This window comes from Janthinobacterium sp. UMAB-60 (assembly GCF_900095235.1).
Lineage (GTDB): Bacteria > Pseudomonadota > Gammaproteobacteria > Burkholderiales > Burkholderiaceae_D > Janthinobacterium.
In genome coordinates this window covers 83,377-126,044 of the sequence record NZ_LT607498.1, presented here as the reverse complement: position 1 = coordinate 126,044, position 42,668 = coordinate 83,377, and the positions used below count along the sequence as shown (strand labels likewise).

The following is a 42,668-nucleotide window of genomic DNA, read 5'->3' as shown; positions in this document are numbered from 1 at the left end:
TCAGGAAAGCGGCGCTAACTAAACGATTGGCTGTGTCCGGTTATACGGGGGCAAGATCACTGTCATGAAGGCAATGGACGACCAAAATATCGTCAAGAAAGCGATGGAAGAGCACAATGCCGTCAAGAAGGCGTTGGACAACCACGACACCGTCAAGAAAGCGCTAAAGGCGGTAGAGCAGCAGAATGCGCTTGGTGCTGCTATCAAACGTATGAATCCTCCCTATACCTAACAACAACGATACCCAGTGACGTAAATGTTGCACTATAGCGGACATCAATGGCGAAGCAAGGCGTTTAACCAATGCCATATCTGGGCATGGTGTATTTCCGTCAGATTCTCCGTTCGCGAGCAGGCATGCCAAGCGATTGTGCCGCTTTCGCCATGCCCCAGTTACCCGAGCTGGTATGCTTGCGCCCAACTGCCCGCCATACGCTCCACCAGCTCGTATCGAGCGCCGGCCCGTGCCACCGGCCCCGCCGCCAGCGTGCTGCGGTACCGCAGAGCGTGGGCGCAAATCCGGCGTAGTCGCTACCGGTTATTCTCGGCTTTAATCTGGATCAGGAGAAATGTCGGGACGTAAAAAAAGCCACTAATCCCTTGGGTTGATGGCTTTTTTGATGTTTCCAAATTCTGTGCGCTGGTGCCCGGAGCCGGAATCGAACCGGCACGCCCTTACAGGCGGGAGATTTTAAGTCTCCAGTGTCTACCAGTTTCACCATCCGGGCAGCGCGGCGAGATTCTAGCACAGGTGATGCGCATCACGCCATCTTGTGCCTGAGCCAGGCGGTCCGGTTTGCACCGGATAGCCTGGTTTTATCTACCTGCCGTCAAAACGTCGCCTTGAACTGCACCCCATACGTGCGCGGCTCGTTGACGATGCCCGTCAGGTTGTTGAATTCGATGGCGCCCAGTGCCTGGACCTGGTTGGTGATGTTGCGGCCGTACGCGGAGAGTTCGTAGCGGTCCCATTTGTAGCCGACGCGCAAGCCGCCTTCCAGCAATTCCTTGGCCTTGTATTCCTTCGCTTCGTACAGGAAGAAGTTGTAGCTGGTGCGGTAGGCCCAGTCCGTGTAGGCGTAGAACTCGCCATTGGCGAGGGGGATGCTGTATTTCAAGGTGAAGTTGGTTTGCCATTCGGGCGCGCGCGGCAGCGGGTTGCCGTCGATGTAGGCCGTGCCCACGAAGGGGCCGACGGGGTCGGTGACGGTGCAGCCGCTGGCCGGGGTGTTCTGGGCGTTGCCGCAGCTTTGCACGTACAGCTTTTTGTCCTGGATCTCCGTGTGGTTGTAGCTGCCGCCCAGGGTCATGCTGAGCGAGTCGCTGAGGTTCGCCTGGAAGTCCAGCTCCACGCCCTGGCCGGTGGCCTTCTCGGCATTGAGCAGGCGGTTCATGTTGACCACGCCGCTGCCGGCCGTCAATTGCTTGTCTTTCACGCGGTACTGGAATACGGCCAGGCTCAGGCGCGCGCGCTTGTCGAACAGGTCTTGCTTGATGCCCGCTTCCACCGACAGCACTTTTTCGGCGCCGGCCTGCGAGGGGCGGTCGGCCAGGCCGTTCAGGCGGCCTTGCATCGATGGCGCGCGGTAGCCGGTGGCGATGCGCGCGTAGGCGTTCGTTTCCGGCGTCAGCACATAGGTGCCGCTCAGGTCCCAGCTGACGTTGTGCGAGGTGTCATGCAAGTTGAACGGGCCGGCCGTGGTCGCTTCCACGCGCTTGGCCGAGAAATCCTTCTTGTCGCTCGTGTAGCGCAGGCCGGCGCGCAGTTTCAGGGCGTCCGAGACCGTGTAGTTGAGCGAGCCGAAGGCCGCGTACGACTTCGAGCTCTGGTTTTGCGTGGCGTAGGCGCTGTTTTGCGGATTGCCGGGGGCCAGGCTGTCAAAGCTGATGCTGTCGATCTGGATGTCTTCCTTGAAGTAGAACAGGCCGCCTATCCATTGCAGCGGGCCCTTGGCGCTCGATTCGGCGCGGAATTCCTGCGAAATCTGCTTGTGGTTGGGAATCACGTCGGCTGTTTCCACGACGAAAGGAATGAAGCCGGGGCCCATCGGCGGCGCGTACACGGCGCCATAGCCGCCGTCGACGTCGGCGCGGCTGAAGAAATCGAGTTTTTCGTAGCCGGTGATCGAATGCAGGGTGACGCCAGGCAAGTCCCATTTCAGGCGCATGCTGCCACCCTTGGTTTTCAGGTGCTGGCGGTTGATGCCATCGGTAGGGTAGGAGCCATAATCGAAATTGTCGACCAGGTCGTTGGTGCCCTGTTTCAGGATGTTGGCGCGAAACAGCGTCGCCGTGCCATCGAGGTTGCGCGCGTGCACGTTGAACAGGGCCGTGAAGTCGCGCGTGGGCTTGACCAGCACCTGCAGGCGGGCGGCGCTGTCTTCATAGCCTTCGAAGTCGCGCGTGCCGGTGGGACGCGGGTTGTGCACGCGGTCGTCGCGGCGCTGCGTCTGGCCGGAAAAGCGCAGGGCGACCGTATCGCTGACGGGCACGTTGAAGGCGCCTTCCAGGTTCTTCATGCCATCCTTGCCGAAGCCGCCGCTCAGGTAGCCTTCCGTCTTGAAGACGGGTTTGGCGGAATCGAATTTGATCACGCCGGCCGGCGAGTTACGGCCGAACAAGGTGCCTTGCGGGCCGCGCAGCACCTCGACCTGATCGACGTCGAACACGGGAAAGCCTTTCAGCATGGCGTTTTCCTGCACCACGTCGTCCATCACCAGGCCCACTGGCTGCGAGGCGTTCAGGTCGAAATCGGTATTGCCCAGGCCGCGAATGTAGAAGCGGGGAAAGGTGCGGCCGTAATCCGATTCGACGGAGACGCTGGGCGAGCGGCTGTTGAGGAAGCGGATGTCGGCGCCGCCGGCCGTCAGGGTGTCGAGCTTGTCGCCTTTCAGGGTGGCGATGGACATGGGTACGTCCTTGATGTTTTCCGCGCGCCGCTGTGCCGTCACGATTACCGTTTCCAGCTGGCCAGGACCGGCCTGTGCCGCTGGTGCGGCCGGCGCCGGGACGCTGTCCTGCGCCATTGCCTGCAGGGGAAAGGCGGCAGTGATCGCCAGGGCAATCAGGCTGTGGCGTATGGTGCTGGCGTGTGTGCTGGCATGCGGTGTCATCATGAAACGGCTCCTGTCGGTTAAGGTTGTTCGAAAGGTCCAGGCAGGCGCAAGTCCGCTAGACGAAAAATCATGCTAGCACGGAAAGTTTTGGTATTCATGCCATTTTCCAGGCAAGACTATTTATATGCGTTTCGACTCAATACGTGAATAAAATCGTATTTGTCGTCAATATCTGGCGGGTGCATAGTGGGGTGCCGACAGGCTTGTGCCAGCGCAAAGGACGACTTGGCCAGCGAAATTGTTCCCTGCGCCAGCGCAAACATGCCGGTGCCATGGCGTGCCAGCGCTCAGTGTGCAGTGCGGAAAATACGACAGTTCCCCTTTTTTCTTCTGCCATGCGATGTTGTTGTGTTGCCACATCATGGGATGACATCTTGCCTGCCAGTTGCCGGGTGCGGCGCGTGCACGGACAATGGTTTCGCCACAAGGTATCTACAGGCAAGATCTCGCGTAGAATATAATTTATTGCAAATTAGAAACTTATATTTCTGCCATGTTAATCTTCTCCGCAAGTGCGCCGCCCGCTGACGGCATCCGGCTTTCCGAACTGATCGCCGCCCTGAGCCAGGCCCTGGACATCACGGAGGGGCAGCCAGAAGGCCATTGCATCCGCTGCTGCTGGATCGGCATGCACGTGGGACGCGAACTGGGCATGGCGGATGAAGACCTGTGGAATCTGTATTACACGCTGCTGCTCAAGGACCTGGGCTGCAGCAGCAATGCGGCGCGCATCTGCGAGCTCTACCTGACGGACGATCTGTCTTTCAAACAGGGCTTCAAGACGGTGGGCGACAGCCTGCCGCAAGTGCTCAAATTCGTCCTCAAGCACACGGGCCTGAAGGCGGGCCTGGCCGAGCGCTTCCGCGCCGTGATGACGATCTTGCGCGACGGCGCGCACATCGCGCAGGAGCTGATCGCCACGCGCTGCCAGCGCGGCGCCGACATCGCGCGCCTGCTGCGCTTTCCGGAATCCGTGGCACAGGGCATCTACAGCCTCGACGAACACTACAATGGCCAGGGCAAGCCGGACAAACTGGCAGGGCAGGCGATTCCCTTGTTTTCGCGCATTGCACTGCTGGCACAGGTGATCGACGTGTTTCATACGGCCGATGGCGCGCGCGCCGCCCAGGCCGAGGTACGCCTGCGCGCGGGCAGCTGGTTTGACCCGCAACTGGTGCAGGCGTTCGAGCGGATTGCGCAGTCGGCCGCCTTCTGGTCCATGTTGCGGTCGCAGGACCTGACGGCTGCCGTGGCGGCGCTGGAGCCGGCCAACCGTGCTGTGCCGGTGGATGAGGACTATCTCGACGACATCGCTGCCGCGTTCGGTCAGGTGGTCGATTCGAAAAGCCCGTACACGAGCGGGCACAGCGCCCGGGTAGCCTTGTATGCGGACATGATCGCCGAAACCTTGGGCGTGACGCCGGAGCGGCGTCGCTGGCTCAAGCGGGGTGCCTTGCTGCATGACGTCGGGAAACTTGGCGTCAGCAATAGCGTGCTGGACAAGGCCGGCAAACTCGACGCGGATGAGTGGCTGGCCGTGCAGCAGCACGCACACTATACGGAAACGATTCTGTCACGCATCGATGCGTTTGCCGAACTGGCTGTCGTGGCCGCTGCGCACCATGAGCGGCTCGATGGCAAGGGCTATCCGCGCGGCTTGACTGCCGACGACATCAGCCTGGAAACGCGCATTATCACCACGGCCGATATTTTCGACGCCATCACGGCCGACCGGCCATATCGGGGGCCAATTCCCATTCCGAAAGCGCTCGAGATCATGGCCGAGACCGTGGGCACAGCCATCGACGCGCAGTGTTTTGCCGCCTTGAAACTGGCGCTGGCCGGCTTGCCCGATCTCGCGCAGCCGGAGAACGAGTGCCTGACGGCGTGATCTGCTTAAAACTCTTCCCAATCGCCGGCCGTTACGGCTTGCGCTTGCGCCGCACGGGGTTTTGCCGGCGCGGCCTGGCGCTTGACGGTGCTGCTGGCCGCCGCCGGTACCAGGCGCAGCGGTTTTGTGCTGGCGCGTGCTGGCGCCGTCGTGCGTGCGGGTGCCGCCACCTGGCTGTCGTGCGTCTTGAAGATGCTCACGGTTTGCACCAGGTGGCTGGCCTGGTCGCGCAGCGATTCGGCCGCCGCCGCCGCTTCTTCCACCAGCGACGCATTTTGCTGCGTGACGCTGTCCATCTGCGTCACCGCCTGATTGATCTGCTCGATACCGGCGGACTGCTCCTGGCTGGCCATCGTGATCTCGGCGATGATATGGCTGACGCGGGCGACGCTGGCGACCACCTCGGACATCGTCGTGCCCGCCTGCGCCGCCAGCCTCGATCCCGCATCGACGCGGCTGACGGAATCGTCGATCAGCGCCTTGATTTCCTTGGCCGCGCTGGCGCTGCGCTGGGCCAGGCCACGCACCTCGGTCGCCACGACGGCGAAACCGCGGCCCTGTTCACCGGCCCGCGCCGCCTCCACGGCGGCATTCAGGGCCAGGATATTGGTCTGGAAGGCGATGCCGTCGATGACGCTGATGATGTCGACAATCTTGCGCGACGATTCGCTGATCAGGTCCATGGTGCCCATCACTTGCCCCACCACGGCGCCGCCCTTGCTGGCGACGTCCGATGCGGTCGTGGCCAGCACATTGGCTTCGCGGGCATTGTCCGCATTCTTGCGCACGGTGCTGGTGAGCTCTTCCATTGAGGAAGCGGTTTCTTCCAGTGAACTGGCTTGTTGTTCCGTGCGCATGGAAAGATCGTTATTACCGGTGGAAATCTCCGCGGCGGCAAGGGACACCGTGTCGGAATCCTGGCGGACGGATGAGACTACCGAGGTCAGCGACACTTGCATGCGTTGCAGCGCCGACAGCACGCTGGCCGTATCGTTCGCTGCGACGCTGAGTTTTCCTGTCAGGTCGCCGCCGGCGAGCAGGCTGACGGCGTCGCACAGCTGACGCGGTTCGGCGCCCAGCGCCTTGAGCAAGTGACGCGTGATGAGCCAGCCCGCCAGGGCCGCCAGCACGATGGACAGCAAGCTGGCGCCGATGAGGATATTCCGGTTGCTGATATAGCGTTCGTTATCTTCCTGCAGGATGAGGGCGGAACGCTGGTCCGTCAGCGCGAAATATTCATCGCTGGCGGCAACGAGGGCGGCCAGCAGCGGACGGCATTCCTCGTTCATCTTGACGATGGCTTGCTCGTTTTTCTTTTGCAGGGCCAGGTCGACGATGGACAGCGCCACGGGAGCATAGCGTTTTTCGATGCTGTCGATCTTGTTGATGATGACGCGCACCTCGTCCGATACACCGGGCTTCTGTGCCAGCTCCAGCAGGCGCTGCATGTTCTTGACGACATCGGCCTGCGCCTGCAACACGTGTTGGCGTTCGATTTCCATGTCTTCCGGCTTGGTGACGAGCACCAGGTTCCTGGCCGCCACGGCACGCATGTCGATCGCGTCACGCACGCGGTGCGCCGTATTGGCGCGCGCCATGATGCCGTTGACATACTGCTCAAAGCCGGCGTTGAAGTTGGACAGACTCCGCACGGACAGTACCGAGATGCCGATGAGGAAAAAGACCAGCAGGCCGAATGCCAGGGTCAGTTGGGCGCGAACAGTTAAGTTATTCATGATGCCTCTCCCAGAATACGTGATAAAGATTAGAAAGGGTGCTTGCGTGGGGCCAGGATGTTGCCTGGCAACGGGCCATGCCCTACGCAGTGCTTCTCTATCCAGAACACGGATTCGTGGTGTGAGGATCGTGCCATGTAAAAACCAATTTCAATAATAAAATTCGGTATTTGTTTTATTTGTTGAAATCATTGTGGCACACAAATTTTCGTAAATCAATCAGATTTTGCGTGCCCAAAAACAACTATTTAGCACGGAGGCCAATGCCGGGGGCACTGGCCGGCGAGACGGTCAAGCGGCCAAGGGCTTGAAGGTTGTTGGCCCTGGCGGTCCATGATCAGATGGGGAACGCGCCCGCGCCCGACACATTCAGGCAGGCGACCTTGTCGCTGGCAAAGTACTTGATTTGCCCCAGGCCGATGGCGTAGCAGCCGTCGCTGAGCGGGGAAATGGGACCGGTGAGTTTTTCACCGCTGACCAGGGTCACCACCCAGGGCGTGGTGGCCGGTTTGCCCGCGTGGGCCAGTGCGTGTTGTACCAGGTCTGACATGCTGCCTCCGATGGAAATCAAAACCCGATGATAGCAGTGTCGCCCAGCCGCTGTTTGCCGATACGACGGCCGGAGTGTTACGCGTCGGCCAGCAGATTCTTGGGCAGCGCCACCGATACCAGTTTCCAGCGCCACAGGCCGTCGCGCGTCAGGGTCAGTTCGCCGATATGACTTTTGCTATGGGCGCGCTGCACCACGACCTTGTCCCACGAGGTGTAGCGCAGCTTGTAATCGGGCTTGGCATTGCGCTTGCGGCCGCTGATGTCGCTGACCTTGGCGATCGGCTTTTCGTAGCGGTCATTGAGCTTCATCAAGGCAACGATGCCTTCAGGCATCAGCATGGTATCGAGCAAGGGGTCGATGACGTCGGGGCTGATGTCGTCGGCCACTTCCGGTGCCGAGAACAGGGCATGCAGTTGCTGCCCCAGGCTGCCGCGCAGCCGCGCCAGGTCGATTTGCGCAGCCAGGGCCTGGGTATCCTCATCCATGGTTGCCGTACGGATCTTGTTCATGGTGAAATATGGGCTGCCATAGAAGGCGCCGGCCAGCGCGACCAGTGCCACTAGAGCGAGAAGCAACATTCTTTTCATCGTGCAATCTCTCGGATGCCTGGCGACCCGGTGCGCCTGAAGTGTTAGCATTCTACATAATATTTCCAAAAATCAATATGGCGGTTTAGGTAAGTGTTGTTTTAGATCAAGTTTCGTCAGAGTAATTCTGGCGGCAAGGTAATGTCCGTCAGTTTCCAGTCCCAGATGCCATGCCGGCGCAGCAAAAACTGGCTGGCGGCGGGGCCGGCGCCACTGCGCCGCAGCACCACTTCGTTCCACGAGCGGTACGCCATGCCGAAGTCGTGGCGCTTGCCATCCGCCCCTTGCTTGCCGTGCAGGATCAACACCGTGATGCCGGGCGGCGAGACGATGGTGTCGAGCATTTCCTTGAAATCGTCTTCGCCGGCCGTTTCGCCGGCCGCCCGCAGCTGGCGCGCCACGCTGGCGCGCACGGCGGGCAGGTCGGCCTGCTGCGCCAGGTTTTCCAGGCGCACGGATTTTGCCGCGATGCTGATGCGGTACATGGCGATATAGGGGCTGACCCAGGTGAAGCCGATGGCGGCAACGCTAAAAATGATCGCGGTGGCGTACTTTCTTTTCATGGTCCGTGTTTTTGTATGAGCTGTGCCGCCGTGATTTTACCCGGCCAGGGGCAATGGATGGTGTAGCATTCGTGCCGGCGCGGACCATCGCGCCGCAATATTGAGGACAACCATGAATATCATTATCAATCAGGTGCTGCAGTCGTATATCGACCCGCTCACCGCCAGCGAGTACGCGGCGCTCGAGCGCAGCCTGCTGGCCGAAGGCTGCCGCGATGCGCTGGTGCTGTGGAACGACGTGCTGATCGACGGGCATAACCGCTACGCCATCTGCCGCCAGCACGGCATCGAATTCAAGACCATCCAGAACACCAGCTTTACGTCGTTCGACGACGTCATGCTGTGGATGATCGACAATCACCTGGCGCGCCGCAGCGTGTCGGACTTCCAGCGCGGCGTGCTGGCCTTGCGCAAGAAGGAAATCGTCGCCGCGCGCAGCCCGGCGCCCGTCAGCGCGGCTGACGCGCCGGACGGCGAAAACGCGCCGAAGCCCCCCATGAGCACGCGCGAAGAGGTGGCCAAGGCGGCGCGCCTGAGCAGCAACCAGATCAGCCAGATCGAGAAAATCCAGAAAGCGGCCTCGCCGGAGCTGGTGGAAGCCGTCCGTTCGGGCACGATCTCGATCAATGCGGCGGCCACCGTGGCGTCCTTGCCGCAGGAAGAGCAGGTGGCGGCTGTCGCCGGCGGCAAGAAATTATTACGCCAGGCGGCCAAGGAAATCCGCGAACAGCGCGCCGCCACGCGCACGCCGCGCGAGCCGAAGGCACCCCACGTGTCGCAGGATACGCCGGAAACGGGCAACGAACCGTGGGCCGAGAACGCTGCCCAGGCGCCGTCCGAAGCGGAGCGCCTGCGCGGCGAGATCGCCAGCCTGAAACAAAAGGTGGCGCAGCTGCAGGCGGAAAATGTGGAGTTGAACCAGCGCATCGCCGCTTTAATCGACGCATCCTGACCCTGGAGTATTGCATGCCAGTTCGCCGTGCCCTGTTCGCCGCCATCGCCTGCGGCGCCGTTGCCGTACCTCCCGTGCTGGCGGCGCCCGCCGTTTCCGTCACGGACATGGCCCGCTGGCAGGCGCAGGCCGCCAATGTCAGCATCGCGCGCGACACCTGGGGCATTCCCCATGTGACGGGCAAGACGGATGCCGATGCCGTCTTCGGCCTGATGTATGCGCAGGCCGAGGACGATTTCCCCCGCGTGGAACTCAATTACATCAACGCCATGGGGCGGCTGGCGGAAGTGGAGGGCGAGCGGGAGCTGTACCGCGACCTGCGCATGAAGCTTTTCATCGATCCGGCCGAGCTGCAGGCGCAGTACCGCGCCAGCCCGCCGTGGCTGCGCAAGCTGATGGATGCGTTTGCCGACGGCCTCAATTTTTACCTGGCCACGCACCCGCAGGTGAAACCGCGGCTGATCGCGCATTTCGAGCCGTGGATGGCCCTCAGTTTCAGCGAGGGCAGCATCGGCGGCGATATCGAATCGATCAACCTGGCGCAGCTCGAAGCGTTTTATGGGCTGCAAGCCGCACCTGTGGCGCTGGCCAGCGTGGAAACCGGGTTGGCGTCCGGATTGGACCCCGAACCGAGCGGCTCGAACGGCTTCGCCATCGCGCCCGCCATCACGAAAAATGGCCATGCGCTGCTGATGATCAATCCGCACACCTCGTTCTACTTCCGCCCCGAAGTGCAGGTCACCAGCGGCGAAGGCCTGAACGCGTATGGCGCCGTCACCTGGGGCCAGTTTTTCGTCTACCAGGGTTTTAACGAGCGCCTGGGCTGGATGCATACCTCGGGTGGCGGCGACGTCATCGACGAATACCTGGAAAGCATCGTCGACCACGATGGCGCATGGTTCTACCGCTATGACGGCGGCCTGCGGCCCCTGAAAGCCGTGCCGCTTACCGTGCCCTACAAGCTGGCGAACGGCGCCATGGGCTCGAAAACCATCACCGTGTATTCCAGCCACCACGGCCCCATTGTGCGCGCGCAGGATGGTAAATGGGTGGCCGTGCGCCTGATGCATGAGCCGTTGAAGGCGCTCACGCAATCGTACACGCGCACCAAGGCACGCGATTACGCGGCGTTTTACAAGACCATGGAACTGCGCACGAATTCGTCGAACAACACGGTATATGCGGATGCGGACGGCAATATCGCCTATTTCCACGGCAATTTCATCCCCGTGCGCGATCCGCGCTTCAACTGGAAGCAGCCTGTCGACGGCAGCGACCCGGCCACGGAATGGAAAGGGCTGCACACGGTGGCGCAAACCATCACCCTGTTCAATCCGAAGAATGGCTGGATACAGAACACGAATAACTGGCCGTATTCGGCGGCCGGTGCCAACAGCCCGCGCCAGCAGGACTATCCCGCGTACATGTCCGTGTATGGTGAAAACGCGCGCGGCCTGCACGCTGTCAAGGTCTTCCAGAACAGGACGGGTTTTACCCTGGACAGCCTGATCGCCGCGTCCTGCGACAGCGAACTGACGGCCTTCGAAACCTTGCTGCCGCCGCTGTTCGCAGCCTACGATGCGCTGCCGGTCGGCGACGCGCAACAGCTGGCGCTGGCCGACAAGATCGCGCTGCTGCGGGCGTGGGACTGGCGCTACTCGCTGACGTCCACCGCCACCTCGCTGGCCGTGTTCTGGGGCCAGGAACTGGCCGAACTGGCGGGCAAGCAGGCGAGGGAACAGGGCGTGCCCGTGGTCGATTTTCTGGCGACGGACAAGGTCACGGCGGCGCAGCGGCTGGCCGCGCTGGCGACGGCGGTGGATAAATTGCAGCGCGATTTCGGCCACTGGCAAACGCCGTGGGGCGAGATCAACCGCTTCCAGCGCCTGACGGGCGACGTGGTGCAACCGTTTGACGATGCGCAAGCCAGCTTGCCCGTGCCTTACGCGTCGGGCAACTGGGGCGCGCTGGCCGCGTATGGCCAGAGCGGCAAGAGTACTACGCGACGGATCTATGGCGAGCGCGGCAACAGCTTCGTGGCGGCCGTGGAATTCGGCCCCCGCATCAGGGCGAAAAGCATCCTCGCGGGCGGTCAGAGCGGCGACCCGAAGTCGCCGCACTTCCAGGACCAGGCGGCCATGTATGCGCGCGGCGAATTCAAGGACGTGCTGTTTTATCCCGAGCAGGTGGAACGGCACCTGGAGCGCAGATACCGGCCGGGGGAATGAAGTTTGTGGTGTGTCGGATTACGCCCTTGCGGGCTAATCCGACCTACCGCCCTCGGCATACCGTAGGTCGGATTAGCGGAGCGTAATCCGACAAATCACTACCTCAAATCGCATCGAGCGCCGTGCGCAAGTCATGGCGCAGGTCTTCGATGTCTTCGATCCCCACCGACAGGCGGATCAAGCCGTCGCCGATGCCCAGCCTGGCCCGCTGTTCGGGCGGGATGCTGGCATGCGTCATCAGGGCCGGGTGCTCGATCAGGCTTTCCACCCCGCCCAGGCTTTCGGCCAAAGCAAATACTTCGCAGCGCTCCAGGAAGCGGCGCGCGCCCGCCAGGTCGGTATCGAGGTCGATCGAGATGATGCCGCCGAAACCGTCCATCTGGCGCTGCGCCAGCGCGTGCTGCGGGTGCGATGCGAGGCCCGGATAAAACACGTGTTTGACTTCTTTCTGCTGTTCCAGCCACTGCGCCAGCGCCAGCGCGCTTTCGCAATGGCGCTGCATGCGGATCGCCAGCGTCTTGATGCCACGCAGGGCCAGGAAGCTGTCGAACGGGCCGGCAATCGCGCCCACCGAGTTTTGCAAAAAGCCCAACTGCTCGCGCCATTCGGCCTGGCGTTCTTCCGCGCCGACGATGGCGATGCCGCCGATGATGTCCGAGTGGCCGTTCAAATACTTGGTGGTCGAATGGACGACGATGTCGAAACCGTGTTCCAGAGGACGCTGCACCAGTGGGCTGGCGAAGGTGTTGTCGGCCACGGCGATGATGCCCCGCGCGCGGCAGATGTCGGCGATCGCGCGCAGGTCGGCCAATTTGAGCATGGGGTTGGTGGGCGTTTCCACCCACACCATCTTCGTTTCCGGGCGCAGCGCGGCCAGCAGATTCTCGGGATTGGTCAAATCGACATACGTGAATTCGTGGCCGGCCGAGCGTCGGCGCACGCGCTCGAATAAACGGTAGGTACCGCCGTACATGTCGTCGCCGGCGACGATGTGGCTGCCCGCGTCCAGCAATTCCAGTACGGACGAGATGGCGGCCAGGCCCGAGGCGAACGCGAACGCCGCGCTGCCGCCTTCCAGGTCGGCCACGCAGCGTTCGAGCGCCCAGCGCGTGGGATTGTGCGAGCGGCCGTAATCGAGTCCCTTGTGCACGCCGGGGCTTTCCTGCACAAAGGTCGAGGTGGCGTAAATGGGCGGCATGATGGCACCCGTCGACGGGTCGGGCGACTGGCCGGCGTGGATGACTCTCGTGGCGAGGTGGCTCTTGCGGGTGGTTTCTTGGCTCAAGATAGTGTCCTGCGTAAGTGGTTGAGAAGGTCGAAGCGGGTGATCAGGCCGTAAAACGCGGTATCGTCGGCGACGACGGCCGTCAAGCCCCGGTCCAGCGTGGCGCGCAGGGCGGGCAAGCCGCTCGACGGCGCCAGCGTTTCGATCTGCGTCGTCATGGTGGCGCCCACCAGGCCCGCGAAATGGGCGGCGTCGCCGGAGACGTGCAGCAGCAAGTCCGATTCGTCGATAATGCCGACCAGTTGGCCGCCGTCGATGACGGGCAGCTGCGCCAGGTCGCTGGCGCGCATGCGGTTGAAGGCGGTCAGCAGGGTGTCGCCCGGCGCCACGCTGACGACGTCGCCTTCGTCGTAGCGGCGCCCGATCAGGTCGCGCAAGTCGCCCGAGAGTGCCCGCTGCAACAGACCCTGGTCGCGCATCCAGCCGTCGTTGTAGACCTTCGACAGGTAGCGCGTCCCCGTGTCGCACACAAACGTGACGACGCGCTTCGGCGTCGTCTGTTCGCGGCAGTATTTGAGGGCGGCGGCCAGCAAGGTGCCGGTCGACGAGCCGCCGAGAATGCCTTCGGCGCGCAAGAGGGCGCGCGCGGAATCAAAGCTTTCCTGGTCCGTGATGGTGTAGGCTTTGGTGACGCTGTCCATGTCGGCGATAGCCGGAATAAAATCTTCGCCGATGCCTTCCACGGCCCACGAGCCGCTCGTGTCCGACACTTTGCCCGTGTCGATGTATTCGGTGAGGATGGAGCCTTGCGGGTCGGCCAGCACGAATTCGAGCTTGGGCTGCGCCTTGCGGAAGTAGCGCGTCAGGCCCGTCAGGGTGCCGGACGAACCGACGCCGACGACGATGGCGTCCACGTCATGCCCGCTTTGCTCCCAGATTTCGGGCGCCGTCGTCGTTTCGTGGGCCAGCGGATTGGCCGGATTGTTGAACTGGTCGGCAAAGAAGGCGCCCGGCAGGTCGTGTGCCAGGCGTGCCGCGTAATCCTGGTAGTACTCGGGATGGCCCTGGCCCACGTCCGAGCGCGTGGTGTGCACTTCCGCGCCCAGGGCTTTCAGGTGCAGCACTTTTTCCGTCGACATCTTGTCGGGCACGACGAGAATCACGCGGTAGCCCTTGATGCGGCCCACCAGGGCCAGGCCGATGCCGGTATTGCCTGCCGTGGCCTCGACGATGGTGCCGCCCGGCTGCAGGCGGCCGTCGGCTTCGGCCGCTTCGATGATGGACAGGCCGATGCGGTCCTTGATGGAGCCGCCGGGATTTTGCGATTCCAGTTTCAGGAACAGCTGGCACAGGCCCGTGTCGAGCCTGGTCACTTCGACCAGCGGGGTATTGCCGATCAGCTTGTATAGCGCTGGCGGCTGGGATGGGGATGGCATTCGATCATTCATGGTGGCTCCTGTCAGAGAAACAGCCGCCCAGGATTGTGTCCCGAGCAGCCTTCCGTGCCGCGCAGTGTAGGCGGGTGGACGAATGCGGCGAACGAATGTTTATATGCTTGCATATGCGCGCTGCGCATATCGGCGGCAAGGTACGCGATGCGAGTATGCGCCGTTTTTTGTCCGCTTGCCGCGCCAAAGGCACGTGTATTAAGCTGCCGCAAGCCCGCCATTGCGATTTATAATCACGCCTCGAAAAGGTGCTGAACAGTATCCAGAATAATCAGACAGACAGGGCAGGCGGCAGTGGCAAAACTTTATTTCCGGTATTCCGCGATGAACGCGGGCAAGTCGACGGCCTTGTTGCAAGTCGCGCACAACTACGAAGAGCAGGGCCAGCAGGTGCGCCTGTACACGGCCGCCATCGACAGCCGCTACGGCGTGGGCCGCGTCACCTCGCGCCTGGGCCCGCAGCGCCAGGTCGATATCTTCCATGCCGACACGAATTTCCTCGACGATATTCCCCAGGTCGCCTGTTTGCTGGTCGATGAGGCGCAATTTCTCAGCACGGCCCAGGTGCAGCAACTGCACCAACTGGCGCAAGTGAAGGGCGTGCCCGTCATCTGCTATGGCTTGCGCACGGATTTCAAGGGTGAACCGTTCCCCGGCTCGGCCTATCTGCTGGCGCTGGCCGACGATATCGAGGAATTGAAGAATATTTGTACCTGCGGCAAGAAGGCCACGATGAACATCCGCGTGGACGAGCAGGGCCACCGCATCAAGGAAGGTGAACAGATCAGTATTGGCGGTAACGAGAGCTACCGCCAGGCCTGCGGGCGCTGTTTCTATTCCTGATTCTATTTCGCCACTGCCCTCTTGCAGGCGGAAATAATGCTAATTACCCTGGCGGGATCGGTGCCAGATGCCTTGCCATCTATCAGGGTATCCCGCAGCTTGGCGATCATCGGCGTTACTCGCTACAGTTTTCCCAAGGGATGTAAGAACTTGTTTGATATTTCAATGTCAAAGTGCCTGTGATCTGGAGCATACGTATTTCAATTTCCCATGATTCCAAAAGTTTACATTGAAAAATTGCTGGCAGCAGCTGATATTGTCGGGATCATTGGTGCGGAGGTCAAGCTGACCAGAACGGGATCCAATTATCATGGCATATGTCCCTTTCATGGCACAGATCATCCTGAAGATGGCGGGGTTCGTCCAAAGAGTTTTAAGGTTTCGCGCGAGAATAACACCTATCATTGCTTTGTCTGCAATGCGCATGGCTCAGTGATCAATTTTTTTATTCAGCATCGGGGCGTTGGCTTTCCTGTCGCAGTGGAGATGCTTGCGGCGTTAGTGGGAGCAGAACCACCTCCTTGCGCAGCGGATCAGGCTGTTATGAAAGCGAAGCGCGAAGCTGTGGCTGAATCGCTGCAGATTGCACTTGATTATTACCAAAGATCGCTGCGTACTTCCCCTGAGGCAATCGCCATGCTTAAAAAAGCTGGAATATCAGGTAAAACCGCTGCGCGGTTCAAAATTGGTTTTGCCCCGGATGGCTGGCAAAACCTTGAAGGGGTGTTCAAAGACAGGTATGAAGAACGCTGCACGGCGGCCGGCCTTGCCGTCGTCAGTAAACACGGCGGAAAAGTGTATGACCGTCTGCGTAACCGGGTGATTTTCCCCACCATGAACGCGCGGGATACTGTGCTAGGTCTGGCTGGACTGGCATTGGCATTTCAGGTGCCAGAGTATTTGCGAACAACAAGCCCGAACAAGAGCAGTAAAAAAGGTGTAAAGGAAAAGCCAGGCACGCTGGATCTGCATGAGGCCAAGGAGAGCATGTTCGGACTCAGCCAAGCGAACAGCAGCATGCATGCCAAGAGGTTTGTGGTTCTTGTGCAAGACTGTATGGATGTGCTGCGTCTGCATGAAGGTGGCATTCAGAATGTTGTGTCATCAGCTGAGGCTGGCAAGCTTAAGCCTGAAAATATAGCACGTCTCTTCCGGCGCACGCCTTGTATTGTTTGTTGCTTCCCTAGCACAAAACGTGGTGCCAATATGGCGTGGAATACGATGAAGATAGTCCTGCCAATGTTGACGGATGCAGTTCAGGTACGTTTTGCTATCCTGCCAGATGAGCAAAGCCCAGGGGACTTGTTGCAAATGGAGGATGGTCGCGAATTGTTCCAGCTGATGCTGAATTCTGCCTTGCCGCTATCGGAATTTTTTCTGCAGGGACTTGCCTCAAAATATCGACTGGATGATCTTGAAGGGAAGGCCAAGCTGTTAAGTGACGCTGATGCGCTTTTAGCGACAATGAGCGCGCCAAAGACGAAGGCACTCCTTGATGAAGCAGTGCGCGAACTTGTCGCTGATCAACTCGAATTGCTGGATTCTGTTGATGAGCATGATCAGTGGCTGAAGAGTGTGATTGCTGCGGCCGGGACAGAGGTGTTGATCGTTTCACCATGGATCACCAATGCGGGGATAAGACGATTTGATCTTTGCGGAATTATCGCCGCAGCGGTAGCACGGGGTGTCCGGATTAGAGTATTTACCGACATCGAATTCAGCCGGGAACGTCGGCGTCTTTATGCATCGGGAGAACGTTCCGATGATGGTGCGGAAGCAGCACTTTTGGCCGCTGGCGCACAACTTCATTTCGTCAATCGTATTCACGGTAAAATCGTTGTTGTTGATGCCACAGCGTTATGCATAGGCTCTTTCAACTGGCTCAGCGCAGCCAAGGCTGGTCCTTATCAACGACACGAAGTTTCTGTGGTACACAGAAAAGGCAATATCGCTTTGAGAAAGACCAAGCTGCTGGCCACCATGCAATCACGAGCTTCAGATAGTTAGCCTCTTACTCCACCGCCGGCATTCCCACGTCCGCATCATCCGACAGCGCCAGGTCGCCCCGCTCGAAGGCGGCCAGGATTTCATTGGCGCGCGCCACGTCGTGTTCGCGCACCATGACGCGGGCGCCGCCGATGGCGGCCGCCAGCAGCATGTCGGCCTGCATATGCTGGTCGTCCGTCAGCAGCACGTCGATGCCGGCGGCGGCCAGGCAGCCGCGGATGACGTGCGCATCCGTGGGGATCATCAGCCGGGCAATTAAAACGTAGTCGTCATGCATCGTGTCTCCTGGCAAGGTGGGTTCGTCCCCATCTTAGCACCAGGCATGACCTTACAGCTTGAACACGCCCACCACCTGGTTCAGCTCATGCGCCTGCTCCTGCAGGGCGTCGGCGGCCGCAGCCGCTTCTTCCACCAGGGCCGCATTCTGCTGGGTCACCTGGTCCATCTGGGCGATGGCCTGGTTGACTTGCTCGATGCCGCTGCGCTGCTCGTCGCTGGCCTGCGCGATTTCGGCCATGATGGTGCTCACTTGCCGCACGCTGGCCACCACGGTGTCCATGGTGGCGCTGGCCTGGCTCACTTGCGCGTGGCCCAGATCCACCGTGCCGGCGGACGCCTGGATCAGATCCTTGATGTCTTTCGCGGCGGCCGTCGAGCGCTGCGCCAGGGTGCGCACCTCGGTGGCGACGACGGCGAAGCCGCGTCCCTGCTCGCCGGCCCGGGCCGCTTCCACGGCCGCGTTCAAGGCCAGGATATTCGTCTGGAAGGCGATGCCGTCGATGACGCCGATGATGTCGGCGATCTTGCTAGATGAGCTGCGGATGGCGTCCATGGTGCTGGCCACTTGCGCCACGGCCGCGCCGCCTTCGGCTGCCAGGGTCGATGAGTCGCGCGCCAGCCGGCTTGCCTGCTGCGCGTGATCGACGTTCTGGCGCACGGTGGAACTCAGTTCTTCCATCGAGGCGGCCGTTTCTTCCAGCGAACTGGCTTGTTGTTCCGTGCGGCTCGATAAATCCAGGTTGCCGCTGGCGATTTCACCGGACGCCGTGGCGATCTGCCCGGCGCTGCCGCGCACATTGCCGACCACTTGCGACAGGTTGTCGCTGATGCGGTTCATGGCGCGCAGCAGGCGGCCGATTTCGTCCTGGCTGCTCGTGTCGAGGTGCACCGTCAGGTCGCCGGCGGCGATTTGCGCGGCGGCCGTTTCGGCGGCGGCCAGCGGGCGCGAGACGAGGGTGCGCACCAGCCAGTACAGCAGCAGGGCGAAGATGAGCAGGGCGATGAAGCCGGAAATGGCCAGCTGGTTGCGCAACTGGCGCGCTTCCAGGGTGATCTCGTCCGTGAACGTGCCACCCGCGATGATCCATTGCCAATCCTTGAATTGACGGTAAAACAGCTGTTTTTCGCGCGCGCTGGCACTCGTTTCGCCCGGCGCCGTCCAGGTGTAGCGCATGGCGCCGTCTTTCTGCGCCAGCATTTCCTGGATGAACAGGCGGCCGTCGCTGGCCTTGAACTCGAGCGCGCTCTTGCCCTCGCTGTTCGGGTGCAGCACCAGGTGGCCGTAATTGGCGCCGGGGGCCGTGTCGACGATATAGATGTAGCCCGTCTGGCCGATCTTGACCTGGCGAATCTTCTCTTTCAGCATGGCCAGATTCTTGCTGATATCGAGGCCGATGAACAGCACGCCCACCACCTTGCCGCCCGCATCGCGCACGGGGTCGTACTGGGTGATGTATTGCTTGCCAAACAAGGTGGCCATGCCGACGAAGCGCTGGCCCGCGCGCAGCGGCGCATAGCTGGGGTGGTTGTGGTCGAGCTGGGTGCCGATGGCGCGTTCGCCATCCTGCTTTTTCAGCGAGGTGCTGATGCGCACGAATTCATCGCCATTGGCGGCAAAGATGGTGGCGATCACGCCCGTTTGCGCCGTGTAGCGGTCGACCACGGCCGTGTCGAGGTTGAGCACCTTGCCGCCGTTGGCCAGCGCTGGCGTGGCCTTGCCGGCCACGGCCACCATGGCGCCCGTGTCGACCGTGAACGGGCCGGGAAATTCGGCCGCGAACAGCCGGGCGAAGCTGGCCGCCTCGTTGACCATGGCCGTATGGAACACTTGCGTGGTCGTCATGACGCTATTGAGTTCGCTGGTGACGGCCGCTTCGGCGCGCTGTTCCAGTACGGTCGAGGTGCGGATGCTGATCAAGGTCGTCAGGCTGGCGAGGATCAGGCTGACCAGGGCAAACGTGAAGACGGTAATCTTGCCGCCGACACTCCAATGGCGGGGGGAGAGGGAAATTGTAGGCATAGTGTGAGTCAGGCAAAGGGTAATCAGCTCGGCCATTCCTGGTCATGACATGACACATGGGGAGGGGATCTGGTGGGGGATGCGCTTGAAGCGGAGGCGTGCCCGCTTGGGAGCTGCGCGCGTGCAAGCAAAATTTCAGGGCGCGATGATAACATGTTGCTTGCTCTTTGTTACTAAGTGTTTCCCGCAGGAATCATTTTTTCGCATAAAAACATCATCCGCATCAAGGATTGCGAAAGCGGCCCATTGACTTTTTTGATTTTAATGGAGCATGTCGATATTCGGCGCTGACGGGCGATGCGATTTTTGTCACGAATGTTTCAGTTTGTAATGAATGAGACGCGGCCTTTAATCCGCGTTTAAGCTTCCAGGAAGAAACTGATCTTCCATGGGAGACTGCCGGGCCGTATCCTGTAGAATAATATGCAGACCAGTCGTGTATTCCCCTTACTGTCTTGCTGGCTGGCGCATGCATAGCTGCGCCGCCTGGAATTGATTCAACTAATTTTCGGAGAAGCCGATGAAGAAGCAAATGATGCTGGTCACCCTGGTGCTCGCCCTGTCAGCCCACGCTGGCGCAGCCCAGACGGACAAGAGCGCCGCTCCTCCGCTCACCATGAAGCCGCTGGCCCAGCAAACGCAGGCCGCCTTGTGGGCATCGCGCGTCTTGACGCGCGTCCATTACAAGGCCATGCCGCTCGACGACGCCATGTCGGAGAAAATCTTCGACCGCTATTTCAAATCCCTGGACGCGGAGAAACTGTTCTTCGTGCAAGCCGACATCGACCGTTTCGCCCCGCTGCGCACCAGGCTGGACGACGCCATCATCAATGAAGACCTGACGGCGCCGTTCGCCATCTACAACCTGTACCAGCAGCGTTTCGACGAGCGCATGGCGTATGCGCGTGAATTACTCAAAACCAAGTTCGACTTTGCCGCCGACGAGAGCTACCAGATCGACCGCGAAAAGGCCGCCTGGCCGAAGAACGACGAAGAAGTGCGCGACCTGTGGCGCAAGCGTGTCAAGAACGACTGGCTGCGCCTGAAACTGGCGGGCAAGGAAGACAAGGCCATCCGCGAAACGCTGGACAAGCGCTATGAAAGCTACACGACCCGTTCGCGCAAGCTCAACAGCGAAGACGTGTTCCAGATCTTCATGAACTCGTACGCCATGTCGATCGAGCCGCACACCAATTACCTGGGCCCGCGCGCTTCGGATAACTTCGACATCGCCATGCGCCTGTCGCTCGAAGGCATCGGTGCCGTGCTGCAGACGCGCGACGAATACACGGTGGTGCGCGAAGTCGTGCCGGGCAGCCCGGCCGGCTTGTCGGGCAAGCTGAAAGTGGGCGACCGCATCGTCGGCGTGGGGCAGGGCGAAAGCGGCCCCATCACCGAAGTGCTGGGCATGCGCATCGACGACGTGGTGCAGTTGATCCGCGGCGCCAAGGATTCCGTGGTGCGCCTCGACATCCTGCCGGCCGACGCCGGCCCCGATGCCAAGCACGTGGTCTTGCCGCTGGTGCGCAAGAAAATCAGCATGGAAGAGCAGGCGGCGAAGAAATCGGTCATCGAAGTGCGCGAGAACGGCGTCAAGCGCCGCATCGGCGTCATTTCGTTGCCAACGTTCTACCAGGATTTCGAAGCGCGTCGCCGTGGCGACAAAGACTTTAAAAGCGCCACGCGCGACGTCAGCCGTTTGCTGGCCGAGTTGAAGAAGGACAAGGTCGACAACGTCCTGATCGATTTGCGCAACAACGGCGGCGGTTCGCTGAACGAAGCCGTCGAACTGACGGGCCTGTTCATCGACAAGGGCCCGGTCGTGATGCAGCGCAATGCCGAAGGCAAGGTCGACGTGGAAAGCGATACGAATGCCGGTCTGGCCTGGGATGGTCCGATGGGCGTGCTGATCAACCGCGGCTCCGCATCGGCCTCCGAGATTTTCGCCGCCGCCGTGCAGGACTACGGCCGTGGCGTGATCATCGGCGAAGGCAGCTTCGGCAAGGGGACCGTACAAACCCTGTTCAACCTCGACCGTTTCGGCGGCAGCGAGAAAGCCCGTTTCGGCGAGCTGAAAATGACCATCGCGCAATTCTTCCGCATCAATGGCGGCACCACGCAATTGCGCGGCGTCACCCCTGACATCAAGCTGCCGGCCATGTCGGACACGGAAAACTTCGGCGAATCGAGCTATGACAATGCCCTGCCATGGGTGGCCATCAAGCCGGCGTCGTATATTCCGACGGGCGACCTGAAGGAAATCGTGCCGCTGCTGGACAAGAAGCATGAAGCGCGCGTGGCCAAGGACAAGGATTTCCAGTACTTGCTCGATGACATAGCCCTGGTCGTCAAGCAGCGCAAGGAAAACCAGATTTCGCTCAATGAAACCGTGCGCCGCAAGGAGCGCGATGCCCAGGAAGCGCGCGCCAAGGCCCGTGAAAAGCGCCTGATCGCGCAAATTTCGAATCCTGCCGACGATTTAGTGGTGATTCCTGATCCGAAAGACGTGCTGAAGGGCGCGAAAGCGGCCAGCAAGACGGCCAAGCAGATCGCCGCCGTGAAGGGCGCCTTGCGCACCGACGACGGCTTGCAGGGCGACGAGCGGGCCCTGAGCGCCGAACTCGATGCCGAAACGGCCGCCAAGAGCGCCAAGGACGTGCTGCTGAACGAAGCGGCGCGCATCCTGGCCGACGAAGTGGCGCTGATCAAGGCCGATACCCGCATGGCGTCCAAGGTCTTGCCGTATGGCGCCGATGGCAAGGCGACGCCAGTGACGGCAGCGAAGTAAGGAACTTGGGGTCAGACCCCAGCTTTTGCTTTGGGGCGAGGGAGAGTTATCCGTATGGCGTATTTCTATCATTCCAACAATCAATTGGATTGATATGCCGCGATGCAGCATAATGCACTTGTCTCCTCTATTCTCCTCCAAGAAAATAGATTCAGCCCGCTCTCGCAGCGGGCTTTTTTTTGCCCCGGCGGTGTTAATAAGCCGTTGGCAATCAAATGTTGCCCTTCACGGTGCCCTCCGACTTCAATGGCGACAACTTGGTTAAGACATTTGCGGTAATTCCCTCAGGTAATTTATGTCCTTGAAATTGTTTCAGGCATTGCCCGGCAGTCGGTAATGTGTGTCGACGTAAGTCATTGTTATATAAGGATTAGTCTTGACAATTGGTGAGGGATTGCTATAGTCTTTAATATGCAACCTTGACAGGAGCGAAGATGAAACTTGAAGAGCGTATGCTTCGGTCCGTGAAGCAGCGTACTGGCAATGTGATTTTGCGAGCAGAAATAGCCCGTTTGGGAAGTGCATCACAGGTGACCGAGGCACTTAAATCGTTGCAGGCTAAGGGCGTGCTGGTTCGGATCGGGACTGGAGTCTATGCCAAAACACGTAAGAGTTCGGTTACAGGGGCGACCATCCCGGCCGGCAGTCTTGAGACGTTGGCGACTGAGGCGCTGAAAAAATTTGGGGTAACAGTGCGCACAAGTAAGGCTGCTGTTGCATATAATTCGGGTAAAACAACCCAACTTCCAGGTGTCTTCGTTGCCAATACGGGTGGTCGACGTATCCGCAGGAAAATTGCGGTGGGAGGCCGCTCGGTAGTCTATGAGAACGATTACGGAAAAGCAACAGCGGGCGCTTGAAGACCTCGCTGCCGAGGGTCTCCTTCGAGGCCTGCCGGTTCAGACCGCCGAAAAAGATATCCATATCACCGAGCTTCTCAAAGGATTGAGCGAGCTCCAGGTTTCGCACGACCATTTTAGCGACCTCAACACGCGTGGGGGAGAGCTAACTCGCCATGACGTTGGCATTCAGTTGGTTTCGCTGGTGGGACGTGCCTGTCCAAAGCGCATGGACTCATCAATCGAATGTCGGAAGATATTGATATTAAAGTTTTGCTTTCTCCAACTTCCAAACCGCTGAAGAAGGGGCGCGGAGACCGTGTCCGCTTAATCGCATTACACGAAGTTCTTCCCTCATTGTTGGCGACGCTGGGATTCCCGTTGATCGAGTACTCTGACGGAGGTGAAAATCCGCGAATTCGCGATGCGCACCGTTACTACGTGGTCGGGGCCGCTTATAAGTCGGCATATGACCAACTCCCAAGTCTACGGCCCGAGCTTAAGCTTGAACTGATTCAACGTCACCTTCTTTTGCCACTCGAAAAGCGAGAGTTCGGCTACCTCTATGAATCGTTGGCGGGTATTGCGCCTAGCACAACGCTCTCGATTGATTGCATTTCAGTGGCTGAGACCACGGCGGAAAAAGTTCTGTCCTTGCTGCGACGTTGCGCATACAAATGGGATGGCCACCAGACTAAAGGAGATATCGACCCCGCGCTGGTGCGGCATGTCTACGATGTCGCCAGGATTTCGGAGCAGTCGGGTGATTCACTTGCGGCCGCCAGGGACATCTTCCCACAGCTTGTCATGAGCGACCGAGATGAATTCAAAGGGCAAAACCCCGAATTCGATGTCGACCCCGTGTCTGTGCTTAAGCGGACTTTGATTGCAGCGAAAGAAAATGGCGAGCTGAAAGAGCGCTACATGCGAAACCTCATGCCACTTGTCTATGACCTTGACCCGCCGAGCTTCGAAAATTCCTTCGCTTCCTTTGAAGCCGTGGCGCACTATTTTCTGGCCGCTTGCTAATAGTTTGCGGGTGGCTTCCTAATTCTCCAGCCTGGTTGGAGAAAGCCACGATTGATGCCGACTGTTGGGTAAAAATTCCGCGCATGAGCCCGGCCTTTTCATCGGCGCCATATCCACTCTGTCGAGTCAGCACGGTTGCGATCCAAAGGTAGAAGGACATCATGTAACACTGGAATTCTTCAAGAATTGGGTCTCCTGCTTATTGACACCCTGCCACGGATTCCATACGCCCGCCTTGCACATCCGCATTCTCCGCCAGCAAGGCCGTGAGCCAGCCGGCAAACGCCTGCAGCTTGGGCGTGGCCAGCCGCCCTTGCGGCGTCAGCAGCGACATGGGCATGGGCGTCGGCGGGTGGTCGGTCAGCACGGCGATCAGCACGCCGCTGTCGAGGTGCTCGCGCACCTGGTACACGGCCGCCTGCGCCAGTCCCAGCCCCTGCAAGGCGCAGGCAACGCTGGCGTCGGCATCGTTGACGGCGATGGGGCCGGCCATCTGCACGCGCACGACCTCCTTGCCTTGCAGGAAATCCCAGTCGAAAGCGCGTCCCGTGCGGCCCGAGTAATGCATGACGCCGTTGTGCGTGGCCAGGTCCGCCAGGGTGTGCGGCGTGCCGTGCCGTGCCAGGTAGGCGGGCGAGGCGCATGTAACGAAGCGCATCAGGCCGACCTGTTTGCCGATGAAGGCGGAATCTTGCAAAGTGCCCACGCGCAAGGCGCAATCGATGCCTTCCTGCGTCAGGTCGACCAGGCGGTCCGTCAGGCTCAGCTGTAATTGCACGTCCGGCCAGGCGGCGTGGAAGTGCGCGATATGCGGCATGACGAGGCGCCGGCCCACCGTATTGGGCAAGTTGATGCGCAACAAGCCGCGCGGTTTTGTCGCGTCGGGGCCACGGAAGGCCAGTTCCGCCGTGTCGACGGCTTTCAAAATATCGATGCAGTGGCGAAAGTACTCGGCCCCTTCCGGCGTCAGGGACAGGCGGCGCGTGGTTCGCTGCAGCAATTGCGTGCCCAGGTAGGCTTCCAGCTTTTGCAGGGTGGCCGTCAGTGCGGCACGCGGCAAATTCAAGGTCTCGGCCGCCTTGGAAAAGCTGTTGGCTTCGACGATGCGCACGAAGGTCTGCATGGCCTTGATCTTGTCCATAGGATAGCTTCCATTCTAATTGTTCATCTTATGTGAAAAGTGTAAGTAGATTATGCGCTAATTATCTTTGCCCCGGTTTTGCCTAGAATGGCGACATCCCTACCGAACCGAGGAAACAACATGAACAAGGCCTCATCTATGACTCCCCACGACATTGCGCCGGCCATGGTGCTGCTGCTGGCCGTCGCTTCCGGCCTGATCGTGGCCAATCTGTATTACGCGCAAACCCTCGTCGGGCCCATCAGCGCCTCGACGGGCCTGTCGGCCAAGGCGGCCGGGTTGATCGTCACGCTGACGCAAGTAGGCTATACCCTGGGCCTGCTGTTTGTCGTGCCCCTCGGTGATTTGCTGGAAAACCGCCGCCTGATCATCACGGCCTTGCTGGTGACGGCCACGGCCTTGGTGGCGGCGGCCCTGAGCACGGGCGCCATCGTGTTCCTGGCTGCCGCGCTGGCCATCGGCCTCGGTTCCGTGGCGGCGCAAGTGATCGTGCCGTTTGCCGCCCACCTGTCGCAGGAAGCGACGCGGGGGCAAACCGTGGGCAAGGTCGTCAGCGGCTTGTTGCTCGGCATCATGCTGGCCCGTCCCGTGGCCTCATTGGTGGCCGCGCACGCCAGCTGGCACGTGGTGTTCGGCGGCGCCGCCGTGCTGATGGTGCTGCTGGCGCTGGTGTTGCGCCGTGCCTTGCCCGTGCGCCAGCCCGTGTCGACCATGCGCTATCCGGCCCTGATGGCGTCGCTGTGGCACTTGCTGCTGGGCACGCCTGTACTGCGCCGCCGCGCCGCCTATCATGCGGGCCTGTTTGGCGCCTTCAGCCTGTTCTGGACCGTCACGCCGCTGGTGCTGGCCAGCCCCGCGTTCGGCCTGTCGCAAACGGGCATCGCCATCTTTGCCCTGGTGGGCATGGCGGGCGCCGTTGCCTCGCCCATCGCCGGCCGCCTGGCCGATGCGGGCCATACCTTGCCGGCCACGGCCGCCGCGCTGGCGCTGGGCATCGTCGCGTTTGCCTTGCCGATGTTCGCCCCGGAATCGCAACATGTGGCGCTGGGCTTGCTGGTGCTCGCTTCCATCGTGCTCGACATGGGCGTGGCCGCGAATCTGGTGCTGGGCCAGCGCGCCATCTTCAGCCTGGGCGCGGAAGTGCGGGGCCGCCTGAACGGGCTGTATTTCGCGCTGTTCTTTGCCGGCGGCGCGGCTGGCTCGGCCATCGGCGCCTGGGTGTACGCCAGCTATGGCTGGCAGGCAACCTTGCTGACCGGCATGGCATTTCCGGGCCTGGCCCTGCTGGTGTGGCTGGCAGAATTTTTACCGCTGGCCACGCGCCGCCCGGCTTGAAACCCTGATGCCCGCTCATTATCACTGATGGATATTTCTATCATCATGAAGATAAAGTGGCGTGATATGCCGCGATGCCGCAAGATGCACTTGTCTCCTCTATCTCCTCCAAGGAAATAGATTCAGCCCGCTCCCGCAGCGGGCTTTTTTTTGCCTTTTTACATTAAATCACCACCAGATCGAGCGCGCGCATGAAGTTGGCCGCCTGCGCATGCGTGATGACGGCGCCTTTCAGCAACGCCGCTTCGCTCAATTTGAAACCGTCGATATCGGCGCCGCGCAAGTCCGCGCCCTGGAACTTCGCCAGTTTGATGGTCGCGTTGCGCAAGCTGCCCCCTTCGAAGACGGCGTCGCGGAAGTCGCAGCCGGCCAGGTAGGCATCGGAAAAATCCAGCTGCTTTAATGTCGCCTTGCGGAACGAGAAGCCGCGCAGGTCGGCGCCCACCAGCAGGCTTTCTTCGAAGGTGAGGCCCAGGTGGGCCGCTTCCTCGAACGAGGCGCCCGTCAGCTTGCAGCCGCGGAACGTGACCGAGGCCAGCTTGGCGCGCCGCCATTTTGTGTTGTTCAGGTCGCAGCCTTCGAAAATGGCGTCGACGGCGTCGACGGATTCGAAATCGGCGCTGCCGGCGCGGCAGCGGCGCCAGGTGCTGCGTGCCAGCTTGCTGGCAAACAAGTTCGTTTCGGCAAAGGTGCAGCGTTCAAACGTGCAGCCCTGCAAATCGAGGCGCGACAAGTCTTCGCCGTCGAAGGCGCAATCGATGAAGTGGTGCACTGATTGGGCCAGTTGCTGCTCGATGCCGGCGCGGTCCAGGGTCATGCTGTTTGCTGCGGTGTCGTGTGTTGCCATCCGTCTCATTCCTAAAGTAAAAAAGCAGGGGAGGGATGGCGCGGCGGAAAACATGCACGAACCAGAACACCTCCCCGGCTGGTGTAACAGCCAAAGGTCAGCGCCGTGGGTCCGCGTGGGCGGGAGCATGCCGGACGGTGCCGGGCACTTACCGGGTTACCAACCGGTGCGCTCATTTTCGATCAGCCTGCATTGTAACGGCTCTGCAGCACCCTTGCCAGTGCTGGATAAAGCGGGTTAATATCGTTACAGGTACACCCATTGTACCAACGTCGCTCGGACGGATCCGGGCGCTTACGTATAGAGATATCATGACCGACAGCCAAGCTCCGCGCAGCTTTTCGCGCATCAATCGCCTTCCCCCCTACGTTTTCAATATCACCGCCGAGCTCAAGATGGCCGCGCGCCGCCGTGGCGAGGACATCATCGACATGTCGATGGGTAATCCCGATGGCGCCACCCCGGCCCACATCGTCGACAAGCTGATCGAAACGGTGAAACGCCCCGACACGCACGGTTATTCCGCCTCCAAAGGTATTCCGCGACTGCGCCGCGCCATTGCCCATTGGTACAAGAAGCGCTACGAGGTCGACATCGACCCGGACAGCGAAGCCATCGTCACCATCGGCTCGAAAGAGGGCCTGGCGCATCTGATGCTGGCGACGCTGGACCGGGGCGACACGGTGCTGGTGCCCAATCCCAGCTACCCGATCCACATCTGGGGCGCCGTGATCGCGGGCGCCGATATCCGTTCCGTGCGCATGGGGCCGGGCGTGGATTTCTTTGCCGAACTGGAACGCGCGATCCGCGAAAGCTACCCGAAACCGAAGATGATGGTGCTGGGTTTTCCGTCCAACCCCACGGCGCAATGCGTGGAACTGGAGTTTTTCGAGCGCGTCGTCGCGCTGGCGAAGCAGCACAATATTCTGGTGGTGCATGACCTGGCGTATGCCGACATCACGTTCGATGGCTGGAAGGCGCCGTCGATCATGCAGGTGCCCGGCGCGCGCGATGTGGCGGTGGAGTTCTTCACCATGTCGAAAAGCTACAACATGGCGGGCTGGCGCATCGGTTTCATGGTGGGCAACGCGGAACTGGTGTCGGCCCTGGCGCGCATCAAGAGCTATCACGACTACGGCAGTTTTACGCCCGTGCAAGTGGCGGCCATCGCCGCGCTGGAAGGCGATCAAAGCTGCGTGACGGAAATCTGCGCCCAGTACCAGCGCCGCCGCGACGTGCTGGTGAAAGGCTTGCATGAAGCGGGCTGGATGGTGGAAAAGCCGAAGGCGTCGATGTACATCTGGGCGCATATCCCCGAGGCTTACCGCCACCTGGGTTCGCTGGAGTTTGCCAAGCTGCTGCTGCAAAAAGCCAAGGTCAGCGTCTCGCCCGGCATTGGTTTCGGCGAATACGGCGACGAATACGTGCGCTTCGCCCTGATCGAAAACGAGGCCCGCGTACGGCAGGCGTTGCGGGGCATTAAGAATATGTTGCGTTCCGGCGACGCAAAGACGGCAGCGACAGCATAGAAGTTGCCGCATGGAATGAACTGTTGCCCCTAATATCACTGCCGCGTATTTCTGACATCACGAATATAAAGTGGTTCTATATGCTGCAACGCGGCATCATTCATCTGTCTCCTCTATCTTCCTCCAAGGAAATAGATTCAGCCCGCTCCCGTAGCGGGTTTTTTTTTGCCTGGAAATGCATATTTGTTGTCTGAAGAGTATTTTGTGGACCTTGAATGGCAATGCATGTTTCAATGCGCGGCTATCCTCCTATGAAAGTCCGACATGGCACATGAAAATCTCAGCAAAGGACAGCAAAAAGTTCCTGAGGCGGACACGTTTTTCATCAATAGCGATGCAACGTCAAATAATGAGTTCAGTTTTCATAACGAATGGTTAGTCAGGGGCGTTGCGGTGACCAGTGGCGGCCCCGAGTTCCTGGAAAAGATCAAGCGGCCCAAGCGCGGTGACACCCTGCTGTTATGGGTAAACAAGATCGGTATTGTTGCTGCTGGCACGGTGCTCGATGACGCGCCAGTCATTGTGTATCGCGGCGGGGGAGTGGTCAGTCCGAATGAACCGGAAGAGTATCACCGCATGATGCGCTGGTATGCGGATCTGCGCAGTACGCCTGTTTCCTCGGCCGAAGTCGTCGTGTTTCACGGCACCAATCCCCGACAAGCTTTCGGGGCCTTGAACAAAGGGAAGGAAGCCATCCTCGCATTGATCGCCAGCAGGGTGGAGCAAAATGATATCCATGATTTGCTTTCGAGGGGGAAGGGGCGATCAACGGAGATAGAAATACTGTGCCAGGCCCGGCTCGGCCAAGGCAGGTATCGGGACGAATTGCTCGCATTGTGGGACAGGAAATGTGCTGTAACGGGTTGCGATCTTGAGCCGGTTCTGCGTGCTTCGCATGCGCTGTCCTGGCAAGGAGCCACTGATCAGCAGCGGCTTGATCCGCATAACGGCTTGCCGCTGATCGCGACCCTGGATGCCTTGTTCGATCGGGGCCTGATCAGCTTTGCAGATGATGGCGCCATGCTGTGTTCCCCCTCGCTGCTGGGGCGGCATCGCGAACTCATCGGTTTGCCTGCTCCGTTGCGCATCGTTTTGAAGGAAGAGCAGAAATATTATCTGCGCATGCATCGGCAACGCTTTGCGTTTTGTTCGCCGCCCCAGGATTGAACAATCATCGCTGCGCTGCCCTGTATTTCTCTGTCGATGGCGCTGCATTTTTCCTTGTCCGTTTGAGATATGGATAATTCATATCTCCACTATCACAACATGTAATTGGATTGATAGGCTGCAATGCGGCATCATGCATCTGTCTCCTCTATCTTCCTCCAAGAAAATAGATTCAGCCCGCTCCCGTAGCGGGCTTTTTTTTGCCTGTCGCCGTCACACAGTGCAAGTAGCCGATGCCGTCGTCCGTTTCAGCGGCTCAGGCGTGACCCGCGCAAGACGGCCAGATGTATTCGAGCATGATTTCACATGAGCTATATTCATGGATATATAAAATATTATCATTATTTTTAATGGATGGAAGCTTCTATGATGTGTGCATACTTCATAAGGAGCACCGCCATGACCGTCACGACACACAATCTGGGTTACCCGCGCATCGGCGCCAAACGCGAATTGAAATTCGCCCTGGAAGATTACTGGAAGGGCCAAAACAGCCTGCAAGCGCTGGAAGGCCAGGGCGCCGAGTTGCGCCAGCGCCACTGGCAAGACCAGGGCGCGCTGGACCTGGTGCCTGTGGGCGACTTTTCTTTCTATGATCAGGTGCTGGACCTGAGCTTTGCACTGAGCAACTTGCCGCAGCGCGTGCGCCACCTGACTGGCGCGGCGCTCGACAACTATTTCCGTGTGGCGCGTGGCCGCTCGGCCAGCGACAGCGATTGCAGCTGTGTCCACGCCGGCGAAATGACGAAATGGTTCGACACGAATTATCACTACATCGTGCCGGAATTTTCGGCCGACACGCAATTCAAGCTCGACAGCAGCCGCCTGTTGCAGCAACTGGCGCAAGCGCGCCAGCTCGGGGTGAAAGCCAAGCCCGTACTGATCGGCCCCGTCACCTATTTGTGGCTGGGTAAGGCCAAGGATGATTCCGACAAACTGGCGCTGCTGCAAGGCTTGCTGCCCGTCTACGCGCAATTGCTGCAGGAACTGGCCGCACACGGCGTGGAATGGGTGCAGATCGATGAACCGATACTCGTCACGGAACTGGGCAGTGAGTGGCGGCAAGCGCTGGTGACGGCCTACGCGGCTTTGAGCAAGGTCAATCACGTCAAACTGCTGCTGGCCACGTATTTTGGCAAGCTGCAAGACAATCTGGAACTCGCGTGCAAGCTGCCCGTGCAAGGCTTGCACCTCGACGCCGTCAACGCCCGCGATGAGGTGGAGCAAGTGATCGCGCAATTGCCCGCCACCAGCGTCTTGTCGCTGGGTGTGGTGAATGGACGCAATATCTGGAAGACGGATTTGACGGAAGTGCTGGCGTGGCTGGAACCCGTGCATGCCAGCCTGCAATCGCGCCTGTGGATCGCGCCGTCGTGCTCGCTGCTGCACGTGCCCGTCGACCTGGACAGCGAGCAAAAGCTCGATGCCGATATCCAGTCCTGGCTGGCCTTTGCCCGTCAAAAACTCGATGAAGTACACACCATCGCCGGCGCCCTGAACCATGGCCGCGCTTCCGTGCAGGCGGTGCTGGATGCTAATCATGCTGCCGTGCAAGCGCGCCGCCAGTCGAGCCGCGTGCACAATCCGCAAGTGAAGGCGGCCGTGGCCCGCATCGATGCGACGTTGGGCCAGCGCGTGAGCGGCTATGTGGAGCGTGCCGCCAAGCAGGCTGCGTTGCTGCAACTGCCGCTGTATCCGACGACGACCATCGGTTCCTTCCCGCAGACGGCGGAAATCCGCCAGGCGCGCAGCCAGTTCCGCAGCGGCCAGCTGGACGAAGCCAGCTACAAAAAGCTGATGCAGGGGGAAATTGCCCGTTGCGTCAGGGAACAGGAAACCCTGGGCCTGGACGTCTTCGTGCACGGCGAAGCGGAACGCAATGACATGGTGGAGTATTTCGGCGAACAGCTCGATGGCTACGCCTTCAGCCAGTTCGGCTGGGTGCAATCGTATGGTTCGCGCTGCGTGAAGCCGCCCATCCTGTTCGGCGACATCAGCCGTCCCCGCGCCATGACGGTCGAGTGGAGCACCTACGCCCAGTCGCTGACGGACAAGCCGATGAAAGGCATGCTGACGGGCCCCGTCACCATCCTGAACTGGTCCTTCGTGCGCGACGACCAGCCCCGTTCCGTGTCGTGCTACCAGCTGGCGCTGGCCATGCGCGCCGAAGTGCTGGACCTGGAACAGGCCGGCATCCGCGTGATCCAGATCGACGAGGCGGCGCTGCGCGAAGGCTTGCCACTACGCAAGTCGCAATGGGCCGAATACCTGCGCTGGGCCGTGGAATCGTTCCGCATCACGGCCAATGGCGTGGCCGACGAAACGCAAATCCACACGCATATGTGCTATTCGGAATTCAACGACATCATCGCGCAGATCGCCGGCATGGATGCGGACGTCATCACGATCGAAACCTCGCGTTCCGACATGGAATTGCTCGACGCCTTCGACGATTTTAATTATCCGAATGAAATCGGCCCCGGCGTCTACGACATCCACTCGCCCAATATTCCGAGCCAGGAACAGATGGTAAATCTGATGCGCAAGGCGGCCGAGCGCATTCCCGCGCAGCGCCTGTGGGTCAACCCCGATTGCGGCTTGAAGACGCGCGGCTGGAAAGAGGTGATTCCCGCGCTGGCGAACATGGTGGCGGCGGCAAAAACCTTGCGCGGCGATAACGCGGCCTGAGGCTGGCCGGGGAGGCAGATATAGGGAATAGCTATTTCTATCATCACAACATACAATTGGATAATGATGCTGCGATGCGGCATCATGCATCTGTCTCCTCTACTTCCTCCAAGGAAATAGATTCAGCCCGCTCCCGCAGCGGGCTTTTTTTTGTCTGCTTTCACGGCCGCATCCTAATATAGGCTTGTTTAACCATAAACATACAAGGAGACAAAAGCTCATCATTTTGGGCACGGTCTGAACAAGATATTGATGAATCATATTTCTATCATCACAACATACAATTGGATTGTTATGCTGCGACGCGGCATCATTGCACCTGTCTCCTCTACTTCCTCACAGGAATTAGATTCAGCCCGCTCCCGTAGCGGGCTTTTTTTTGCCCGTTTTTGAGCGCATCAACATGCGCACGCTTGCTTGTCATCATCGCCATCGTGTTGCTTTTGTGCATGCTAAACTGGGCTTTCTCCAGATCAAGGTTGTCTGATGCTTCAATTATTTCGCCACACGCTGGAGTCCACGCCCATCCTCGCCCTGTTTCTCGTCATCGGTGCCGGTTATGCGCTGGGGCGCATCAGCGTGTTCGGTTTTTCGCTGGGCGTGGGTGGTGTGCTGTTCGCGGGGCTGGCGCTGGGTGCCTTCGCCCCCGCCGCCGTGCCGCCGCCGATGGTCGGCTCCATCGGCTTGCTGCTGTTTCTGTATGGCATCGGCGTGCAGTATGGCGTGCAATTTTTCGCCGGCTTGCGCGGTGCGGGGCAAAAACACAACCTGATCGCCTTTGCCGCCGTCATGGGCGGCCTGGCCGTTTCCGTCTGGGGCGGGCAGTGGATCGATATCTCGCTGCGCATGGCCAGCGGCGTGTTTGCCGGCGCCATGACCAGCACGGCGGCCCTGCAGGCGGCGCTGGAAGCGTCGCACGGCAATGGCGATGCGGCCGTCGGCTATGCCGTCGCGTATCCGTTCGGCGTCGTCGGCCCCATGCTGGGCCTGTATCTGGCCGGGCGCATCCTGAAACCGGTCCTGACGCCGCCGCCCGCGCCCATCGTTGTATCCGAAATTACCATCGACGAAGCGAAATTGGCGGGCGCGGCCCTGTCCGAACTGGCCGATGGCCCGTTGGCTGGCGTGCAAGTGATCGGCGTGCGCCAGGGCCACCAGAACCGCTTGCCCGATCCCTCGCTGGTGCTCGGCGTGGGCGACGCGCTGATGGTATCGGGTACGGTGGCGGGCGTGGAAGCGGCGCGCACGGCGCTGGGCCACCTGGACCCGGGCCGCCTGATGAAGGACCGCAGCGCCTTCGACGGCACGGAAGTGTTCGTGTCGGACGCGGAAATCGTCGGCGTGCCCTTGGGCGAGCTGAACCTGGCGAAAGACTTTCCCCTGCAAATCGCGTTCATCCGCCGTGGCGACGCCATGATCCTGCCACACCCGTTTCTGACGCTGGAATTCGGCGACCGGGTGATGGCCATTGCGCCAGCGAAACATGCGGCCGACGTGCGCAAGCTGTTCGGCAATTCCATCACGGCCACGGCCGAGTTCAGCTATGTCTCGCTGGGCATGGGCATGGTATTGGGTGTGCTGCTGGGCCTGGTGCCTATCCCCTTGCCGTGGATAGGCTCGTTCAGCCTGGGTTTGGCCGGTGGTCCGCTGGTGATGGCGCTGATCCTGGGACGCCTGGGCCGTGTCGGCAAGATCAGCTGGCGCTTGCCCCTGTCGGCCAACCTGGTCATGCGCAACTACGGCTTGACGATTTTCCTCGCCTCCGTCGGCATGGCGTCCGGTTTACCGTTCGTGCAGCAAGTGGGCGCCGATGGCTTGCCCATGCTGGCGCTCGGTGCCGTGACGGTGCTGGTGGTGGTGGCTCTCGTGGTGATTCTGGGCAAGATCTTCCTGCGCCTGCCGTTTCCCGAATTGCTCGGTATCGCGGCCGGCGCCACGGGTAACCCGGCCGTGCTGGTGTTCGCCAATCGCCTGGCCAAGTCGGATCGCCCGAACCTCGGCTATGCGATGATTTTCCCCAGCATGACCATCGTCAAGATCGTGGCCGTACAGGTGCTGCTGCATTTGTATGGCTGATTACTGACAGGAGCGATCATGTCAGGGGTGAGCTTTGAATGGTTCAATCATTGACGCGGAGGAAAAACATGCAAGTCAAGCGTATCGTTGCCAATGTCTCCGCGTCGGATCCGGGCCTGGCGCGGAGGTTTTACGAGGAGGTGCTGGGCCTGAGCCTGCTGATGGACCACGGCTGGATCATGACGTATGGTGCGCAAACCGAGATGAGTGTTCAAGTGAGCTTCGCCACGCAAGGCGGCTCGAACACGGCCGTGCCAGACCTGTCGATTGAAGTCGATGACGTGGATACCGCATTTGCACGCATGGTTGCCGCAGGGTTTGCCATCGAGTATGGGCTGAGCGATGAGCCCTGGGGCGTCAGGCGCTTTTTCGTGCGCGACCCTTTCGGCAAGCTCATCAATATTCTGTCGCACACATAGACGAGATGCCAACGGCGGCTTCGGGCCGCCAGTCGGCCAATTTCACTCGGCGCCGGTATGCGTAAAAGCCCTGGCGCCGCTCCCAATCTGTTGTACAATCCTTGAGAACGGTCGTGCTTTTTTGTGCGCTGAGCTTCCTTGCGTGCAGTCATCACGGCAACCGATAAGAACAAGGAGACAGACATGGACCTGCATTACACGGCCGAGGAGACGGCGTTCCGCGACACGCTGCGCGCCTTCCTCGACACCCATCTGCCGGCGGACTTGCAGCGCAAGGTGCGCCAGCATTTGCGCCTGGTCAAGGACGACTACGTGCGCTGGCACAAGATTGTCGCGCAACAAGGCTGGGCCGCGCCGGCCTGGCCCGTCGAACATGGCGGCACGGGCTGGACCTCCGTGCAGCGCCATATCTGGGAAGACGAGTGCGCGCGCGCCGCCACGCCGCCCATCCTGCCTTTCGGCATCAACATGGTGGCGCCTGTCATCATGGCCTTCGCCAACGCCGAGCAAAAAGCATACTATCTGCCGCGCATTTTGAACTGCGACGACTGGTGGTGCCAGGGATACTCCGAGCCCGGTGCCGGTTCCGACCTGGCCTCGCTGAAAACCACGGCCCAGCGCGACGGCGACCATTACATCGTGAATGGCCAGAAAACCTGGACCACCTTGGGCCAGCACGCGGACATGATTTTTTGCCTGGTGCGCACCGATAGCACGGTACGCAAGCAGGAAGGCATCAGTTTCTTGCTGGTCGACATGAAAACGCCGGGTATCAGCGTGCGCCCTATCATCATGCTCGATGAAGAACATGAGGTGAACGAAGTCTTTTTTGACAACGTGCGCGTGCCCGTCAGCAATCTTGTCGGCCAGGAAAACAAGGGCTGGACCTATGCCAAGTATCTGCTGGGCCACGAGCGCACGGGCATCGCCGCCGTCGGCCGCTCGAAGCGCGAGCTGACTTTCCTCAAGCAGCTGGCCATGCGGCAAACCAAGCGCGGCGCGCCGCTGCTGCACGATCCCGCGTTTGCCGCCAAGGTCGCTACCCTGGAAATCGAATTGATGGCGCTGGAAATGACGGTCTTGCGCGTCATCAGCGAAGAGGGCAAGGGGCCGGGGCCGCAGGCGTCGATGTTGAAGGTGCGCGGCTCGGAGCTGCAGCAGCAACTGACGGAACTGATGGTGGAAGCCATCGGCCCGCAAGCCTTGCCTTTCGACCCGGCATTTCTCGACGGCAGCGCGCCGCACAGCAGCGCCGGCGACGACCTGGCCGCGCCGCTGGCCGCGTATTACTTCAATTACCGCAAGACATCGATCTATGGCGGCTCGAATGAAATCCAGAAAAACATCATCACGCAGATGATCCTGGGCCTGTAAGCCAGAAGGAGACGACATGGACTTCCATTTTAATCAGGAACAGCAGCAATTCGCCGACGCGCTCAGGCGCTGGGTCGACAAGGATTACCCGTTTGAAACGCGGCAATCCATCATCCATTCCGCCACAGGCACGTCCGATGCCGCCTGGGCCACCCTGGCCGAGCTGGGCATGACGGCCTTGCCGCTGCCGGCCGGCGCGGGCGGTTTCGACGGCACGGCCGTCGACATGCTGCTGGTGATGCAGGAACTGGGCCGTGGCCTGGTGGTCGAGCCGTATTTTGCCACCGTGCTGGGGGCGCGCTTTTTGACCCTGGCGGGCGGCCACGATGGCGTGCTGGAACAGGTCGCCAGCGGCAGCCTGAAGCTGGCTTGCGCGCTGGGCGAACGCCAGTCGCGCCATGACATGCACGATATCGCCACCACAGCCAGCGCCAGCGGCGACGGTTTCGTGCTCGACGGCGAGAAAACCGTCGTCATCCACGGCGCCCAGGCCGGTGCGCTGGTCGTCTCGGCGCGCAGCGGCGGCGGCCAGGATGAGACGGACGGCATTTCGCTGTTCCTCGTGCCCGTTGACGCGCCCGGCGTTTCCGTGCGCGACTACCGCACCATCGACGGCCAACGCGCCGCCACCGTGACCCTGGTGCAAGTGGTGCTGGGGCAGGACGCGCTGATCGGACAAAAGGGGCAGGGCTGGCCCGTGCTCGATGCCGCGCTCGACTATGGCGCCGCCCTGCTGTGCGCGGAAGCCGTGGGCGCCATGGACGCCATCTTTGCCGCCACGCTCGACTACTTAAAGACGCGCCAGCAGTTCGGCGCGCCGATCGGCAAATTCCAGGCCTTGCAGCACCGCATGGCCGACATGTTCATTCACTTGGAGCAAGCGCGTTCGATGGCCATGCTGGCCGCCGCCAAGGTCGACAGCGAGGACGTTGCCGAGCGGCGCCGCACGGTGTCGGCCGCCAAGGCGAGAGTCGGGCTGGCCGCCACCTTTGTCGGCCAGCAAGCCGTGCAATTGCATGGCGGCATGGGCGTGACCGATGAATTGCCTGCCGCTCACCATTTCAAGCGCCTCTCGATGATCGCCCTGACCCTGGGCGACGTGGAGCACCATATCGAGCGCTTTATCGCCCAGCCGGGCTTCTTGCCGACGGAGATCGCATGACCGCATTGACGGAAATCAAACCCAAGCATTGGTATTTCGAAGATTTTACGCAAGGCATGGAAATCGACCTGGGCCAGCGCCACGTGACGGAAAAGGAAATCATCGCCTTCGCCACGGATTTCGATCCGCAACCTTTCCACGTCGACCATGCGGCGGCGGAAAAAACCATCTTCAAGGGCGTCATCGCCAGCGGCTGGCATACCTGCGGCATGATGATGCGCCTGGTGGTCGACAACTTGCTCAAGCACTCGTCCAGCATGGGCTCGCCCGGCCTGGACAGCATCCGCTGGCTCAAGCCCGTGCGCGCGGGCGATACCTTGCAGCTGACCTACCAGGTCAAGGAAGTGCGGCCATCGACGTCGAAGCCGGACCGCGGCATCGTCATTTCCGTGTGGAGCGTGCGCAACCAGCATGGCGAAGTGGTGACCACGGTGGAGGGCATGGGCATGTTCGGCCGCCGTCCCTTGGAACAAGGGGAGCCGTCCCGTGCGTGATATCGCCGGGATCGCCGGTTTCCAGGCATTGGCGGGGCAGCACGTGGCCGTGTCCGACTGGCTCACCATCACCCAGCAGCGCATCGACACCTTTGCCGACGCCACCGACGACCATCAGTGGATCCACGTGGACGCCGAGCGCTGCGCGCGCGAGTCGCCGTACGGCTGCACCGTGGCGCACGGTTTTTTGACGTTATCTCTGTTGCCCGCCATGCTGCAGGGAGCGTTGCACATGGCCGGCATCCGCATGGCCATCAACTATGGCTTGAATAAAGTGCGCTTTCCCGCGCCCGTGCCCGTCGGCAGCCGCCTGCGCGCGCGGCTCGACATTCTTTCCGTCGATGACGTGCCGGACGGGGCGCAAGTGAACTGGGCCGTGACCATGGAGCGGGAAGGCGACACGAAACCCGTGTGCGTGGCGGAGTTCCTGATGCGCTGCTATCCCTGAGCGGCAAGCTGAGCCCACATCGTAGGTCGGCGTAGGTCGGTTTAGCCCGCAGGGCGTAAGCCGACGCAGGTGCGTGCGCCTCCTCTTTACTCCCCCTCCGACGCGCAATACCTGTCCCGCCCCGTATGCTTGGCGCGGTACAGCAGGGCGTCGGCGGCGCGGATCAGGGCGCTGGGGGCCATGCCTTCCGTGGGCATGACGCTGGCCATGCCCAGGCTGACGGTGACGTGCGGGCCGACGCTGGACCTGGCGTGGGCAATTTCCAGCGCGCGCACTTCGTCGAGGATGCGCTGGGCCACCACTTCGGCGCCTTCCCTCGTTTCCTGCGGCAGCAGGATGATGAATTCCTCGCCGCCGTAGCGCGCCAGCAGGTCGGGCGGGCGCACGGCGCAGCGGCGCAGGGCGGCGCTCACCTGCTGCAGGCACAGGTCGCCCGCCTGGTGGCCATACGTATCGTTGTAATCCTTGAAATGGTCGATATCGGCCATGATGATGGCCATCGGCACGCCGTCGCGCGCGCAGCGTCGCCATTCGCTGTCCATGGCCTCGTTGAAGCTGCGCCGGTTGGCCACGCCCGTCAGTGTATCGGTCAGCGACAGCTCGCGCATGGCGTCGGCCTGCCGCTTGATGGTCAGCTGGCTGCGCACGCGGGCCCGCACGACGGCCGCGTTGAACGGCTTGGTGATGAAATCGACGGCGCCCGCTTCCAGCGCCCGCGTTTCGTCTTCGGGCTGGTTCAGGGCCGTGACGAAAATGACGGGGATGGCGCTGAGGATGGCCGATTCGCGCAGCGCGCTGCACACGGCATAGCCATCCATGCCGGGCATGACGGCGTCGAGCAGGATCAGGTCCGGCAGTTGATTTTGCGCAATTTCCAGCGCCTTTTCTCCGCTCAGGGCGAACAGCACCTCGTGTTCTTCGCGCAGCAGCTGGTGCAGGATCTGGATGTTTTCCATGGCGTCATCGACGATGAGGATGCGCCCGTTCATGGCAAGGTTGGTCCAGCTCACTTGTTTTCCTCTCGTTTCAGCTGATCGAGCACGAGTTTTTCCGCCTCGGTAAAATTCAGCGTTTCAATCGCATGTGCCATCGCCAGCGCCGCTTCCCGGTCTGACTGTTGCAGGGCTGGCTGCAGGGCGTGGAACTGGGCCAGCGCCTTCAGGTTATTGTTGCGGATCAAGACAAGCAGCTCGGCCAGGCCGGCGCGCAGGTCGACCGGTGCGCTGCCGGGCGCGTGGGGCGCCGGCTGTCCGCGCCGCAGGGGCGAGGGCAGGGCACGCGCCGCTTTGATGACTTCGGCCATCGCCAGTTCCAGCTGTCCCAGCAAGGCGGCCGTGGCGTGCGCGCGGCCCCCTTGCAGCGCCTTTTCCGTCTCGGCGGCCAGGCTGGCGACATGCGTGGCGCCCAGGTTGGCCGCCACGCCGCACACGCGGTGCAGCAACTGCGCCGCCTGCCGCGCCTGGCCGGCGGCCAGCAGGCGCCGCGTGTCCTCGACGGCGTCGCCTTGCGAATTTTCAAAGCGCTTGAGCAGGGCCAGGAAGGCGCCGTAATCGCCGCCGAAGCGCTGCAGGGCCGCCGCCAGGTCGATGCCGGGCACCGTGGCCGGCAAGTCCAGCGCCTGCGTGACGGCATCGGCTGCCTGCACGGCGCCATCGTCCCTCGGGGGCGACGGCACCAGCCGCGTCAGTGTCTCGATCATTTCGTCGACATCGATGGGCTTGGCAACATGCGCATTCATGCCGCTGGCGATGGCGCGCAGGCGGTCCTCGTCCATGGCATTGGCCGTCATGGCGATGATGGGCAAGTCCGGCAAGCCCAGCGCGCGGATGGCCAGGGTGGCGTCATAGCCATTCATGACGGGCATCTGCAAATCCATCAGCACCACGTCCCAGGCCTGCGGGGTTTGCGCCAGCAAGTCGACGGCCAGCTGGCCGTTGGCGGCCATGGCCACGCGCTCGCCCGAGTGCAGCAAGATGTACTGCGCCACTTCCTGGTTGATTTCATTGTCTTCCACCAGCAGCACGCGCATGCCTTCCAGCAAGCCCGACAGGGGCGTGGACACGGGCAGCGCGGACGGGGCGCTACGGCCATTGCGTCCATCGCGCACGGCCGTCACGGCCGCCAGCAGGCGCGCCGGGGTGGCCGGTTTCGAAACGATGCCGGCCAGCATCAGGCTGTCGGCCAGGCGTTCGAGGTTGTCGCTGTCCTGGTCGGCCACCAGCATGATCACGGGCGGCAGCGCCAGGTGGGCGTCGGCGCGCGCCTCGGTGAGCATGGAAATGCCATCCATGCCGGGCATGGCCGCGTCGAGCAGCATCAGATCCGCCGGCGGCAAGCCGTCCAGGCCGCTGGCGCTGGCGCGCAGCAGCGCCAGGCCGGCCGCGCCGCTGTCGGCGCTGCGGCTGTGCCAGCCCTGCGCCGCGCACCAGTCTTCCAGCATGGCGCGCACGCTGGCATTGTCGTCGATGATCAGCAGCGACAGGGCCTTGGACGTACTCTTGCCCGGCGACTCGGGCGGCGGCGCCACCTTGTCGAAGCGGCAGCTGAAGCGGAAGTCGGAACCCTGGCCCAGCGCGCTTGTCACGCTGAGTTTGCCCCCCATCAATTCCACCATGCGCCGGCAGATGGCCAGCCCCAGTCCCGTGCCGCCATATTTGCGGCTGGTGCCGCTGTCGCCCTGGGAAAACGCGTCGAAGATGCGTTCCTGTTCGGCCGCGGCTATGCCGATGCCCGTGTCGCGCACGGAAAACTCCAGCGTGGCGCTGGCCGCATCCTCGGCCACCATGCCGATGGACAACACCACTTCGCCATGCGCGGTGAATTTGACGGCGTTGCCCACCAGGTTGATGAGGATCTGTTCCACGCGCAGGGCGTCGCCGAGCAGTTCATCCGGCACATCGGCGCCGAGCACGAAGACGGGCTCCACGCCGCGCGACCAGGCGTTGCTGGCCAGCAAGACGGCTACGCTGTCGAGCATGCGTTCGAGCTGGAAGCGCCGTTGTTCCAGCAGCATCTGACCCGCCTCGATCTTGGAAAAATCCAGCACGTCGTTGACGATATTGAGCAGCGACTGGGTCGCCATCTGGATCTTGCCGACATAGCTGCGCTCGCGCCGTTCCAGCGGCGACTCTTCCAGCAGGCGCGCCAGGCCGATGATGGCGTTCATCGGCGTGCGGATTTCATGGCTCATGTTGGCGACGAATTCGCTTTTCGCGACGCTGGCCGCCTCGGCCTTGTCGCGCGCGCGCACCATTTGCTCGTTGAGTTCATGCAGGCGCAATTCCGTGCGCTTGAGTTCAGAGACGTCCGAGGCCAGCACGAAGAAGCCGCGCACGCCGCCGCCGTCGTCGACATCGGGGATATAATTGGTCCACGTGTGGCGCACCTGGCCCGTCGGGTCGAGCAGGTCGCGCTCGAAGCTTTGCGGGCGGCCCGCCAGCACGCCTTCGACATGGGGCGCATACACGTCGAACAGTTCCTGTCCCAGCAATTCGCGCATGTGGATGCCGTCCATCTCCGCGCTGCTGCGGCCAAACCATTCGTTATAGAAATTATTTGCGAAGCGGCAACGCAGATCGGCGCCCCAGTATGACACCATGCCGGGCAGATTGTCGGTGACGGTGCGGATGAAGCGTTCGCTCTGTTCCAGGCGCCAGGTGGTGGCGTGCAGCACCTCGGCGGCGCGCTTGCGTTCCGTGATATCGATCGATACCCCCAGCACGTGGCTGGCGCGCCCCGCATCGTCGCGCAAGACCACCTTGCGCGTGGTGAAGTGGCGCGTGGTGCCGTCGGCCGTGTTGATCGCTTCCTGTTCGATTTCCACCATCTGCCCCGTGGCCAGCAGCTTGCGGTCGGCGCTGACGAAGGCCGCCGCCTGCTGTGGC

The 42,668-nt window shown here is 61.2% G+C and carries 31 protein-coding genes, 1 tRNA gene and 1 pseudogene (1 of these 33 running past the window's edge); 19 read left to right on the top strand and 14 right to left on the bottom strand.

Annotation, left to right across the window (positions count from 1 at the left end; translation table 11 throughout):
* Positions 1-64: 64 nt before the first annotated feature.
* Entirely contained in the window at positions 65-232 is a 168-nt protein-coding gene (locus K0F86_RS23565; RefSeq protein WP_219136577.1) for a hypothetical protein, read from the top strand.
* Between the two features lie 409 nt (positions 233-641).
* On the opposite strand, the gene K0F86_RS23560 is transcribed toward K0F86_RS23565, so the two are convergent.
* Positions 642-728: transfer RNA gene (locus tag K0F86_RS23560), tRNA-Leu, on the bottom strand.
* Positions 729-830: 102 nt separating this feature from the next.
* Entirely contained in the window at positions 831-3,113 is a 2,283-nt protein-coding gene (locus K0F86_RS23555) for a TonB-dependent receptor (RefSeq protein WP_219136587.1), read from the bottom strand.
* A 496-nt stretch (positions 3,114-3,609) separates the two neighbouring features.
* On the opposite strand from K0F86_RS23555, the gene K0F86_RS23550 reads away from it, so the two are divergent.
* A complete protein-coding gene (locus K0F86_RS23550) occupies positions 3,610-5,007 on the top strand; it encodes an HD-GYP domain-containing protein (RefSeq protein ID WP_219136576.1) in 1,398 nt (465 codons plus the stop codon).
* A 5-nt stretch (positions 5,008-5,012) separates the two neighbouring features.
* Here K0F86_RS23550 and K0F86_RS23545 read toward each other — a convergent pair whose 3' ends face one another.
* The 4 genes from K0F86_RS23545 to K0F86_RS23530 all read right to left on the bottom strand — a co-directional run bounded on the left by K0F86_RS23545 (position 5,013) and on the right by K0F86_RS23530 (position 8,446).
* Entirely contained in the window at positions 5,013-6,743 is a 1,731-nt protein-coding gene (locus tag K0F86_RS23545) for a methyl-accepting chemotaxis protein (RefSeq protein WP_219136575.1), read from the bottom strand.
* A gap of 337 nt (positions 6,744-7,080) precedes the next feature.
* Complete coding sequence (locus K0F86_RS23540; protein WP_219136574.1) at positions 7,081-7,293, bottom strand: hypothetical protein; 213 nt, start codon at positions 7,291-7,293, stop codon at positions 7,081-7,083.
* A gap of 77 nt (positions 7,294-7,370) precedes the next feature.
* Complete coding sequence (locus tag K0F86_RS23535; RefSeq protein ID WP_219136573.1) at positions 7,371-7,874, bottom strand: DUF2939 domain-containing protein; 504 nt, start codon at positions 7,872-7,874, stop codon at positions 7,371-7,373.
* Between the two features lie 125 nt (positions 7,875-7,999).
* Positions 8,000-8,446 carry a DUF2939 domain-containing protein gene (locus K0F86_RS23530; protein ID WP_219136572.1) on the bottom strand — a complete coding sequence of 149 codons (447 nt, stop codon included), beginning with the start codon at positions 8,444-8,446 and terminating at the stop codon, positions 8,000-8,002.
* A gap of 112 nt (positions 8,447-8,558) precedes the next feature.
* Here K0F86_RS23530 and K0F86_RS23525 point away from each other — a divergent pair, with 112 nt between their 5' ends.
* Both K0F86_RS23525 and K0F86_RS23520 read left to right on the top strand, forming a co-directional pair.
* Positions 8,559-9,398, top strand: coding sequence for a hypothetical protein (locus K0F86_RS23525; RefSeq protein WP_219136571.1), 840 nt, complete (start codon positions 8,559-8,561; stop codon positions 9,396-9,398).
* 14 nt (positions 9,399-9,412) lie between these two features.
* The gene (locus K0F86_RS23520) at positions 9,413-11,626 is read left to right on the top strand and encodes a penicillin acylase family protein (protein WP_219136570.1); all 2,214 of its coding nucleotides are present in this window, start codon (positions 9,413-9,415) and stop codon (positions 11,624-11,626) included.
* 103 nt (positions 11,627-11,729) lie between these two features.
* Here K0F86_RS23520 and K0F86_RS23515 read toward each other — a convergent pair whose 3' ends face one another.
* On the bottom strand, positions 11,730-12,911 hold the full coding sequence (locus K0F86_RS23515; RefSeq protein WP_219136569.1) for a PLP-dependent aspartate aminotransferase family protein: 1,182 nt from the start codon (positions 12,909-12,911) through the stop codon (positions 11,730-11,732).
* On the bottom strand, positions 12,908-14,287 hold the full coding sequence (locus K0F86_RS23510) for a cystathionine beta-synthase (RefSeq protein WP_219136568.1): 1,380 nt from the start codon (positions 14,285-14,287) through the stop codon (positions 12,908-12,910). Before K0F86_RS23510 ends, K0F86_RS23515 begins: the two co-directional genes overlap by 4 nt.
* Before the next feature lie 306 nt (positions 14,288-14,593).
* Between K0F86_RS23510 and K0F86_RS23505 the strand changes: the two genes are divergently transcribed.
* Positions 14,594-15,142: a thymidine kinase gene (locus tag K0F86_RS23505; protein WP_099763367.1), complete on the top strand. Its 549-nt coding sequence runs from the start codon at positions 14,594-14,596 to the stop codon at positions 15,140-15,142.
* A 210-nt stretch (positions 15,143-15,352) separates the two neighbouring features.
* A complete protein-coding gene (locus K0F86_RS23500; RefSeq protein ID WP_219136567.1) occupies positions 15,353-17,149 on the top strand; it encodes a CHC2 zinc finger domain-containing protein in 1,797 nt (598 codons plus the stop codon).
* Between the two features lie 4 nt (positions 17,150-17,153).
* Here the strand turns inward: K0F86_RS23500 and K0F86_RS23495 are convergent, their stop codons facing one another.
* Together K0F86_RS23495 and K0F86_RS23490 are read right to left on the bottom strand one after the other, a co-directional pair.
* Positions 17,154-17,426, bottom strand: a complete 273-nt coding sequence (locus K0F86_RS23495) for a putative signal transducing protein (RefSeq protein ID WP_219136566.1) — start codon at positions 17,424-17,426, stop codon at positions 17,154-17,156.
* A gap of 51 nt (positions 17,427-17,477) precedes the next feature.
* Positions 17,478-19,448: a Cache 3/Cache 2 fusion domain-containing protein gene (locus K0F86_RS23490; RefSeq protein WP_219136565.1), complete on the bottom strand. Its 1,971-nt coding sequence runs from the start codon at positions 19,446-19,448 to the stop codon at positions 17,478-17,480.
* Between the two features lie 520 nt (positions 19,449-19,968).
* Here K0F86_RS23490 and K0F86_RS23485 point away from each other — a divergent pair.
* From K0F86_RS23485 to K0F86_RS23475, 3 genes and pseudogenes are all read left to right on the top strand, one after another.
* A complete protein-coding gene (locus K0F86_RS23485) occupies positions 19,969-22,236 on the top strand; it encodes a carboxy terminal-processing peptidase (protein ID WP_219136564.1) in 2,268 nt (755 codons plus the stop codon).
* 434 nt (positions 22,237-22,670) lie between these two features.
* The gene (locus tag K0F86_RS23480) at positions 22,671-23,096 is read left to right on the top strand and encodes a DUF6088 family protein (protein ID WP_219136563.1); all 426 of its coding nucleotides are present in this window, start codon (positions 22,671-22,673) and stop codon (positions 23,094-23,096) included.
* Between the two features lie 189 nt (positions 23,097-23,285).
* Positions 23,286-24,104: pseudogene (locus tag K0F86_RS23475) on the top strand (nucleotidyl transferase AbiEii/AbiGii toxin family protein); the annotation flags it as partial.
* A gap of 199 nt (positions 24,105-24,303) precedes the next feature.
* Here the strand turns inward: K0F86_RS23475 and K0F86_RS23470 are convergent.
* On the bottom strand, positions 24,304-25,245 hold the full coding sequence (locus K0F86_RS23470; protein WP_219136562.1) for a LysR family transcriptional regulator: 942 nt from the start codon (positions 25,243-25,245) through the stop codon (positions 24,304-24,306).
* A gap of 138 nt (positions 25,246-25,383) precedes the next feature.
* Here K0F86_RS23470 and K0F86_RS23465 point away from each other — a divergent pair, with 138 nt between their 5' ends.
* Positions 25,384-26,580 (top strand): MFS transporter, encoded by a 1,197-nt coding sequence (locus K0F86_RS23465; RefSeq protein WP_257572326.1) that lies wholly within the window; start codon positions 25,384-25,386, stop codon positions 26,578-26,580.
* A 163-nt stretch (positions 26,581-26,743) separates the two neighbouring features.
* On the opposite strand, the gene K0F86_RS23460 is transcribed toward K0F86_RS23465, so the two are convergent.
* Positions 26,744-27,427: a pentapeptide repeat-containing protein gene (locus K0F86_RS23460; protein ID WP_257572325.1), complete on the bottom strand. Its 684-nt coding sequence runs from the start codon at positions 27,425-27,427 to the stop codon at positions 26,744-26,746.
* A 311-nt stretch (positions 27,428-27,738) separates the two neighbouring features.
* On the opposite strand from K0F86_RS23460, the gene alaC reads away from it, so the two are divergent.
* From alaC to K0F86_RS23415, 9 genes are all read left to right on the top strand, one after another.
* On the top strand, positions 27,739-28,956 hold the full coding sequence (gene alaC, locus K0F86_RS23455; RefSeq protein WP_219136560.1) for an alanine transaminase: 1,218 nt from the start codon (positions 27,739-27,741) through the stop codon (positions 28,954-28,956).
* Between the two features lie 264 nt (positions 28,957-29,220).
* Positions 29,221-30,123, top strand: a complete 903-nt coding sequence (locus K0F86_RS23450) for an HNH endonuclease (RefSeq protein WP_219136559.1) — start codon at positions 29,221-29,223, stop codon at positions 30,121-30,123.
* Positions 30,124-30,522: 399 nt separating this feature from the next.
* Positions 30,523-32,811, top strand: a complete 2,289-nt coding sequence (gene metE, locus K0F86_RS23445; RefSeq protein WP_219136558.1) for a 5-methyltetrahydropteroyltriglutamate--homocysteine S-methyltransferase — start codon at positions 30,523-30,525, stop codon at positions 32,809-32,811.
* Between the two features lie 486 nt (positions 32,812-33,297).
* Positions 33,298-34,887, top strand: a complete 1,590-nt coding sequence (locus K0F86_RS23440) for an aspartate:alanine exchanger family transporter (protein ID WP_219136557.1) — start codon at positions 33,298-33,300, stop codon at positions 34,885-34,887.
* Positions 34,888-34,955: 68 nt separating this feature from the next.
* The gene (locus K0F86_RS23435; protein WP_219136556.1) at positions 34,956-35,306 is read left to right on the top strand and encodes a VOC family protein; all 351 of its coding nucleotides are present in this window, start codon (positions 34,956-34,958) and stop codon (positions 35,304-35,306) included.
* A gap of 183 nt (positions 35,307-35,489) precedes the next feature.
* The gene (locus K0F86_RS23430; RefSeq protein ID WP_219136555.1) at positions 35,490-36,680 is read left to right on the top strand and encodes an acyl-CoA dehydrogenase family protein; all 1,191 of its coding nucleotides are present in this window, start codon (positions 35,490-35,492) and stop codon (positions 36,678-36,680) included.
* Between the two features lie 16 nt (positions 36,681-36,696).
* Positions 36,697-37,842, top strand: coding sequence for an acyl-CoA dehydrogenase family protein (locus tag K0F86_RS23425; protein WP_219136554.1), 1,146 nt, complete (start codon positions 36,697-36,699; stop codon positions 37,840-37,842).
* Positions 37,839-38,336 carry a MaoC family dehydratase gene (locus K0F86_RS23420; RefSeq protein WP_219136553.1) on the top strand — a complete coding sequence of 166 codons (498 nt, stop codon included), beginning with the start codon at positions 37,839-37,841 and terminating at the stop codon, positions 38,334-38,336. Before K0F86_RS23425 ends, K0F86_RS23420 begins: the two co-directional genes overlap by 4 nt.
* A complete protein-coding gene (locus tag K0F86_RS23415) occupies positions 38,329-38,784 on the top strand; it encodes a MaoC family dehydratase (protein WP_219136552.1) in 456 nt (151 codons plus the stop codon). Before K0F86_RS23420 ends, K0F86_RS23415 begins: the two co-directional genes overlap by 8 nt.
* A gap of 86 nt (positions 38,785-38,870) precedes the next feature.
* Here K0F86_RS23415 and K0F86_RS23410 read toward each other — a convergent pair whose 3' ends face one another.
* On the bottom strand, positions 38,871-39,794 hold the full coding sequence (locus tag K0F86_RS23410; protein ID WP_219136551.1) for a diguanylate cyclase: 924 nt from the start codon (positions 39,792-39,794) through the stop codon (positions 38,871-38,873).
* Positions 39,791-42,668, bottom strand: partial view of a PAS domain-containing protein gene (locus tag K0F86_RS23405; RefSeq protein WP_219136550.1) — the 3' portion only. Its footprint extends 1,610 nt past the window's final position; 2,878 of the gene's 4,488 nt are visible here — the last part of the coding sequence; its start codon lies beyond the right edge, outside the window — the gene reads right to left on this strand; it ends in the stop codon at positions 39,791-39,793. The genes K0F86_RS23410 and K0F86_RS23405 overlap by 4 nt, the downstream gene beginning before the upstream one ends.

Excerpts from the sequence above, each read along its gene's own strand:
- K0F86_RS23565 (WP_219136577.1), top strand. The coding sequence starts at position 65 with ATGAAGGCAATGGACGACCAAAATATCGTCAAGAAAGCGATGGAAGAG.
- K0F86_RS23555 (WP_219136587.1), bottom strand. The coding sequence starts at position 3,113 with ATGACACCGCATGCCAGCACACACGCCAGCACCATACGCCACAGCCTG.
- K0F86_RS23550 (WP_219136576.1), top strand. The coding sequence starts at position 3,610 with ATGTTAATCTTCTCCGCAAGTGCGCCGCCCGCTGACGGCATCCGGCTT.
- K0F86_RS23545 (WP_219136575.1), bottom strand. The coding sequence starts at position 6,743 with ATGAATAACTTAACTGTTCGCGCCCAACTGACCCTGGCATTCGGCCTG.
- K0F86_RS23540 (WP_219136574.1), bottom strand. The coding sequence starts at position 7,293 with ATGTCAGACCTGGTACAACACGCACTGGCCCACGCGGGCAAACCGGCC.
- K0F86_RS23535 (WP_219136573.1), bottom strand. The coding sequence starts at position 7,874 with ATGTTGCTTCTCGCTCTAGTGGCACTGGTCGCGCTGGCCGGCGCCTTC.
- K0F86_RS23530 (WP_219136572.1), bottom strand. The coding sequence starts at position 8,446 with ATGAAAAGAAAGTACGCCACCGCGATCATTTTTAGCGTTGCCGCCATC.
- K0F86_RS23525 (WP_219136571.1), top strand. The coding sequence starts at position 8,559 with ATGAATATCATTATCAATCAGGTGCTGCAGTCGTATATCGACCCGCTC.
- K0F86_RS23520 (WP_219136570.1), top strand. The coding sequence starts at position 9,413 with ATGCCAGTTCGCCGTGCCCTGTTCGCCGCCATCGCCTGCGGCGCCGTT.
- K0F86_RS23510 (WP_219136568.1), bottom strand. The coding sequence starts at position 14,287 with ATGCCATCCCCATCCCAGCCGCCAGCGCTATACAAGCTGATCGGCAAT.
- K0F86_RS23500 (WP_219136567.1), top strand. The coding sequence starts at position 15,353 with ATGATTCCAAAAGTTTACATTGAAAAATTGCTGGCAGCAGCTGATATT.
- K0F86_RS23495 (WP_219136566.1), bottom strand. The coding sequence starts at position 17,426 with ATGCATGACGACTACGTTTTAATTGCCCGGCTGATGATCCCCACGGAT.
- K0F86_RS23490 (WP_219136565.1), bottom strand. The coding sequence starts at position 19,448 with ATGCCTACAATTTCCCTCTCCCCCCGCCATTGGAGTGTCGGCGGCAAG.
- K0F86_RS23485 (WP_219136564.1), top strand. The coding sequence starts at position 19,969 with ATGAAGAAGCAAATGATGCTGGTCACCCTGGTGCTCGCCCTGTCAGCC.
- K0F86_RS23480 (WP_219136563.1), top strand. The coding sequence starts at position 22,671 with ATGAAACTTGAAGAGCGTATGCTTCGGTCCGTGAAGCAGCGTACTGGC.
- K0F86_RS23470 (WP_219136562.1), bottom strand. The coding sequence starts at position 25,245 with ATGGACAAGATCAAGGCCATGCAGACCTTCGTGCGCATCGTCGAAGCC.
- K0F86_RS23465 (WP_257572326.1), top strand. The coding sequence starts at position 25,384 with ATGACTCCCCACGACATTGCGCCGGCCATGGTGCTGCTGCTGGCCGTC.
- K0F86_RS23460 (WP_257572325.1), bottom strand. The coding sequence starts at position 27,427 with ATGGCAACACACGACACCGCAGCAAACAGCATGACCCTGGACCGCGCC.
- alaC (WP_219136560.1), top strand. The coding sequence starts at position 27,739 with ATGACCGACAGCCAAGCTCCGCGCAGCTTTTCGCGCATCAATCGCCTT.
- K0F86_RS23450 (WP_219136559.1), top strand. The coding sequence starts at position 29,221 with ATGGCACATGAAAATCTCAGCAAAGGACAGCAAAAAGTTCCTGAGGCG.
- metE (WP_219136558.1), top strand. The coding sequence starts at position 30,523 with ATGACCGTCACGACACACAATCTGGGTTACCCGCGCATCGGCGCCAAA.
- K0F86_RS23440 (WP_219136557.1), top strand. The coding sequence starts at position 33,298 with ATGCTTCAATTATTTCGCCACACGCTGGAGTCCACGCCCATCCTCGCC.
- K0F86_RS23435 (WP_219136556.1), top strand. The coding sequence starts at position 34,956 with ATGCAAGTCAAGCGTATCGTTGCCAATGTCTCCGCGTCGGATCCGGGC.
- K0F86_RS23430 (WP_219136555.1), top strand. The coding sequence starts at position 35,490 with ATGGACCTGCATTACACGGCCGAGGAGACGGCGTTCCGCGACACGCTG.
- K0F86_RS23425 (WP_219136554.1), top strand. The coding sequence starts at position 36,697 with ATGGACTTCCATTTTAATCAGGAACAGCAGCAATTCGCCGACGCGCTC.
- K0F86_RS23420 (WP_219136553.1), top strand. The coding sequence starts at position 37,839 with ATGACCGCATTGACGGAAATCAAACCCAAGCATTGGTATTTCGAAGAT.